This window comes from Priestia sp. FSL P4-0332, assembly GCF_038005845.1.
Lineage (GTDB): Bacteria > Bacillota > Bacilli > Bacillales > Bacillaceae_H > Priestia.
Window position 1 is genome coordinate 151,517 of the sequence record NZ_JBBOUA010000001.1, and the last position, 57,671, is coordinate 209,187.

Annotated in this window: 53 protein-coding genes, 9 tRNA genes and 3 rRNA genes (2 of these 65 running past the window's edge); 56 read left to right on the plus strand and 9 right to left on the minus strand. The window is 39.1% G+C overall.

Features of this window, described 5'->3' with window-relative positions; genetic code table 11:
* Positions 1-304: the 5' end (the start) of a spore germination lipoprotein GerD gene (gene gerD, locus MKY06_RS00870; protein ID WP_013054964.1), read on the minus strand. The gene continues 326 nt to the left of window position 1, outside the view; only the first 304 of its 630 coding nucleotides appear in the window; its start codon is at positions 302-304; the stop codon falls past the left edge of the window.
* A 145-nt stretch (positions 305-449) separates the two neighbouring features.
* Between gerD and MKY06_RS00875 the strand changes: the two genes are divergently transcribed.
* Positions 450-1,070: a KinB-signaling pathway activation protein gene (locus tag MKY06_RS00875; protein ID WP_013054965.1), complete on the plus strand. Its 621-nt coding sequence runs from the start codon at positions 450-452 to the stop codon at positions 1,068-1,070.
* Between the two features lie 44 nt (positions 1,071-1,114).
* Here MKY06_RS00875 and pdaB read toward each other — a convergent pair whose 3' ends face one another.
* Positions 1,115-1,879 (minus strand): polysaccharide deacetylase family sporulation protein PdaB, encoded by a 765-nt coding sequence (gene pdaB, locus MKY06_RS00880; RefSeq protein ID WP_013054966.1) that lies wholly within the window; start codon positions 1,877-1,879, stop codon positions 1,115-1,117.
* A gap of 135 nt (positions 1,880-2,014) precedes the next feature.
* On the opposite strand from pdaB, the gene MKY06_RS00885 reads away from it, so the two are divergent.
* The 14 genes from MKY06_RS00885 (at position 2,015) to rocF (ending at position 9,244) form a co-directional block, all read left to right on the plus strand.
* Positions 2,015-2,215 (plus strand): hypothetical protein, encoded by a 201-nt coding sequence (locus MKY06_RS00885; protein ID WP_014462000.1) that lies wholly within the window; start codon positions 2,015-2,017, stop codon positions 2,213-2,215.
* 255 nt (positions 2,216-2,470) lie between these two features.
* Positions 2,471-4,022 (plus strand): 16S ribosomal RNA (locus tag MKY06_RS00890).
* A gap of 225 nt (positions 4,023-4,247) precedes the next feature.
* Positions 4,248-7,183 (plus strand): 23S ribosomal RNA (locus MKY06_RS00895).
* A 109-nt stretch (positions 7,184-7,292) separates the two neighbouring features.
* A 5S ribosomal RNA gene (rrf, locus tag MKY06_RS00900) occupies positions 7,293-7,408 on the plus strand.
* Together the 16S, 23S and 5S rRNA genes with 9 tRNA genes alongside form the textbook arrangement of a ribosomal RNA operon.
* Before the next feature lie 9 nt (positions 7,409-7,417).
* Positions 7,418-7,492: transfer RNA gene (locus MKY06_RS00905), tRNA-Asn, on the plus strand.
* 3 nt (positions 7,493-7,495) lie between these two features.
* Positions 7,496-7,570: transfer RNA gene (locus MKY06_RS00910), tRNA-Glu, on the plus strand.
* A 23-nt stretch (positions 7,571-7,593) separates the two neighbouring features.
* Positions 7,594-7,669 (plus strand) — tRNA-Val (locus MKY06_RS00915).
* Positions 7,670-7,673: 4 nt separating this feature from the next.
* Positions 7,674-7,749, plus strand: a tRNA-Thr gene (locus MKY06_RS00920).
* Positions 7,750-7,757: 8 nt separating this feature from the next.
* A tRNA-Tyr gene (locus MKY06_RS00925) sits at positions 7,758-7,841 on the plus strand.
* A gap of 7 nt (positions 7,842-7,848) precedes the next feature.
* A tRNA-Gln gene (locus MKY06_RS00930) sits at positions 7,849-7,923 on the plus strand.
* Positions 7,924-7,927: 4 nt separating this feature from the next.
* Positions 7,928-8,000 (plus strand) — tRNA-Lys (locus MKY06_RS00935).
* A 9-nt stretch (positions 8,001-8,009) separates the two neighbouring features.
* Positions 8,010-8,084: transfer RNA gene (locus tag MKY06_RS00940), tRNA-Gly, on the plus strand.
* Between the two features lie 21 nt (positions 8,085-8,105).
* A tRNA-Ala gene (locus MKY06_RS00945) sits at positions 8,106-8,181 on the plus strand.
* Between the two features lie 163 nt (positions 8,182-8,344).
* Positions 8,345-9,244 carry an arginase gene (rocF, locus tag MKY06_RS00950; RefSeq protein WP_013054967.1) on the plus strand — a complete coding sequence of 300 codons (900 nt, stop codon included), beginning with the start codon at positions 8,345-8,347 and terminating at the stop codon, positions 9,242-9,244.
* An 82-nt stretch (positions 9,245-9,326) separates the two neighbouring features.
* Here the strand turns inward: rocF and MKY06_RS00955 are convergent, their stop codons facing one another.
* On the minus strand, positions 9,327-9,488 hold the full coding sequence (locus MKY06_RS00955) for an aspartyl-phosphate phosphatase Spo0E family protein (RefSeq protein WP_013054968.1): 162 nt from the start codon (positions 9,486-9,488) through the stop codon (positions 9,327-9,329).
* 164 nt (positions 9,489-9,652) lie between these two features.
* Here MKY06_RS00955 and sigW point away from each other — a divergent pair, with 164 nt between their 5' ends.
* The 12 genes from sigW (at position 9,653) to MKY06_RS01015 (ending at position 26,029) form a co-directional block, all read left to right on the plus strand.
* Entirely contained in the window at positions 9,653-10,216 is a 564-nt protein-coding gene (gene sigW / locus MKY06_RS00960) for an RNA polymerase sigma factor SigW (protein ID WP_013054969.1), read from the plus strand.
* Between the two features lie 14 nt (positions 10,217-10,230).
* Positions 10,231-10,836, plus strand: coding sequence for an anti-sigma factor family protein (locus tag MKY06_RS00965; protein ID WP_013054970.1), 606 nt, complete (start codon positions 10,231-10,233; stop codon positions 10,834-10,836).
* Between the two features lie 192 nt (positions 10,837-11,028).
* Positions 11,029-11,850 (plus strand): diadenylate cyclase CdaA, encoded by an 822-nt coding sequence (gene cdaA / locus MKY06_RS00970; RefSeq protein ID WP_013054971.1) that lies wholly within the window; start codon positions 11,029-11,031, stop codon positions 11,848-11,850.
* Positions 11,843-13,405 (plus strand): CdaR family protein, encoded by a 1,563-nt coding sequence (locus MKY06_RS00975; RefSeq protein ID WP_097826844.1) that lies wholly within the window; start codon positions 11,843-11,845, stop codon positions 13,403-13,405. Before cdaA ends, MKY06_RS00975 begins: the two co-directional genes overlap by 8 nt.
* Positions 13,406-13,433: 28 nt before the next feature.
* Positions 13,434-14,780 carry a phosphoglucosamine mutase gene (gene glmM, locus MKY06_RS00980; RefSeq protein ID WP_013054973.1) on the plus strand — a complete coding sequence of 449 codons (1,347 nt, stop codon included), beginning with the start codon at positions 13,434-13,436 and terminating at the stop codon, positions 14,778-14,780.
* 430 nt (positions 14,781-15,210) lie between these two features.
* A complete protein-coding gene (gene glmS / locus MKY06_RS00985; RefSeq protein ID WP_013054974.1) occupies positions 15,211-17,013 on the plus strand; it encodes a glutamine--fructose-6-phosphate transaminase (isomerizing) in 1,803 nt (600 codons plus the stop codon).
* 893 nt (positions 17,014-17,906) lie between these two features.
* Positions 17,907-18,623 carry a YebC/PmpR family DNA-binding transcriptional regulator gene (locus MKY06_RS00990; protein WP_013054976.1) on the plus strand — a complete coding sequence of 239 codons (717 nt, stop codon included), beginning with the start codon at positions 17,907-17,909 and terminating at the stop codon, positions 18,621-18,623.
* A 144-nt stretch (positions 18,624-18,767) separates the two neighbouring features.
* On the plus strand, positions 18,768-20,102 hold the full coding sequence (locus MKY06_RS00995; RefSeq protein ID WP_013054977.1) for an SH3 domain-containing protein: 1,335 nt from the start codon (positions 18,768-18,770) through the stop codon (positions 20,100-20,102).
* Positions 20,103-20,262: 160 nt separating this feature from the next.
* The gene (locus tag MKY06_RS01000) at positions 20,263-22,155 is read left to right on the plus strand and encodes a PTS mannitol transporter subunit IICBA (protein WP_098278143.1); all 1,893 of its coding nucleotides are present in this window, start codon (positions 20,263-20,265) and stop codon (positions 22,153-22,155) included.
* 60 nt (positions 22,156-22,215) lie between these two features.
* The gene (locus MKY06_RS01005) at positions 22,216-24,306 is read left to right on the plus strand and encodes a BglG family transcription antiterminator (protein ID WP_013054979.1); all 2,091 of its coding nucleotides are present in this window, start codon (positions 22,216-22,218) and stop codon (positions 24,304-24,306) included.
* 5 nt (positions 24,307-24,311) lie between these two features.
* On the plus strand, positions 24,312-25,454 hold the full coding sequence (locus MKY06_RS01010) for a mannitol-1-phosphate 5-dehydrogenase (protein ID WP_025601799.1): 1,143 nt from the start codon (positions 24,312-24,314) through the stop codon (positions 25,452-25,454).
* Positions 25,455-25,543: 89 nt separating this feature from the next.
* The gene (locus MKY06_RS01015; RefSeq protein ID WP_013054981.1) at positions 25,544-26,029 is read left to right on the plus strand and encodes a VOC family protein; all 486 of its coding nucleotides are present in this window, start codon (positions 25,544-25,546) and stop codon (positions 26,027-26,029) included.
* A gap of 37 nt (positions 26,030-26,066) precedes the next feature.
* Here MKY06_RS01015 and MKY06_RS01020 read toward each other — a convergent pair whose 3' ends face one another.
* Positions 26,067-26,603, minus strand: coding sequence for a L,D-transpeptidase (locus MKY06_RS01020; protein WP_029325467.1), 537 nt, complete (start codon positions 26,601-26,603; stop codon positions 26,067-26,069).
* A gap of 280 nt (positions 26,604-26,883) precedes the next feature.
* Here MKY06_RS01020 and mscL point away from each other — a divergent pair, with 280 nt between their 5' ends.
* From mscL to MKY06_RS01070, 10 genes are all read left to right on the plus strand, one after another.
* Entirely contained in the window at positions 26,884-27,279 is a 396-nt protein-coding gene (gene mscL / locus MKY06_RS01025) for a large conductance mechanosensitive channel protein MscL (RefSeq protein ID WP_013054983.1), read from the plus strand.
* Positions 27,280-27,474: 195 nt separating this feature from the next.
* A complete protein-coding gene (locus MKY06_RS01030) occupies positions 27,475-29,544 on the plus strand; it encodes an LTA synthase family protein (RefSeq protein WP_057274108.1) in 2,070 nt (689 codons plus the stop codon).
* A gap of 195 nt (positions 29,545-29,739) precedes the next feature.
* On the plus strand, positions 29,740-30,282 hold the full coding sequence (locus MKY06_RS01035; protein WP_013054985.1) for a helix-turn-helix domain-containing protein: 543 nt from the start codon (positions 29,740-29,742) through the stop codon (positions 30,280-30,282).
* Positions 30,283-30,302: 20 nt separating this feature from the next.
* Positions 30,303-31,412, plus strand: a complete 1,110-nt coding sequence (locus MKY06_RS01040; protein ID WP_025601794.1) for an ABC transporter ATP-binding protein — start codon at positions 30,303-30,305, stop codon at positions 31,410-31,412.
* The gene (locus MKY06_RS01045) at positions 31,402-32,202 is read left to right on the plus strand and encodes an ABC transporter permease (protein WP_013054987.1); all 801 of its coding nucleotides are present in this window, start codon (positions 31,402-31,404) and stop codon (positions 32,200-32,202) included. Before MKY06_RS01040 ends, MKY06_RS01045 begins: the two co-directional genes overlap by 11 nt.
* A gap of 1 nt (position 32,203) precedes the next feature.
* The gene (locus tag MKY06_RS01050) at positions 32,204-33,010 is read left to right on the plus strand and encodes an ABC transporter permease (protein WP_013054988.1); all 807 of its coding nucleotides are present in this window, start codon (positions 32,204-32,206) and stop codon (positions 33,008-33,010) included.
* Positions 33,007-34,080 carry an ABC transporter substrate-binding protein gene (locus tag MKY06_RS01055; protein WP_029325470.1) on the plus strand — a complete coding sequence of 358 codons (1,074 nt, stop codon included), beginning with the start codon at positions 33,007-33,009 and terminating at the stop codon, positions 34,078-34,080. The genes MKY06_RS01050 and MKY06_RS01055 overlap by 4 nt, the downstream gene beginning before the upstream one ends.
* A gap of 218 nt (positions 34,081-34,298) precedes the next feature.
* On the plus strand, positions 34,299-35,411 hold the full coding sequence (locus MKY06_RS01060; protein WP_098287604.1) for an acyltransferase: 1,113 nt from the start codon (positions 34,299-34,301) through the stop codon (positions 35,409-35,411).
* A 145-nt stretch (positions 35,412-35,556) separates the two neighbouring features.
* Positions 35,557-36,234: a response regulator transcription factor gene (locus MKY06_RS01065; protein WP_289910414.1), complete on the plus strand. Its 678-nt coding sequence runs from the start codon at positions 35,557-35,559 to the stop codon at positions 36,232-36,234.
* On the plus strand, positions 36,227-37,462 hold the full coding sequence (locus tag MKY06_RS01070) for a sensor histidine kinase (protein WP_098278138.1): 1,236 nt from the start codon (positions 36,227-36,229) through the stop codon (positions 37,460-37,462). Before MKY06_RS01065 ends, MKY06_RS01070 begins: the two co-directional genes overlap by 8 nt.
* 16 nt (positions 37,463-37,478) lie before the next feature.
* On the opposite strand, the gene MKY06_RS01075 is transcribed toward MKY06_RS01070, so the two are convergent.
* The 3 genes from MKY06_RS01075 to MKY06_RS01085 are packed head-to-tail and all read right to left on the minus strand — an operon-like array spanning position 37,479 to position 39,806.
* Complete coding sequence (locus MKY06_RS01075; RefSeq protein WP_013054993.1) at positions 37,479-38,366, minus strand: RnfABCDGE type electron transport complex subunit D; 888 nt, start codon at positions 38,364-38,366, stop codon at positions 37,479-37,481.
* Positions 38,350-39,279, minus strand: a complete 930-nt coding sequence (locus MKY06_RS01080) for an FAD:protein FMN transferase (protein ID WP_240530862.1) — start codon at positions 39,277-39,279, stop codon at positions 38,350-38,352. The genes MKY06_RS01075 and MKY06_RS01080 overlap by 17 nt, the downstream gene beginning before the upstream one ends.
* Before the next feature lie 14 nt (positions 39,280-39,293).
* Complete coding sequence (locus MKY06_RS01085; RefSeq protein ID WP_098287606.1) at positions 39,294-39,806, minus strand: FMN-binding protein; 513 nt, start codon at positions 39,804-39,806, stop codon at positions 39,294-39,296.
* A 293-nt stretch (positions 39,807-40,099) separates the two neighbouring features.
* On the opposite strand from MKY06_RS01085, the gene MKY06_RS01090 reads away from it, so the two are divergent.
* The 4 genes from MKY06_RS01090 to uvsE all read left to right on the plus strand — a co-directional run bounded on the left by MKY06_RS01090 (position 40,100) and on the right by uvsE (position 45,417).
* Positions 40,100-41,182, plus strand: coding sequence for a D-alanine--D-alanine ligase (locus MKY06_RS01090; protein WP_013054995.1), 1,083 nt, complete (start codon positions 40,100-40,102; stop codon positions 41,180-41,182).
* A gap of 96 nt (positions 41,183-41,278) precedes the next feature.
* Positions 41,279-42,661, plus strand: a complete 1,383-nt coding sequence (locus MKY06_RS01095) for a UDP-N-acetylmuramoyl-tripeptide--D-alanyl-D-alanine ligase (protein ID WP_078081416.1) — start codon at positions 41,279-41,281, stop codon at positions 42,659-42,661.
* 253 nt (positions 42,662-42,914) lie between these two features.
* Positions 42,915-44,351 carry a DEAD/DEAH box helicase gene (locus MKY06_RS01100; protein ID WP_223269054.1) on the plus strand — a complete coding sequence of 479 codons (1,437 nt, stop codon included), beginning with the start codon at positions 42,915-42,917 and terminating at the stop codon, positions 44,349-44,351.
* 94 nt (positions 44,352-44,445) lie between these two features.
* The gene (uvsE, locus tag MKY06_RS01105) at positions 44,446-45,417 is read left to right on the plus strand and encodes a UV DNA damage repair endonuclease UvsE (RefSeq protein WP_289910427.1); all 972 of its coding nucleotides are present in this window, start codon (positions 44,446-44,448) and stop codon (positions 45,415-45,417) included.
* Positions 45,418-45,425: 8 nt separating this feature from the next.
* On the opposite strand, the gene MKY06_RS01110 is transcribed toward uvsE, so the two are convergent.
* Entirely contained in the window at positions 45,426-46,028 is a 603-nt protein-coding gene (locus tag MKY06_RS01110) for a rhomboid family intramembrane serine protease (RefSeq protein ID WP_098399758.1), read from the minus strand.
* 64 nt (positions 46,029-46,092) lie between these two features.
* On the opposite strand from MKY06_RS01110, the gene acpS reads away from it, so the two are divergent.
* The 14 genes from acpS (at position 46,093) to MKY06_RS01180 (ending at position 56,996) form a co-directional block, all read left to right on the plus strand.
* Positions 46,093-46,458 (plus strand): holo-ACP synthase, encoded by a 366-nt coding sequence (acpS, locus tag MKY06_RS01115; protein WP_029325479.1) that lies wholly within the window; start codon positions 46,093-46,095, stop codon positions 46,456-46,458.
* Positions 46,459-46,516: 58 nt separating this feature from the next.
* The gene (locus MKY06_RS01120) at positions 46,517-47,575 is read left to right on the plus strand and encodes a LolA family protein (RefSeq protein ID WP_013055001.1); all 1,059 of its coding nucleotides are present in this window, start codon (positions 46,517-46,519) and stop codon (positions 47,573-47,575) included.
* A 143-nt stretch (positions 47,576-47,718) separates the two neighbouring features.
* Positions 47,719-48,879, plus strand: coding sequence for an alanine racemase (gene alr, locus MKY06_RS01125; RefSeq protein WP_407728263.1), 1,161 nt, complete (start codon positions 47,719-47,721; stop codon positions 48,877-48,879).
* Positions 48,880-49,079: 200 nt separating this feature from the next.
* A complete protein-coding gene (locus MKY06_RS01130) occupies positions 49,080-49,361 on the plus strand; it encodes a CopG family ribbon-helix-helix protein (RefSeq protein WP_013055003.1) in 282 nt (93 codons plus the stop codon).
* 4 nt (positions 49,362-49,365) lie between these two features.
* Complete coding sequence (ndoA, locus tag MKY06_RS01135; protein WP_013055004.1) at positions 49,366-49,716, plus strand: type II toxin-antitoxin system endoribonuclease NdoA; 351 nt, start codon at positions 49,366-49,368, stop codon at positions 49,714-49,716.
* A 157-nt stretch (positions 49,717-49,873) separates the two neighbouring features.
* Entirely contained in the window at positions 49,874-50,710 is an 837-nt protein-coding gene (locus MKY06_RS01140) for an RsbT co-antagonist protein RsbRA (RefSeq protein WP_013055005.1), read from the plus strand.
* Between the two features lie 2 nt (positions 50,711-50,712).
* Positions 50,713-51,069: an STAS domain-containing protein gene (locus tag MKY06_RS01145; RefSeq protein ID WP_013055006.1), complete on the plus strand. Its 357-nt coding sequence runs from the start codon at positions 50,713-50,715 to the stop codon at positions 51,067-51,069.
* Between the two features lie 3 nt (positions 51,070-51,072).
* Positions 51,073-51,474, plus strand: coding sequence for an anti-sigma regulatory factor (locus MKY06_RS01150; RefSeq protein ID WP_013055007.1), 402 nt, complete (start codon positions 51,073-51,075; stop codon positions 51,472-51,474).
* 13 nt (positions 51,475-51,487) lie between these two features.
* Positions 51,488-52,498 (plus strand): PP2C family protein-serine/threonine phosphatase, encoded by a 1,011-nt coding sequence (locus MKY06_RS01155; RefSeq protein ID WP_013055008.1) that lies wholly within the window; start codon positions 51,488-51,490, stop codon positions 52,496-52,498.
* 59 nt (positions 52,499-52,557) lie between these two features.
* Positions 52,558-52,890: an anti-sigma factor antagonist gene (locus MKY06_RS01160; protein ID WP_013055009.1), complete on the plus strand. Its 333-nt coding sequence runs from the start codon at positions 52,558-52,560 to the stop codon at positions 52,888-52,890.
* Positions 52,887-53,372, plus strand: coding sequence for an anti-sigma B factor RsbW (rsbW, locus tag MKY06_RS01165; RefSeq protein WP_013055010.1), 486 nt, complete (start codon positions 52,887-52,889; stop codon positions 53,370-53,372). The genes MKY06_RS01160 and rsbW overlap by 4 nt, the downstream gene beginning before the upstream one ends.
* Positions 53,338-54,132: an RNA polymerase sigma factor SigB gene (sigB, locus tag MKY06_RS01170; protein WP_013055011.1), complete on the plus strand. Its 795-nt coding sequence runs from the start codon at positions 53,338-53,340 to the stop codon at positions 54,130-54,132. Before rsbW ends, sigB begins: the two co-directional genes overlap by 35 nt.
* A complete protein-coding gene (locus MKY06_RS01175) occupies positions 54,132-54,737 on the plus strand; it encodes a PP2C family serine/threonine-protein phosphatase (protein WP_013081423.1) in 606 nt (201 codons plus the stop codon). Before sigB ends, MKY06_RS01175 begins: the two co-directional genes overlap by 1 nt.
* An 84-nt stretch (positions 54,738-54,821) precedes the next feature.
* Positions 54,822-56,996, plus strand: coding sequence for a Tex family protein (locus MKY06_RS01180; RefSeq protein ID WP_098450028.1), 2,175 nt, complete (start codon positions 54,822-54,824; stop codon positions 56,994-56,996).
* A 57-nt stretch (positions 56,997-57,053) separates the two neighbouring features.
* On the opposite strand, the gene cmpA is transcribed toward MKY06_RS01180, so the two are convergent.
* Entirely contained in the window at positions 57,054-57,170 is a 117-nt protein-coding gene (cmpA, locus tag MKY06_RS01185) for a cortex morphogenetic protein CmpA (protein WP_013055014.1), read from the minus strand.
* A gap of 109 nt (positions 57,171-57,279) precedes the next feature.
* Between cmpA and MKY06_RS01190 the strand changes: the two genes are divergently transcribed.
* Positions 57,280-57,671: the 5' portion of a SprT family protein gene (locus MKY06_RS01190; RefSeq protein ID WP_013055015.1), read on the plus strand. Its footprint extends 58 nt past the window's final position; the window shows 392 of its 450 coding nt (coding positions 1-392); it begins with the start codon at positions 57,280-57,282; the stop codon falls past the right edge of the window.

Here is a 57,671-nt window from a genome sequence, read left to right on the forward strand (position 1 = left end):
TTTCAGCAAACTTCGGATCATCCATGGCTTTTTTCCAAAATTCCACGCCTTTATCTGATACTAGGGTTTGAGAAATTGTATCTTTTATCGCGTTTTGATCCATTAAAATATCTTGTCTAACAGAAGGGTCTTTCATAATTGCCTCGACTGCTTTTTTTCCTTCATCTGTTTTTAAAATATCAACAACCATTTTCTTTGTTTGATCATAATCCATACCATTGTTCTCTTCATCTTGCGGTGCACAGGCTGTAGCTAAAAGCATACACATTCCTATATAAATGAGGAGCATGAGTCGCTTTTTCATAGTAATGAGCTCCTTTCCTAATATGCTTACGCTTAATATGAGATAATCAAGGTTTTTTATTCATAAAAGAGCTCTAGATTTTTCAAAACGTGATTGGTACAATTTATGAAAAGGTACAATTTTGTAACTTATGGGGGAGATGGAAGTGAATAGTCGAAATTGGGTTCGTCTATTTCTAACCACGTTAGCTGTCGGGGGTATAAGTACAGCTGTTGTTGGGTTTGCGGTGCGCTGGGGGGAATACGGTCACTTATTTCAACAAGGAAAGATAGGAGAAATTGTTGCTGTTTTAACATGGCTCGTAGGCGTAGGGTTTATTTTTAGTTTAATTAGCCAAATGGGTTTTTTTGCATATTTAACTATTCACCGATTTGGGTTGGGAATTTTTAAATCTGCATCACTTTGGAAATCGGTTCAAATTGTATTTGTTTTATTTGTATTATTTGACGTTGCTTATTTTCGATATAAGTTCTTTCAACAACCGGGAGAAGGCATAGGCAAGTATATTTTGTTAAGCGTTTTCTTGTTAGCGGTGGGGTTATTAGTGGCGTATGCAAAGAAAAAGCAGACGAATAAAGAGGCTTTTGTACCAGCGCTGTTTTTTATGATTGTTGTAACGACAATTGAATGGTTCCCAGCGCTGCGAACGAACGAAGAAAGCTGGCTTTACCTTATGTTGTTTCCACTTCTAATTTGTAATATGTATCAACTTCTTATTTTGCCCAAACTTCTTACGCACGCAAGAATAGCAAAAGCAGACAAATAGCATATTTGTCTGCTTTTGCTTTCCATATGCAGTGGAAATAGATCTCAGCGTATATCTTTTACTTGGGTTTTTGAATTTGAAATTAATGTTGAAACACTTACGTTTGAGACTTTTTTATTTTGTAATGAATTCTTGATATATGGAATAGCCTTTGCTGTTTGTTGAGCGGAGTCAGACGCGTGCAGCAATATAATATCCCCCCCGTCTAAAGGCTTTGTAACATTCGAGACAATTTTTTCAACCCCTGGATTTGTCCAGTCTTTAGAATCAATGCTCCAGTGAACAGTAGTATATCCTATATCTGCCGTTAATTTTAAGATGTCTTTATTAAATTGCCCGTTAGGAGGACGAAGAAGGTGAACATCTTTAAGGCCTAGTGAATCAAAGACTTTCTTTGATTTTGCAAGATCCTGTCTAATCTCATTAGGTTCTAGGCTTGTGTAAGAAGTATAGTCATAGCCCATTGTGCCAATTTCGTGACCTTCTTTCTTAATGCGCTCTACAATATCTGGATGACGCTCAGCCCATGAAGCAGATAAAAAGAAAGTAGCATGTTCAATATGCTGTCTTTTTAGTTCATTCAGAATGGGAATAGCTCTTTCATCTCCCCAGCTGATGTTAAATGTAAGAGCAACTTCCTGATTTTTGTCATCCGCCTTATAAACAGCTCTTGGACCGTTATCTGTTGAAAACACGGGAAAGTGAAACGTCTGCTGAGCATAGAGAAAAAAGCTTGTAAAAAACGCAGCAACTACGATAAGCATTGTTTGTTTGATTCTTTTGGCTCGAATAGTATAAAACATATTCATTTTGTCACCTCATTTAATAAGTAGTACTTGTCTAATTTGTATGCGTTTTGTCTACAATTAATAACAGGTAAGGAAAAGAAGAAGTGATTTTATTTTGATGTTTGAGAATCAATGTCGCAAAAAGCAGGTGAATCAATGAAAATTTGTTTATTTAATCAGGTGGAGTGTTTAGAGTTAGAAGCACTACTTAGAGAAGAAATGAAGAGAACAAACGTTGCTTTTCAACAAAGTTTGAATCATGTAGTTCTTGAACGAAACATTCAAGAGAAGTATCAAATCCTTTCAAAGATCTTGCTAAGGTTCGGTGAAAGCAGGGAAGTAAATAAGGTTTTTTGATGAAATGAAAAAAACTTTTCAAAAAGTGTTGACTTTATATAGTATAGATGTTAAATTATTAAATGTCGCTGATGAGTGATTGGAAAACAATCGCAATTCATCAGAAATAAAATATTGAAAAAGTTGTTGACAAATGAAAGACAACTTGTTAATATAAAAAAGTCGCTCAAGAGCGGCGGTTGAACTTTGAAAACTGAACAAAGCGACAAACGTCAACGTTAATTTTTATTTTTTAAATTGAGCAAGTCAAACATTTCTTCGGAGAGTTTGATCCTGGCTCAGGATGAACGCTGGCGGCGTGCCTAATACATGCAAGTCGAGCGAACTGATTAGAAGCTTGCTTCTATGACGTTAGCGGCGGACGGGTGAGTAACACGTGGGCAACCTGCCTGTAAGACTGGGATAACTTCGGGAAACCGAAGCTAATACCGGATAGGATCTTCTCCTTCATGGGAGATGATTGAAAGATGGTTTCGGCTATCACTTACAGATGGGCCCGCGGTGCATTAGCTAGTTGGTGAGGTAACGGCTCACCAAGGCAACGATGCATAGCCGACCTGAGAGGGTGATCGGCCACACTGGGACTGAGACACGGCCCAGACTCCTACGGGAGGCAGCAGTAGGGAATCTTCCGCAATGGACGAAAGTCTGACGGAGCAACGCCGCGTGAGTGATGAAGGCTTTCGGGTCGTAAAACTCTGTTGTTAGGGAAGAACAAGTACGAGAGTAACTGCTCGTACCTTGACGGTACCTAACCAGAAAGCCACGGCTAACTACGTGCCAGCAGCCGCGGTAATACGTAGGTGGCAAGCGTTATCCGGAATTATTGGGCGTAAAGCGCGCGCAGGCGGTTTCTTAAGTCTGATGTGAAAGCCCACGGCTCAACCGTGGAGGGTCATTGGAAACTGGGGAACTTGAGTGCAGAAGAGAAAAGCGGAATTCCACGTGTAGCGGTGAAATGCGTAGAGATGTGGAGGAACACCAGTGGCGAAGGCGGCTTTTTGGTCTGTAACTGACGCTGAGGCGCGAAAGCGTGGGGAGCAAACAGGATTAGATACCCTGGTAGTCCACGCCGTAAACGATGAGTGCTAAGTGTTAGAGGGTTTCCGCCCTTTAGTGCTGCAGCTAACGCATTAAGCACTCCGCCTGGGGAGTACGGTCGCAAGACTGAAACTCAAAGGAATTGACGGGGGCCCGCACAAGCGGTGGAGCATGTGGTTTAATTCGAAGCAACGCGAAGAACCTTACCAGGTCTTGACATCCTCTGACAACTCTAGAGATAGAGCGTTCCCCTTCGGGGGACAGAGTGACAGGTGGTGCATGGTTGTCGTCAGCTCGTGTCGTGAGATGTTGGGTTAAGTCCCGCAACGAGCGCAACCCTTGATCTTAGTTGCCAGCATTCAGTTGGGCACTCTAAGGTGACTGCCGGTGACAAACCGGAGGAAGGTGGGGATGACGTCAAATCATCATGCCCCTTATGACCTGGGCTACACACGTGCTACAATGGATGGTACAAAGGGCTGCAAGACCGCGAGGTCAAGCCAATCCCATAAAACCATTCTCAGTTCGGATTGTAGGCTGCAACTCGCCTACATGAAGCTGGAATCGCTAGTAATCGCGGATCAGCATGCCGCGGTGAATACGTTCCCGGGCCTTGTACACACCGCCCGTCACACCACGAGAGTTTGTAACACCCGAAGTCGGTGGAGTAACCGTAAGGAGCTAGCCGCCTAAGGTGGGACAGATGATTGGGGTGAAGTCGTAACAAGGTAGCCGTATCGGAAGGTGCGGCTGGATCACCTCCTTTCTAAGGATTTTTACATGACGTACGTTTTGACACTTTGTTCAGTTTTGAGAGTTCAATCTCTCAATTATAGAAAGCACACTACTTTCTTCTTATCTAATAAGAAGAATTTTGGTTGCGATTGTTCTTTGAAAACTAGATAACAGTAATTGCTGAGGAAAAGTGAAACTTTTCTTTAATCAAACCAATAAATAACACAACATTATGTTGTACCATTTATTCGCTAATGGTTAAGTTAGAAAGGGCGCACGGTGAATGCCTTGGCACTAGGAGCCGATGAAGGACGGGACTAACACCGATATGCTTCGGGGAGCTGTAAGTGAGCTTTGATCCGGAGATTTCCGAATGGGGAAACCCACTGTTCGTAATGGAACAGTATCTTTATCTGAATACATAGGATATTGAAGGCAGACCCGGGGAACTGAAACATCTAAGTACCCGGAGGAAGAGAAAGCAAATGCGATTTCCTGAGTAGCGGCGAGCGAAACGGAATTAGCCCAAACCAAGAGGCTTGCCTCTTGGGGTTGTAGGACACTCTATACGGAGTTACAAAGGAACGAAGTAAATGAAGCGACCTGGAAAGGTCCGTCGAAGAAGGTAACAACCCTGTAGTTGAAACTTCGTTCCCTCTTGAGTGGATCCTGAGTACGGCGGAACACGTGAAATTCCGTCGGAAGCTGGGAGGACCATCTCCCAAGGCTAAATACTACCTAGTGACCGATAGTGAACCAGTACCGTGAGGGAAAGGTGAAAAGCACCCCGGAAGGGGAGTGAAAGAGATCCTGAAACCGTGTGCCTACAAGTAGTCAGAGCCCGTTAACGGGTGATGGCGTGCCTTTTGTAGAATGAACCGGCGAGTTACGATCCCATGCAAGGTTAAGCTGATAAGGCGGAGCCGTAGCGAAAGCGAGTCTGAATAGGGCGTTTAGTATGTGGTTGTAGACCCGAAACCAGGTGATCTACCCATGTCCAGGGTGAAGTTCAGGTAACACTGAATGGAGGCCCGAACCCACGCACGTTGAAAAGTGCGGGGATGAGGTGTGGGTAGCGGAGAAATTCCAATCGAACCTGGAGATAGCTGGTTCTCTCCGAAATAGCTTTAGGGCTAGCCTCATGTTGTAAGAGTCTTGGAGGTAGAGCACTGATTGGACTAGGGGCCCCCAACGGGTTACCGAATTCAGTCAAACTCCGAATGCCAAAGACTTATCCATGGGAGTCAGACTGCGAGTGATAAGATCCGTAGTCAAAAGGGAAACAGCCCAGACCACCAGCTAAGGTCCCCAAGTATACGTTAAGTGGAAAAGGATGTGGAGTTGCTTAGACAACCAGGATGTTGGCTTAGAAGCAGCCACCATTTAAAGAGTGCGTAATAGCTCACTGGTCGAGTGACTCTGCGCCGAAAATGTACCGGGGCTAAACGTATCACCGAAGCTGTGGATTGACATCTTAGATGTCAGTGGTAGGAGAGCGTTCTAAGTGCTGTGAAGTCAGACCGTAAGGACTGGTGGAGCGCTTAGAAGTGAGAATGCCGGTATGAGTAGCGAAAGACAAGTGAGAATCTTGTCCACCGAATGCCTAAGGTTTCCTGAGGAAGGCTCGTCCGCTCAGGGTTAGTCGGGACCTAAGCCGAGGCTGAAAAGCGTAGGCGATGGCCAACAGGTTGATATTCCTGTACCACCTCCCCGCCGTTTGAGTAATGGGGGGACGCAGTAGGATAGGGTAAGCGCGCTGCTGGATATGCGCGTTCAAGCAGTTAGGCTGATGAGTAGGCAAATCCGCTCATCATAAAGGCTGAGCTGTGATGACGAGGGAATTATAGTACCGAAGTTCCTGATTCCACACTGCCAAGAAAAGCCTCTAGCGAGGCGGGAGGTGCCCGTACCGCAAACCGACACAGGTAGGCGAGGAGAGAATCCTAAGGTGATCGAGAGAACTCTCGTTAAGGAACTCGGCAAAATGACCCCGTAACTTCGGGAGAAGGGGTGCTCTGGTAGGGTGTATAGCCCGAGAGAGCCGCAGTGAATAGGCCCAGGCGACTGTTTAGCAAAAACACAGGTCTCTGCGAAGCCGCAAGGCGAAGTATAGGGGCTGACGCCTGCCCGGTGCTGGAAGGTTAAGAGGAGGGGTTATCCTTTGGGAGAAGCTCTGAATCGAAGCCCCAGTAAACGGCGGCCGTAACTATAACGGTCCTAAGGTAGCGAAATTCCTTGTCGGGTAAGTTCCGACCCGCACGAAAGGCGTAACGATCTGGGCACTGTCTCAACGAGAGACTCGGTGAAATTATAGTACCTGTGAAGATGCAGGTTACCCGCGACAGGACGGAAAGACCCCGTGGAGCTTTACTGTAGCCTGATATTGAATTTTGGTACAGCTTGTACAGGATAGGTAGGAGCCTGAGAAGCCGGAGCGCTAGCTTCGGTGGAGGCGTCGGTGGGATACTACCCTGGCTGTATTGAAATTCTAACCCGCGGCCCTGATCGGGCCGGGAGACAGTGTCAGGTGGGCAGTTTGACTGGGGCGGTCGCCTCCTAAAATGTAACGGAGGCGCCCAAAGGTTCCCTCAGAATGGTTGGAAATCATTCGTAGAGTGTAAAGGCACAAGGGAGCTTGACTGCGAGACCTACAAGTCGAGCAGGGACGAAAGTCGGGCTTAGTGATCCGGTGGTTCCGCATGGAAGGGCCATCGCTCAACGGATAAAAGCTACCCCGGGGATAACAGGCTTATCTCCCCCAAGAGTCCACATCGACGGGGAGGTTTGGCACCTCGATGTCGGCTCATCGCATCCTGGGGCTGTAGTCGGTCCCAAGGGTTGGGCTGTTCGCCCATTAAAGCGGTACGCGAGCTGGGTTCAGAACGTCGTGAGACAGTTCGGTCCCTATCCGTCGTGGGCGTAGGAAATTTGAGAGGAGCTGTCCTTAGTACGAGAGGACCGGGATGGACACACCGCTGGTGTACCAGTTGTCTTGCCAAAGGCATCGCTGGGTAGCTATGTGTGGACGGGATAAGTGCTGAAAGCATCTAAGCATGAAGCCCCCCTCAAGATGAGATTTCCCATAGCGCAAGCTAGTAAGATCCCTGAAAGATGATCAGGTTGATAGGTCAGAGGTGGAAGCGTGGCGACATGTGTAGCTGACTGATACTAATCGATCGAGGACTTAACCAAAACTTTAAAAGCGTAAGCTTTACTCAGCAAACTGTTACCTAGTTTTGAGAGAACAAAACTTTTTAAAAAAGTCTTGCTTTCTTTTGGAAATCATGTATAATATAATATGTCTGGTGGCGATAGCGAAGAGGTCACACCCGTTCCCATACCGAACACGGAAGTTAAGCTCTTTAGCGCCAATGGTAGTTGGGACTTTGTCCCTGTGAGAGTAGGACGTTGCCAGGCTTTTATTATTCCACAGTAGCTCAGTGGTAGAGCTATCGGCTGTTAACCGATCGGTCGTAGGTTCGAGTCCTACCTGTGGAGCCAACTGGCCCGTTGGTCAAGCGGTTAAGACACCGCCCTTTCACGGCGGTAACACGGGTTCGAATCCCGTACGGGTCACCATTTATTTTTATCTACATAATAGTGGAGGATTAGCTCAGCTGGGAGAGCACCTGCCTTACAAGCAGGGGGTCGGCGGTTCGATCCCGTCATCCTCCACCACCGTGCCGGTGTAGCTCAACTGGTAGAGCAACTGACTTGTAATCAGTAGGTTGGGGGTTCAAGTCCTCTTGCCGGCACCATTTATATTGGAGGGGTAGCGAAGTGGCTAAACGCGGCGGACTGTAAATCCGCTCCTTCGGGTTCGGCAGTTCGAATCTGCCCCCCTCCACCATTTTTATTGGGCTATCGCCAAGCGGTAAGGCAACGGATTTTGATTCCGTCATGCGTTGGTTCGAATCCAGCTAGCCCAGCCATAGAGAGCCATTAGCTCAGTTGGTAGAGCATCTGACTTTTAATCAGAGGGTCGAAGGTTCGAGTCCTTCATGGCTCATTTTAATAAGCGGAAGTAGTTCAGTGGTAGAACACCACCTTGCCAAGGTGGGGGTCGCGAGTTCGAACCTCGTCTTCCGCTCCATTTCTATATAAAAAAGATATTGGGGCCTTAGCTCAGCTGGGAGAGCGCCTGCCTTGCACGCAGGAGGTCAGCGGTTCGATCCCGCTAGGCTCCACCATACATATAAACATACAACCTTTAAGCAAATTGCTTAAAGGTTTTTTTATGTAGTTTCTACAAATTAGAATTGTATATATATTCAAAAAAGTGTCGAGTTGAGCCATCGCTCATTTAGCCGTTACAATAGGAGAGTAGCAACATTTGTGATGGGGGGACATATTATGAATAAGCTTTCAATTATTGGAGTACCAATGGATTTAGGTCAAACTCGCCGAGGGGTCGATATGGGGCCAAGTGCGATACGATATGCAGGTGTTATTGAACGCATCGAGAATATTGGATATAGTGTAGAAGATAAAGGGAATATTGAAATTGCCTTAGCTGAACGAGTACATAGTGATGAAAATACAAACTTAAAGAATTTAAAAGCTGTAGCAGATGCTAGCGAGAGGCTTGCTCAGACCGTAAGTGATGTTATTACAAATAAAAGGTTTCCTTTAGTACTGGGGGGAGATCACAGCATCGCTATCGGAACACTAGCAGGAGTAAGTCGTCATTATAAAAACTTGGGCGTGATTTGGTATGATGCACACGGAGATTTGAATACAGCAGATACGTCTCCTTCAGGAAATATTCACGGTATGCCATTGGCGGCAAGTATAGGTATAGGAGACGACGCATTGACTCGAATTGGTGGTTATACACCTAAAGTCAAGCCGGAAAATATTGTGATTATCGGAGCACGTTCTTTAGATGAAGGAGAAAAAGAGTTAATAAAGGAAAAAGGGATTAAAGTGTATACGATGCATGAGATAGATCGAATGGGTATGACAAAAGTAATGGAAGAAACAATTTTATATTTGCGTGATAAAACAGATGGCGTTCATCTATCACTCGATTTAGATGGATTGGATCCACATGATGCACCTGGAGTAGGAACGCCAGTTATCGGTGGAATAAGCTACAGAGAAAGTCATTTAGCTATGGAGATGTTAGCAGAATCTCAGCTAATCACTTCTGCTGAGTTTGTGGAAGTAAATCCTATTTTAGATGAACGGAATAAAACAGCTACCGTAGCTGTTGCATTAATGGGCTCACTTTTAGGAGAGAAATTAGTATAAAACATTAGTACCTACCAAAAGGTACATGAAATATATATGAAGATAAAAAAAAGAAGCTCTTAGTTCGGATTCGAGAGCTTCTTTATATAGAGAAAAACTTTTCATATTCATTTAATAAACCATCTAGCTCTGAACTTACTCTCACTACTGTTAGTGATGATAAAGGGTTTTCTGCTGCAAGAGTGACCATGTTATTTCTACATTCTTCAATTTGATTCAAAAGGTTCTCTTTTGTATGAGTCAAGCTTTCCACTCCTCTTCTTTTCATCTATACTAATTACATAACCTACGTACGATCTTTTTAAACGTATTTGACAAATTTTTGTTAAAATAATTAAGCATAAGTGAAACTTTATGATAAAGTACACGTATATATACTATCCCGCAATGGGCGGAGGTAACCGTTACATGGATTTATTATTAAAAAGAAAAATAAAAAAAGTAAAAAAAGGTGACCAGGATGCGTTTGCTGACATAGTAGAATATCACAAGGATAAACTTTTTCATCTATGTTATCGAATGTTAGGAAACCGGGAAGAAGCGCAAGACGCTGCCCAAGAAGCGTTTATTCGAGCCTATGTAAATATTCATAGCTATGACACGAGTAAAAAGTTTTCCACCTGGTTATATCGAATTGCTACAAATCTTTGTATTGATCGAATTCGTAAAAAAAAGCCAGACTATTATTTAGATGCAGAAGTAGCCGGGACCGACGGGTTAAATATGTACTCTCAAATAGCTGCCGATCAGGCCTTACCAGAAGAAGAACTAGAGCAAGTAGAATTGCAAGAATTCATTCAGTCGGAAATATTAAAGCTACCTGAGAAATATCGAACTGTCATTGTCCTAAAATATATAGATGAGCTGTCGTTAAAAGAAATCAGCGATATTTTAGACCTGCCTCTTGGTACGGTAAAGACTAGAATTCATAGAGGACGTGAAGCTTTAAGAAATCGACTTCGCCACTTGTAAGGAGTGAACTAAGAATGAAATGTCCAAAAATGTATGTAAATCTCATTCATGAGCATTTAGATGGAGATATTACAAAAGAAAATGAACTGTTATTAAAAGAGCATTTGCATCAATGCAAAGATTGTCAGCAGCATATGCATCAGTTAAAAAGAACCATTGCATTTGTGCAAAGCACTTCTCATATAGAATTACCTATGAACTTTACAGCAGGTGTCATGGCTGGGTTACCACGTGAGAAGAATCGAATTCGAATGAATAGATGGTTTACAAACCACCCGATTCTTAGTGCAGCTGCTGTATTTGTGCTGTTAATGTCCGGCACCGTGTTTTCAGCTTGGGAAACGGATGAAGACTTTTCTGTTTCAAAGCAGTCGAACTTGGTCATTCACGATAAAACAGTCGTTGTACCAAAAGGTGAGACCGTCAAAGGTGATATTACTGTGAGAAATGGCGATATTAAAATTGAAGGAAAAGTAGATGGAAACGTTACTGTTATACATGGTGATAAGTATCTAGCTTCTGCAGGAGAAGTGACAGGCAATATTGAAGAGTTAGACAAGATTTTTGACTGGGTATGGTATAACGTCAAAACTCACGCCAAACAAGCTGTTGACTTTTAATAGTTGAAACATAAAATCGTCCGCTTATCTTGTTAGAGAGGAACAGTGGACGGTTTTATTTATATAAAAAGAAGGCTACATTATATAGGAACAAGGATTTAAAAATAAGATGTAATTTACAGTGTAATTTTGTTTTATGGTATAATAAAACGGTTATGTTATCTTTATTACATATATAGAGGAAGTGAGAAGATGCCTATTGGAGACCTGCCAATCCTCTCATATTTAGGAAAAATTGTTGATGTTCTCCTGGTATGGTTCGTCATATATAAATTAATTATGGTCATAAGAGGTACAAAAGCAGTACAGCTTTTAAAAGGAATCACGGTGATTTTAGTTGTTCGCTTTATAAGTAACTTCCTTGGACTAAATACGCTGCAATGGTTAATGGACCAAGCGTTAACGTATGGGTTTTTAGCTATCATTATTATCTTCCAGCCAGAGCTGCGCCGAGCGCTTGAACAGCTTGGGAGAGGACGTTTGTTTTCACGCAGTAATTTGCCTGAAGAAGATGAGCGTACCGTTACGATTGAGGCGATTATAAAAGCAACGCATTATATGGCTAAAAGACGCATAGGTGCATTGATCTCAATCGAAAGAGAGACGGGTATGGGTGATTATATTGAAACAGGTATACCGCTCAACTCGAATATTTCTTCTGAATTATTAATCAACCTATTTATACCAAATACACCACTTCATGATGGAGCGGTTATTTTACAGCGGGATCAAGTAGCCGCTGCAGCATGTTACTTACCTTTATCTGAAAGTCCTTTTATTTCAAAAGAATTAGGTACTCGCCATCGTGCTGCTGTAGGAATAAGTGAAGTAACAGATAGTGTGACTGTTATTGTATCTGAAGAAACTGGAGGCATTTCCGTTACCAAAAATGGTGAATTGTATCGTGAATTGACAATTGATACATTAAGAGAAATGCTAGAAAAAGAATTAGTCACAACTTCTAAAGCAACTTCTTCCACTCGTTGGCAATGGAGGTTGAAGAAGAATGGATAAATTGATGAATCGATCGTGGGTTATGAAAATTATCGCGTTGCTGTTAGCCTTCATGTTATATTTATCTGTTAATTTAGATGATGGTGCCAGTTCATCAAATAAGATTCTGAACCGAAGCAGTTCTGCCAACACTGGAGTAGAAACATTAACAGATGTTCCAGTTCAAGTATCCTATAATGAGAAGAACAGAATTGTAAGAGGTGTTCCGGATACGGTTATTATGACACTGGAAGGTCCTAAAAATATTTTGGCTCAAACAAAGTTACAAAAAGATTATCAAGCTTATATTGACCTTGATAATTTAAGCTTAGGGCAGCATAGAGTCAAGGTTCAGTATCGAAATATCTCTGATAATTTAAACGTAGTGGTTAAGCCTGATATTGTAAACGTAACAATTGAAGAACGCGATTCAAAACAGTTTTCAGTAGAGGCAAGCTATGATAAAAACAAGGTCAAGAATGGATATGAAGCAGGGGAAGCAACCGTTAGTCCAAGAGCCGTCACGGTAACGGGCGCATCAAGTCAATTAGATCAAGTTGCTTATGTGAAAGCTATTATTGATTTAGATAATGCTTCAAAAACAGTGACGAAACAAGCAACTGTTGTCGCACTAGACAAGAATTTAAATAAATTGAATGTAACAGTTCAACCAGAAACGGTCAATGTAACAATCCCAGTGAGAAATATTAGTAAAAAAGTGCCGATCGATGTGATTCAAGAAGGCACGCCAGGCGACGGTGTCAACATTACGAAGCTAGAGCCTAAAACAGATACAGTGAAAATTATCGGTCCATCTGATTCTTTAGAAAAAATCGATAAAATTGATAATATTCCAGTCGATGTTACCGGTATTACGAAATCTAAAGATATTAAGGTGAACGTCCCTGTTCCAGACGGAATAGATAGTGTAAGTCCTAAACAAATTACCGTTCATGTGGAAGTAGACAAACAAGGTGATGAGAAAGACGCAGAAGAAACGGACGCAAGTGCAGCTGAGACTAAGTCATTTAAGAATTTACCGGTTTCTTTAACTGGTCAATCCTCAAAGTACACGTATGAACTGCTTTCTCCTACTTCAGTAGATGCGGATGTAAAAGGACCAAAATCTGATTTAGATAAGTTGACGAAAAGCGGCATTAGCTTGTCAGCGAATGTAGGGAATTTATCTGCCGGGGAGCACACGGTTCCTATTATAATAAATAGTCCCGACTCCGTTACATCAACTCTATCGACTAAACAGGCAAAAGTTCGTGTAACAGCGAAAAAACAATCAGGGACAAATGATGAGCAAACAGATGATAAAGAAACAAGTGGAAGTACGAGCGATAAAGAAACAAAGCCAGACACGGGAACTGGATCAGGAACAAATCCTGGGACGGGAAATTCAGGTGATTCAGCTGATTCAGCTGATAAACCAAGCGAAGAGACTGATACACCTGAAGACAATACAGATACACCAACAGATAGTACAGAAACTGGTGACGACAGTAGTAATCAAAGTGATGAAAATTCTACACCCGTAGATGGACAGACAGATAATACATCAGGAAACTAAATGTTTTGACATGAAGGAGAGAAAATTAATGGGTAAGTATTTTGGAACAGACGGAGTACGAGGAGTTGCCAATAGTGAATTAACTCCTGAGCTTGCTTTTAAAATTGGACGCTTAGGTGGTTACGTTCTAACAAAAGATTCAGAGCGACCAAAAGTATTAATCGGACGCGATACACGCGTTTCTGGTCATATGTTAGAAGGAGCGCTTGTTGCAGGATTGCTTTCAATTGGAGCAGAAGTTATGCGACTAGGCGTTATTTCAACTCCAGGGGTAGCGTATTTAACAAAAGCACTTGGCGCACAAGCAGGAGTCATGATCTCTGCTTCGCATAACCCAGTTCAAGATAACGGAATTAAATTCTTTGGTCCAGATGGATTTAAACTTTCAGATGCCCAAGAGAATGAAATTGAAGCGTTAATGGATAGTGACACAGATCAATTACCAAGACCTGTTGGGGGAGACTTAGGTCAGGTAAATGACTACTTCGAAGGTGGACAAAAATATCTTCAATACTTAAAACAAACGGTTGATGAAGACTTCTCAGGTATTCATGTGGCATTAGACTGTGCGCACGGGGCAACGTCATCTTTAGCAGCACATTTATTTGCAGATCTAGATGCAGATATTTCTACAATGGGGGCATCTCCAAACGGATTAAACATCAATGACGGTGTAGGATCTACACATCCGGAAGCATTAAGTGCCTTCTTAAAAGAAAAAGGAGCAGATGTTGGGTTAGCATTTGATGGAGACGGAGATCGTTTAATCGCAATCGATGAAAAAGGCGAGATTGTAGACGGTGATCAAATCATGTTCATTTGTGCAAAATACTTGTATGAACAAGGACGTTTAAAGAAAAACACGCTTGTTTCTACCGTTATGAGTAACTTAGGCTTCTATAAAGCACTAGAAGCTAGCGGGATTGAAAGTGCACAAACTGGTGTGGGCGACCGTTATGTAGTGGAAGAAATGAAAGCTAATCAATATAACCTAGGTGGAGAACAGTCAGGTCATATTATTTTCTTAGATTACAACACAACAGGTGACGGTATGCTTTCAGCTATTCAGCTTGTAAACATTATGCAAGCAACGAAAAAGCCTTTATCAGAATTAGCAGCTGAAATGAAGAAATATCCTCAGCTTCTTGTAAATGTAAAAGTAACAGATAAGCATCATGTTACAGATAACGAGAAGGTAAAAGTGGTTATTGAAGAAGTGGAAAAAGAAATGAACGGTAATGGCCGAGTACTTGTACGCCCTTCAGGAACAGAGCCGTTAGTGCGTGTGATGGTTGAAGCACAAACACAAGAAGAATGTGAAACTTATGTAACGCGTATCGTAGAAGTAGTAAAAGAAGAAATGGGCTTAGAGTAATTCATTAATTATATGCATAAGCGGTGACGTTTCAAGCCGTTTATGCATATTTTTATATTGTTGAGAAAAATTCTTGGAAATTATCTGATGCCAAAGGCTGTTTTTGCAGATAATAAAGAAGATAATTGACGTTTTCTCACTTCTTATTGTAATATTAAATCTGTTCGTCTCTTAATTTATGTAAAGGAGTGAACAATCTATTTTAAAAGTGAATACAAAGCGCCTGAACTAAGTAAAGGGACGGAAACGACTTAGTTGACGAGGAGGAGGTTTATCGAAGTATCGGCGGATGCCTCCCGGTTGTTGATTATCACGGCCGAAAACTTGATGTGAAAAACAATGAGGTGACTTATTGGACAAAAGCATTGAGATGATAATCATTGATGATGAAAAGAGACTCTCTTTTCATACATGAAGGAGGATTTTATCTATGTGCGGAATTGTAGGATATATTGGAACAGAAGATTCGAAAGAAATTTTATTACGTGGTCTTGAAAAGTTAGAATATCGTGGCTATGACTCAGCGGGTATTGCAGTTGTTAACAATGAAGGCGTACACGTATTCAAAGAAAAAGGCCGTATTGCAGAATTGCGTCAGGCAGTAGATAACAGTGTTGTAGCACCAGCAGGTATCGGTCATACGCGTTGGGCAACTCATGGTGTACCAAGCCAAGAAAATGCTCACCCGCATCAAAGTACATCTGGACGCTTCACACTTGTGCATAACGGTGTAATTGAAAACTATGCTATTTTGAAACGTGAATATTTACAAGATGTAACGTTCAAAAGCGAAACGGATACAGAAGTAATCGTTCAGTTAATTGAAAAAATCGCAGCAGAAGGCTTAGATGTAGAAGAAGCGTTCCGTAAGACAGTGAGCTTGCTTCACGGTTCTTATGCACTAGCTCTTGTTGATAACAAAGATAAAAATACAATCTACGTAGCTAAAAACAAAAGCCCGCTTCTTGTAGGTGTTGGCGAAGGATTTAACGTTGTAGCGAGCGATGCTATGGCAATGCTTCAAGTAACAGATCAATACGTAGAATTAATGGATAAAGAAACAGTAATTGTTACAAAAGAAGGCGTAACAATTAAAACGCTTGATGGTGAAGTGGTAGAAAGAGCACCTTATACAGCAGAGCTTGATGCAAGTGATATTGAAAAAGGTACGTACCCTCACTATATGTTAAAAGAAATTGATGAGCAGCCTTTAGTTGTTCGTAAAATCATTCAAGAGTATCAAAATGAGAACAATGAACTGCACATTGATGCAGACATTTTAGGAGCAATGGATGAAGCAGACCGCATCTATATCGTAGCATGTGGAACAAGCTATCATGCAGGCCTAGTAGGTAAACAATTCATTGAAACGTGGGCGAAGGTTCCAGTAGAAGTGCACGTAGCAAGTGAATTCTCTTATAACATGCCGCTTTTATCTGAAAAGCCATTGTTTATCTTTATCTCTCAAAGTGGAGAAACAGCTGACAGCCGTGCAGTATTAGTTCAAATTAAAGAACTAGGTTACAAAGCGTTAACAATCACAAACGTTCCGGGATCAACATTATCTCGTGAATCTGATTATACGTTATTACTTCATGCAGGTCCGGAAATTGCTGTAGCATCAACAAAAGCTTACACAGCTCAATTAGCAGTGCTATCAATTCTAGCGGCTGTAACAGCAAAAACACGCGGCATTGAATTAGAATTTGATTTAGTTCAAGAGTTAGCAATCGTAGCAAACACAATGGAAGTACTTTGCGACGACAAAGAAGAAATGGAAAGCATTGCTCTTCAATTCTTAGCAACAACTCGCAACGCATTCTTTATTGGACGTTCTGTCGATTATTATGTAGGTTTAGAAGGTGCGTTAAAACTAAAAGAAATCTCTTACATCCAAGCAGAAGGATTTGCTGGAGGAGAGCTTAAGCACGGAACAATCGCTTTAATTGAAAACAATACGCCAATTATTGCATTAGCAACACAAGAGCATGTAAACTTAAGCATCCGTGGTAACGTAAAAGAAGTAGTAGCACGTGGAGCTAATCCTTGTATCATTTCAATGAAAGGATTAGAAACAGAAGAAGATCGCTACGTGATTCCGAAAGTTCATGAAACACTTTCACCATTAGCAGCGGTTATTCCTTTACAATTAATCTCTTACTACGCTGCACTGCACCGCGATTGTGATGTAGATAAACCACGTAACTTAGCAAAATCAGTTACTGTAGAATAATAAGGTTCTAGACACCCTTCTACTATAGAAGGGTGTTTTTGTATATCCGAGAAAGAGAACAAACACTTGTTTTATCATAAGTCTCATTGAGCTAAAAAATATATTTGCTTGCTCCATTTATTTTATATAATGAAATAGGTAAAGGAACGAACCTCAGCTATTAAAAAGGATGTGGAAAGCATTAGTGGATTGGCTCAAAGTATAAAGTACGTGTTGAGAGGCATCTTTTTTGTCTTGTATTTTCCCTTTTATTTTGTATTTCAAGTCTTTTGTAAAATATGGATATATTTCATCGCTCAGCCCCTCATGTGGATAGGAAAAAGAATCATTCAACCTATCTTTTATTTCATTTGGATATACATCATACGTTTTCTGTTCGTCTACCCTATTTCTTGGCTATGGAATGAGATAATATATCCTTGTATTCTCTTTGTTTGGAAACGATGTTTTTTGCCTATAACTAGATTTATATGGAGGTATGCCGTATATCCTATATTGTATTTAGTTTGTTACCCTTGTTATCTTTTTTGGAAATACCTTGTGCTGCCTTTTTACAATGAAATTGTTCTTCCTGTGCTTTCATTCTGTCAGCGTATCTTTTTCTGTTTCTGGAAGGGATTTAAGTGGATCGGAATTCATATAATCTATTACCCTTTACGCTGGTTTTGGATGACATGTATATATAACCCCCTTAAAAAAGTGTATATCAAAATCATTCAGCCTGTTCTCAAATGGTTTTCTCATTTATTTAGTTAACGAAATATACCAAAAGATTGCTTTTCTTTTTTAAGTATTAAACTCGAAAGATAAGAGGGAATTGATGTATAATAAAAACGGATATATCATTGCCTATTTATTTTATTAGATTCAATTTTGAAAGAGAGTGAAACAATATGGGCCGTAAGTGGAACAATATTAAAGAAAAGAAAGCGTCAAAAGATGCTAATACAAGTCGTATATATGCCAAGTTTGGCCGTGAAATTTATGTGGCTGCGAAACAAGGCGAGCCAGATCCAGAATCAAACCAAGCGTTAAAAGTTGTATTAGAACGCGCGAAAACATACAATGTGCCAAAAGCAATTATTGATCGTGCGATTGAAAAAGCAAAAGGCGGATCAGAAGAAAATTACGATAATCTTCGTTACGAAGGTTTTGGACCAAATGGCTCAATGGTTATCGTAGATGCTCTTACGAATAACGTAAACAGAACAGCTTCAGACGTGCGTGCTGCTTTTGGTAAAAACGGCGGTAATATGGGAGTAAGCGGATCAGTAGCGTACATGTTTGATCCAACAGCTGTTATTGGTGTAGAAGGTAAGGATGAAGAAGAGACGCTAGAACTGTTAATGGAAGCAGATGTAGACGTGCGTGACATTTTAGAAGAAGAAGATTCTGTAATTGTTTATGCTGATCCGGATCAATTCCATGCGGTACAAAAAGCGTTCAACGATGCTGGTATTACGGAATTTACAGTAGCTGAGCAAACGATGCTTGCTCAAAATGATGTCACTCTTCCTGAAGATGCACAAGCTCAGTTTGAAAAAATGATTGATGCATTAGAGGACTTAGAAGACGTGCAGCAAGTATATCACAACGTTGATTTAGGATAATAGTGAAAGAGGCAGACCTATCAAAGAGGTCTGTCTTTTTTTTATAGGCCGTGTGAAAAGCATCTATTGACCCTTTCTCTTCGTTTGGAATATGGTAAGATAATGAATTAAGAATAGAAAATAGTAGAATTTTATAAGAGATAAATGGAGGGAAAGCAGTTGAAAAAATTAATGGTGGGGATGGCGTTAACGGCTACACTTGCAACGGCTGTAACGCCTGGCTTTGGCTCAATTGGGGGAAATCAAGGAAAGGCATATGCAGCGACAGTTACATATAAAGTAACGGCAAGCAAGCTAAATGTGAGAAGCGGAGCGGGAACGAATTACGGGATTATCGGCAGCGTAGTGAAAGATCAAATGCTATCTGTGGTGAGTAAAAGCGGAAGCTGGTACAAAATTAACTATAACGGTCGCACGGGCTACGTAAGCAGTGATTATGTACAAGCATCAGGAACAACAACGCCGCCAGCAGAAAGCACAACGTACACAGTAACGGCAAGCACGCTGAATGTAAGAAGCGGAGCAGGCACTAGCTATGCGTCTATAGGAAGTGTGACAAAAGGCCAGAAGCTGTCTGTGGTGAGCAAAAGCGGAAGCTGGTACAAAATTAACTATAACGGTCGCACGGGCTACGTAAGCAGCGATTATGTACAAGCATCAGGAACAACAACGCCGCCAGCAGAAAGCACAACGTACACAGTAACGGCAAGCACGCTGAACGTAAGAAGCGGAGCGGGCACTAGCTATGCGTCTATAGGAAGTGTGACAAAAGGCCAGAAGCTGTCTGTAGTGAGCAAAAGCGGAAGCTGGTACAAAATTAATTACAACGGCCGCACAGGCTATGTAAGCAGTGACTATGTACAGGCTTCAGCTACAGCGTCTCCAAAGCTCGTAGTCGATTCTTTTAAAACGTTAGGTAACGCTCAGCAAGTCATCTTGGTTACAGCAGATAACTACGATACGAAGTCTGCTAAAATTCAAACGTTTGAAAAAGTTGATGGGAAATGGAAGCAAGTTTTAACTGCGAACGGTGTACTTGGGCAAAAAGGATTCGCTTTATCGAAAAAAGAAGGAGATATGGAATCTCCGACAGGGAAATATACAATTGGCACAGCATTCGGACGCTATGAAAATCCTGGAACTAAGCTTCCATATCGAAAGATTACAGCAAATGATGTGTGGGTAGACGATTCAAAAAGTTCTCTATATAATACGTGGCAGCAAAAGCCGGCTAATGGCCGCTGGACGAGCGCTGAGAACATGGACATCCCGGCTTACGATTATGGGTTTGTCATTAATTATAATGAATCTAGAACGCCAGGAAATGGAAGTGCAATCTTCTTCCATGTAGGAACAAATTATACCGCAGGATGTACGGCTACTTCTAAAGAACAAGTTGTCTCTATTTTAAAATGGTTAAATCCAGAGAAAAATCCGGTTATTATTCAATCTCCTGTAAGTGAATTAGATAAATATTAAGTTAGAAAGCAGCTTAACTTTTACAGTTCAGCTGCTTTTTTATGTAATTAAAAGCTTTGTCTGTCTGTGGTACGACAAAGTTAGTTTTCCTATTCATTGAATGAAAGCGTTTAATCTCTTACGATTAAAGTATCATCACGTAGAGAAAGGAAGAGAGCAAATGGCTCAATCTAATATAAAAGTAGCTGTACAAAAGTTTGGGAACTTTCTAAGTTCAATGGTTATGCCAAATATCGGAGCATTTATTGCATGGGGACTTATTACTGCTTTATTTATTCCAACAGGCTTTTTTCCAAATGAAAGCCTTGCCAAACTAGTGGATCCAATGGTCAAGTATTTGCTTCCGCTGCTAATTGGCTATACAGGAGGAAAGCTTGTACACGATCAGCGCGGAGGCGTTGTAGGTGCTATCGCGACCATGGGCGTCATCGTTGGATCTGATATTCCGATGTTTCTAGGCGCTATGATTATGGGACCGCTTGGCGGTTATATCATCAAGAAGTTTGATCAGTTTATTGAAGGTAAAGTCAAAACAGGATTCGAGATGTTAATTAATAATTTCTCAGCAGGTATTCTTGGAGGAATTCTAGCAATTCTAGCCTTTTTAGGAGTTAGTCCAGCAGTGGACGGATTTACAGGTGCGCTTGTAGTGGGTGTAGATTGGATGGTTGCACATGGCCTTCTTCCACTTACAAGTATTCTAATTGAACCAGCTAAAATTTTATTCTTAAACAATGCTATTAATCACGGTATCTTATCTCCGATCGGAGCAGAACAAATTCGAACAAATGGACAGTCCATTCTATTGTTATTAGAAACAAACCCTGGTCCGGGGTTAGGAATTCTGTTAGCGTATTGCTTCTTTGGAAAAGGAACAGCAAAACAGTCAGCGCCGGGAGCGGCCATCATTCATTTTATTGGCGGAATTCACGAAATTTACTTCCCTTACGTTTTAATGCGTCCGCTTCTAATCATTGCGGCTATTTTAGGAGGAATGAGCGGCGTATTTACATTTGTTCTTTTAGGCGGAGGCTTACAAGCGGTTGCTTCACCAGGAAGTATCTTAGCTATTTTGGCTGCTACACCAGGTAATGCAGGCAGCTATGTTGCAAATATCTCAGGTGTTCTCGTTGCAGCCGTCGTATCGTTTATTGTAGGATCACTCATTTTAAAAACAGGTAAGCAGTCCGAAGATTTAGATGAAGCAGCTCGCAAAATGCAAGAGATGAAGGGCAAGAAGAGTTCTGTAGCAGGAAGCTTTACAAAACAGCAAGGCGAAGTACCAGCAAGCGTTCAGAAAATTGTTTTTGCCTGTGACGCAGGTATGGGATCGAGTGCGATGGGCGCCTCTCTTCTTCGCAAGAAAGTTAAACAAGCAGATTTAAATATTTCGGTAACGAATACAGCGATCAGTAATATTCCAAGTGATGCTCAAATCGTTATTACACAGGAAGAGCTAACGCCAAGAGCTCAAAACAAAGTTCCAGATGCGTATCATATATCGGTTGATAATTTTCTATCTAGTCCGGAATATGACAAACTAATTGATCAACTAAAAAATGATCATACTACTTCTAAAGCGGAAGAAGAAAAGAGAGTATCTGCAGAAAATAATACAGATAGTAATGATGGTTTATTAAAAGAAGAAAACGTTTTCTTGAATCAGCACTTTTCTTCTAAGGAAGAAGCAATTCGATTTGCAGGAAGCGTGTTAGTAAAAGGCGGATATGTAGAAGAAAACTACGTTGAAGCGATGATTGATCGCGACAATATGACTTCTACTTATATGGGAAATGACGTAGCGATTCCGCACGGTACAGAAGAAGCGAAAAAGAACGTTTTAAGATCCGGTTTTACAGTGATTCAAGTGCCAGAAGGCGTTGATTTTGATGGTGAGAAAGTTCGTTTGATTTTTGGAATTGCCGGAAAAGACGGCACCCATTTAGAAATTTTATCTGGTATCGCGATTACATGTTCTGATATGGAAAATATTGAAAAGATGGTTCATGCCAAATCAGCTAAAGAATTAATGGCTATTATTCAAAGTAACTAACGGGATAGAAAGGCATGGAGATGCCTTTTTATCCTTTGTTTATAAATAAGAAAAGAGTTGATGTTCTTGTTTATTACTTCAAGAGAAAAATCAATCATTGAGTTAATTATTAAAACGGCAGGAAAGCATACAGCACTTACACTTGCTACTTTTTTGAATGTAAGTGTAAGAACCGTTCACCGAGATTTGAAGGCAATTGAATCAATACTTAAAAAATTTGATTTGGAGCTGATTCGTACACAAGATGAAGGCCTAATGATTGAAGGTAAAAATGAACAAATTTTTCGTCTTATCCAAGAGCTGATGAAGATTAAAACGACGGATCAGTCTCCACAGGAAAGAAAATTAATTCTTTTAATTCTTCTTCTAGAAGAAGGAGATTCATTTAAATTACAAACGCTGGCTAAAGACTTAGAAGTAAGTATCACTACACTAACTGCTTATTTAGATGAATTAACAGAGTGGTTAACCACATTTGACGTTCTCCTTCATCGAAAAAGAGGGGTGGGAGTAGAGGTTCAAGCTACTGAAGCCAATAAACGGAAAGCATTAGCTAATTATTTTCTTGTTCACTTTAATGAAGAGTTAATTGAGTGCTTGTTTTTAGCAGAAGATCAGCAGCATACGGATGAAACAATTTTGCATTATTTTTATCCGGATTATTTGGCAGAAGTAGACCGAATTGTACATCAAGCGATTAATCAGCATCATTCTAAGCTGGCTGACAGCGATTATATAGGGCTCATTGTTCATATTTGCATTATGATACAGCGAACGAAAAAGCAAATGTATCTAGAAGACGACGGCGGCCAAACGGAAGAGCTGGTAAGTGAAATGTTCTTAATGAAGGATATTTGCCGCGAAATTGAAAGGGTATTTTCTCTTTCTTTTACAGAAAAAGATATTCATTTCTTAGCAGTGCGGCTACGTGCAGCAAAATTCCAAACTACTAGAGACGTATATTACGACAGCGTAGTGGTTGGGCAGATTATTAAGAATATGATTGCTCATGTTTCTGTTCAGCTTAACACCGACTTAACCGGTGATTTTTCCCTTTATCAAGGGTTACTTGCTCATATGGAACCGGCAATTTTTCGCCTTAAGCAAAAAATGGAGCTTTTTAATCCATTAACAGAAGAGATTAAGAAAAAGTATCCTGTTTTATTTATGGCTGTGAGAAACAGTATCGATCAAGAGCTGCCGGATTTAGTTTTTCCAGATGATGAAGTGGCATATCTTGTTTTGCATTTTGGTTCAACGCTAGTGCTAAAAGAAGAAGTCATGGAAATTCAGGCACTGATTGTATGTCCAACTGGAATTGGCACCTCGAAAATGTTAGCTAGCCGTATTCGTAAAGAGATTCCGGAGATTAATTCAGTTGTCATTAAATCGGTAAAAGAAATCAAAGAAGCCGCGCTTGAAGGGTATGACGTAGTGATTTCAACAGTAAGACTGCCTTTTTTAAATGTCGATTACATTTTAGTCAATCCACTCTTAACCGAAGAGGATATTCAATCCGTCCAGAATTTTTTACAGAAAAACATTCAAAAGTTAACCAAGGATAAGGACTATCGTTCGTTCCAATATAAAAATAAGACCGTTTCTACAGAAAAGCCGTCTTTTGAGGAAACGATGAAACAAATTAAAGATGTGCATGGAAGTATCGAATCAATTCTTCAAAACCTTAGAATGTATCGATTTTCGGATGCAGTGAGTCACGATCAAGTGATTTCGCACGTAGTACGCGCCGCTGAAAAAGAACGTTTAATAACCAATGCCAGCTGCGTTATTCATCAGCTTAAGGAACGAGAAAACAAAGGCGGTTTAGGCATTCCGCAAACGAGTATGGCACTGTTCCATTGCCGTGAACATCACGTGAAAGAGCTGATTTTTCAAGTTTCACATTTAGAACAGCCTTGCACAGTTAAAGGTATGGACGGAACAAACATGCAGGCGCGTAACCTTCTATTAATGCTCGCACCTGAAGAGTTAAGTGAAGCACAGCAAGAAATCTTAAGTTTAATTAGTACCAGTTTAATTGAAGACCATGAAGCAATGATGATTTTTTCGTCTTCGAACGAAGAGATAATTCGCAAAAAGCTAGAGGATACGTTTCATGAGTACCTTCGAAATAATTTGATAAAGGAATGATTTTTGTGAAGCAAGCAGTTCATTTTGGAGCAGGCAATATTGGTCGAGGATTCATTGGGGCATTGTTTTCTCAAAGCAACTATCACGTCACATTCGTAGATATTGCTGAAAAGGTTATTAATCAGTTAAACGCAGATAAAGGGTATAACGTAGTGACAGCTGCAGAGCACGCGGAGACATTAGCTGTTCAAAACGTATCTGGTTTAAATAATCTGACACAAGAACAAGCCGTCATTAAAGCGATTAAAGAAGCAACGTACATTACGACGGCCATCGGACCGAACGTTCTGCCGCGAATTGCTCCTTTAATTGCTAAAGGTTTGGCTGAACGTGTAAAAACAAGCGACGAAAATGTATATGTGATTGCATGTGAAAATCAAATCTCTGCGACAGATTTATTAAAAGGCTATATTTTTGACGCGCTGGATGAAGAGACAAAAGCTCATATGATAAATAAGGTCTTTTTCTTTAATTCAGCTGTAGATCGTATCGTGCCTATTCAGCATAACCAAGGTTCGCTTGATGTTTTAGTAGAATCCTATTATGAATGGGTAGTAGAGGCACCTGAAGATATTCCTTTTGTAGAAGGAATGACGATTGTGCCTGACCTTGCTCCTTTTATTGAAAGAAAGTTATTTACAGTGAATACGGGACACGCGGTAATTGCATATTTTGGTTATTTAAAAGGAAAAGAAACGATTGATCAAACGTTAAGAGATTCAGATATTTACGAACAAGTACAGCAAACGCTACAAGAAACAGGAAACTATCTAATTAAAAGATATGACTTAGATAGAGAGGAACACGAAGCCTATATTACTAAAATCATTGAACGCTTTAAAAATCCTCATTTAAATGATTCAGTTAAAAGGGTAGGAAGAGCGCCAATTCGCAAGCTTGGACCTCAGGATCGCTTGATTCGTCCAGCGCTAGAAGCAAAAAAAGCGGGCCTTTCTTACACCTACTTGGCAAAGGCTATCGCCGCTGCGCTTTTATTTGACCCGCAAGAAGATAAAGAGGCTATGAAGCTTCAAGCGAATATTCATGAGTATGGTATTGAGTACGTGTTAAAAGAGGTTAGTGGGTTAGAGGCAAGTGATGATTTAACAAAAGAAATCATTGCTCAATATAATGCTTTAAAGTCGTGAATGAATTTAGTGCGTGTAAACAGTCCATTTTAAATGGGCTGTTTTTCTTTTAGCAGAAAGGGAATGTTTGTGTATAGGAGGATGATAAAATGGTAGCTATTACACACGTTGGGTTAGCTGTGCCTGATGTAGAAGAAGCCGTGCAGTGGTATGAAAAAGTTTTAGGTTTTAAGCTGATTGCTGGTCCCTATACGTTTAATGCGGAGGAAGAACAAGCTGAAAATATGACTCAAGATTTACTGGGGTCTCATATCAAAAAAATGAAAAATGCTCACATGACAGCTGACAACCAGGTAGGCATTGAACTGTTTGAATTTAATAAGCCGCAAATGCCGCTTGTATTAAAAGACAGCGATGAGCAGTATCAAAGTTATTTTCACATGTGTTTAATAGCCGATGACGTGGAAAAATTAGCGGATAAAATTGAACAATCAGGCGGTAAAAAGCGCAGCCAAGTATGGAATACAAGACCTGAAAAACCTTATTACTTAATTTATTGCGAAGATCCGTTTGGGAATATTATTGAGCTATATTCACACAGTACGGAGCTCATGTATGGGAATAGAGAAGAATAAAAGCTTATCCAGATTTCTTGGATAAGCTTTTATTCTTTCATGGCTGCCCGTAGCCGTATACCTTTGCCAGCTCTTCGAAGGTTTTTGATGAATAGGTAATAGTTACAGATGTTCCTACTGCCACTTTATCAAATAATTCTTCGATATCCGCATTATGCATTCGTACGCAGCCGTGGCTTACATATTTGCCGATGCTATCTTCTGAGTTATTGCCGTGAATAGCGTATGTGTCGCCGGTTGTGCCGTTTGCATTAAGCCCTAGCCAGCGAGAGCCAAGAGGATTATTAGGAGCGCCTCCTGCAATATGCCCTGTATAGTAAGGGCGATTTTTAATTTTGTTAACAATCTTGAAAAAGCCTACCGGCGTATCGCTCCATGTTTTTCCCGTAGCTACTGAATACGTCTTTTCTAACTTTCCATTATGAAAATAAGCAAGCTGATTTGTTTTTTTATTAATAATAATTAAATCTCCACTTGTTGCGTTTTCACTTGCATTCGCCGCACTTGCTGTATAAGAAATGCTGATAATAGCTGCGAGGCATAAAGCAGCTGCTCGCAGTATAATTTTTCTCACGTTCTAGCCATCTCCTCTATTGTTCGTTTACATATTTGATGAATTACATGCTATTAGTGTATAAAAGGAAAATGGACTGAATATGAACCTTTCCTGAATGAAAACTGAAAGTGCATTTTATTTATAAGCGAATATAAAGTGAAAATCTGGGCAGAAATACAACTAAAGGTCTGGTATATATCTCATAAAAAAGAGAAAAGTGAAAATGCACCTTGTATGTTTAATTTAGGATGTATTATCATGAAAGTTTGAAATGAAGGGCAGGAGGTGGAAGAAACAGATGCTTAAAGAATTTAAAGAGTTTGCTTTGCGTGGAAATGTATTGGATTTAGCTGTCGGTGTTATTATTGGAGCGGCATTTGGAAAAATTGTAACGTCTCTTGTAAATGATATTATTATGCCGCTGATTGGTTTGTTGTTAGCAGGGATAGACTTTAAAGATTTATCCTTCACGGTTGGAAAAGCTACGGTATTATATGGATCTTTTATTCAAACAATTGTTGATTTCTTAATTGTCGCATTCTCGATTTTCTTATTTGTTCGTTTCTTTAATCGTTTTAAGAGAAAAGAAGAAGAGAAAGTAGAGGAGGAAATGGCTGTTCTGTCAAAAGAAGAAGAGATTTTAACAGAAATTCGTGATCTGCTAAAAGCAGAAGCAGTGAAAGAGCGTTCATAACAACAATTTTTACATATGTATAAAACGGCTAAGAGGCCCGTCTTTTCATAAGAAAAGCGGGCTTTTTTCGTGTGAAATTTCTCGGGAAATGTTAGTGGTATAATCATGGGAAAATTAGGCGTGAAAGTGAGAGAGATAGGAATGTTAAAATCATATTAAAAGTGTTAAGATATTGTAAATAGGAGGCTTAAGGTTATGTTTAAACATTTGTATCGTTCTTTGCCAATGCTGGCAGCGTACGGCCTGCTTAGCGTTTTTTTATACAGTGTTGTTATGTTTAATGTATCAAATGACACAAAAATGTTGTTTGACTGGGCCCAAATCCATACAGCTGGGTTCGTAGTATTAATAGGGGGATGCTCACTTGTCTTATGGGCGCTCACTTTCTATTTGCTACTTCGATTTAATCAGATAGAGAGAATACAAGGTTCGCAGTGGTATGCCATTTTTACGGCAATTGTGTTTTCAATTGCGGTAGCAGCGGTTTCTGCTATGGTTTTTGTTATATATCATATTGATATACATAATCCAGGCAAAACAATAGAGTGGATGCAAGCATATCCCGAACGCTATCTTTTTACGGTATTTTTACTTTCGCTGTTAACACTAGCGATCATTATGCTAGTAGGAGAAGCTTATTTAGGGGCTGGGATTACCTTTGTTCTGTATTTTATTTTAGCTCTTGTAAACTATTATAAAAAAATCTTTCGAAATGAACCATTGTTCCCGAACGATTTTATTCAGGCGAGTCAGTTAAAAGAAGTTATTCCGATGATTAAAGATTCGATTTCAATTCCTATTGTAATAGGAGTTATTGGATCCATTGTCGTACTGATCGCTCTTTGGTTTTTCTTGCCGAAAATTAAAATTCGATGGTTTCTTCGAATTATTATGATTCTGCCGCTCATCTTTTTAATGAAATCATTTTTATTCTTTGAACACTCGTTTGCTCAAAAATATTATGATCAATATGCTGCGCTGATGCCTTGGAATCAGCAAAATAATTATTACTATAATGGACCTGTTATTGGCATGATTTCAAATGTTAAAACAGATGTGCTGCAAGAGCCGGATGACTACTCACAAGAAGTAATGGCCAAAGTGGCAAAGCGGATTCAGTCAAAGGAAGAGAAAACACAAGAAAGCAATGCTGAAGTCAAACCAAACGTCGTGTTTGTGATGAACGAAACGTTTTGGGACCCAACAAAGCTTAGCGTGACGTTCTCTGAAGATCCAATGAAAAATACAAGAGAACTTCAAAAGAAATATCCTTCTGGGTGGTCTTTAAGTCCTTCATTTGGCGGGGAGACAGCTAATGTGGAATTTGAAGCGCTGACGAGCTACTCTTTGTCTTTCTTTAACCCTGGAGGCCTTCCTTATCAGCATGTATTGAGTAAAAAAGAATATCCGTCTTTTGTTTCTTATTTAGAAAAACAAGGCTATGCTACAACAGCTATGCATCCAAACAGCGGTATGCTTTATATGAGGCAAAATGTGTATCCAAATTTGGGATTTGATCAAGTGAAGTTTATTGATCAAATGAAGCATACGCAAAAAGATAACAAAGAATTTGTTTCCGATGAAGCGGTAGTTGATGAAGTACTCGATACGCTTCGTCAGTCGAAAAAGCCTGCATTTGTGCATGCTGTAACGATTGCAAATCATCTTCCTTATTCAGCGGATAAGTATAACGGTCAGGAAACCATTAAAGTAACCGGTAAAGGGTTATCACCGGAAATGCAAAAGGAAATTGAAATTTATGCTGAAGGAATTAAACGTTCAGATGCTGCTTTAAAACGATTGAACGATGAAATTCAAAAGCTGGACGAGCCAACCATTGTAGTATTTTGGGGAGATCATTTGCCAGCACTTGGACAAAACCTTCAAGCTTACAAAGAAACGGGTTTTGGAAACGAGAAAACGCAGCAAACATCTCAAAAATTTTATGAGACGCCGCTCTTATTTTTATCTAATTACGATACGAAAATAGATAAAAATCTCGGTACGATGAGTCCTATTTATATTGCTCCGACGCTTGCTCAATCTCTTGGTTACAAAAGTAATCTGTTCTACGATCAGTTGAATCAAATGAAAACAGAAGTGCCGGCTTTTCGTTCAAATATGTATATAGATTCAAAAGGAAAGCTAGTGGATGATCCGGCAGCGCTATCTAAAAAAGCTGCAAAAGACCTTCAAGATTACCATGAAGTTGAGTTTGATACATTATCCGGGAAACAGTACGAAACGCATAAGTTGTATAAATAAAAATAAAAACTCCTTTTAAATAAAAGGAGTTTTTATTTTTTAAGTGTTTAAGGTTGTACTAAAAAATAATTCATGTATAATATTTTAAGGTTAAAAGTAAACTTTAAGTTAAGTAAAACAAAACTTGAGTTTGGAACAGCATGAACAATCATTCATGCTGTTTGCTAATTTTAAATACAGTTGAGGATCGAGAGTATGGAAATAGGAAAGAAAATTAAAAATTTACGATTAAAAAAAGGTTTAACACAAGAAGAGCTAGGAGAACGTACTGATTTAAGCAAAGGCTATATTTCGCAGCTAGAGCGCGATTTAAGTTCGCCGTCTTTAGAAACATTTTTTAGTATTTTGGAAGTGCTAGGATGCGAACCGAAAGAATTCTTCGAAATTGATACGCATGTTCAAAAGGTTGTATACAGAGAGGAAGACTACACGAGTTATTGCGAAGATGAAAAAGGTTACCATATTCAGTGGCTTGTGCATGAATCAAATGAAAAAGAAATGGAGCCAATTCGTCTTATTCTTCATGAAAAAGGTGCATTTAAGAGATTTGAGCCTTCCCTTTCAGAAACGTTTGGCTACATTTTGCGCGGGTGTGTGAAGGTGAAGCTTGGAGGCAGAATATATGAAGCCAAACAAGGAGAAACCATCTATTTTCAAGCTTCTGAAGAACATCAGATTTTAAATGCTCATGACGGAATAACAGAGTTAATTATCGTGGCGACAGAGTCTTATTTATAGAACAAAAGAGGTGAAGTGAAATGACATCTACGAATACAATTATTCAATTTGAAAATGTGACCAAGCAATATGATAATGATTCAGTTGTATTGGATCATGTAAGCTTTGAAATTGAAAAAGGGAAATTTTATACCCTCTTAGGTCCATCGGGATGTGGAAAGACAACGATTTTACGATTAATTGCAGGCTTTACGGAAGCCTCAAGCGGAACGATTTATTTTAATGGGAAAAGAATTAATGATGTTCCGGCTAACAAACGTCAGGTTAATACGGTTTTTCAAGACTACGCGCTTTTCCCCCATTTGAATGTATTTGAAAATGTAGCATTTGGTCTTCGAATCAAGAAGATGAAAAATGCTGATATTACAATAAAAGTTAAAGAAGCCCTTCGTTTTGTTAACTTAGAAGGATATGAAAACAGAGAAATAAAGGAAATGTCGGGCGGCCAAAGACAGCGCGTAGCAATTGCACGAGCAATTGTAAATCAGCCCGAAGTCATTTTGCTGGACGAGCCGCTTTCAGCTCTTGATCTAAAATTGCGTACGGAAATGCAATACGAGTTAAGAGAATTACAGCGTCGTCTAGGTATTACGTTCATTTTTGTTACGCACGATCAAGAAGAAGCGCTTGCGATGTCCGATGAAATCTTTGTTTTGAATAAAGGAAGAATTCAGCAGAGCGGGGAACCTACAGATATTTATGATGAGCCAATTAATCGTTTTGTTGCCGATTTTATTGGTGAATCAAATATTGTACCAGGTAAAATGATTGCTGACTTTTTAGTGGAGTTTGGCGGCCAGCAATTTGAATGTGTTGATCAAGGATTAAACCAAAATGAGCAGGTTGAAATTGTGATTCGTCCTGAAGATTTAGCCATTACAAGCTCCGATCAAGGAAAGCTGCAGGTTCGTGTAGATTCACAGCTGTTCAGAGGAGTCCATTATGAAATTTTAGGCTATGACCATGCAGGGAATGAGTGGCTCGTTCACTCTACGAAAAAGGCAACGGTTGGCGAAGAAATTGGTTTATATTTTGAACCTGAAGCTATTCATGTTATGCGATTTAATGAAACGGAAGAAGAATTCGATAAGCGACTCGAAGGTTATGAAGAGGATTACGATGCAAACTAAATCAAGAAATATTTACTTAGTCCCTTACGTGTTATGGATTTTGCTTTTTGTAGTTGCTCCCATTGTATTAGTTGTCTATTATTCTTTTTTCAGCATCGATAATGAGCTGACGCTTGAAAACTATAAGAAATTTTTTACCCCAGTTTATTTACAGATGACACTGAGTTCATTTTGGTATGCTTTTTTAATTACGTTATTTTCATTGGTTTTTTCTTATCCTACAGCTTATTTACTAACGAAGCTTAAGCACAAGCAGCTTTGGCTTCTACTGATTATTTTACCGACGTGGATTAACCTATTATTAAAAGCTTATGCTTTTTTAGGTATATTTGGCACGTATGGTACGGTTAATAAGTTTACTGAATTTCTGGGACTTGGTACTCATCAAATTTTATTTACTGACTTTAGTTTTGTATTTGTATCGGTGTATATTTTTATCCCCTTTATGATTTTGCCGATCTTTAACTCTTTAGAAGAACTTAATCCCTCGCTTATCTACGCTTCGCGAGACTTGGGGGCATCTTCATGGGTGACATTTAAGCGCGTGGTATTTCCGCTAACGCTAGAAGGGGTTAAATCAGGTTGTCAGGCTGTTTTTATTCCAGCACTATCACTCTTTATGATTACGCGTTTAATTGCTGGAAACCGCGTCATTACACTGGGAACAGCGATTGAACAACATTTTTTAGTGACGCAGGATTGGGGCATGGGCGCCACAATAGCCGTCTTTTTAATTATTGCGATGGCCGTTATGATGCTCATAACAGGCACTGGAAAGAGAGGTGTGTAAAATGAAGAGAAAGTGGAAGTTCAGCCACCTTTATTTATTTTTTGTGTTTTTCATTTTATACGCGCCCATTTTTTATTTAATGTATTACTCTTTTAACAGCGGAGGGAACATGCGTGAATTTGAAGGGTTTACGTTAGATTGGTACAAAGAAGTGTTTCAAGACACACGTTTGCTTATTATTGTCTTGAATACCCTTATTATTGCTCTATTGTCTTCGGTTATTTCAACTATTATTGGCGTGATAGGGGCACTTGCTATCGTATACGTGAAGCGCAGACGTGTTCAAAATACGCTGTTAACATTTAATAATGTGTTAATTGTGAGTCCAGATGTTATTATTGGAGCATCTTTTTTAATTCTATTTACCATTATCGGTGTAAAGCTCGGATTTATATCGGTATTATTAGCGCATATTGCATTCAGTGTACCGATTGTGGTCATCATGGTTCTGCCTAAGCTGCAGGAAATGAGTCCGACACTGCTCGATGCAGCCCGTGATTTGGGAGCAAGCCGCTTTGAAGTACTTTCGAAAGTGGTATTGCCATTTATTCGTCCTGGTATCTTTGCAGGCTTTTTTATGGCTTTAACTTACTCTTTGGATGACTTTGCGGTTACGTTCTTTGTGACCGGGAACGGTTTTTCCACGCTTTCAGTAGAAATTTACTCGTTAGCAAGAAGAGGGGTCTCGCTGAAAATCAATGCTCTTTCTACTCTTATTTTCATGTTTACCGTGCTGATTGTAATTGGTTATTACTTTATCAGTCAGCGATATAGCAATAAAGTGAAAGGGGTGGCGACTGGAAAATGAAGCAATTAGCAAAGCCGTTTATCTTCATCGTCATCCTTTCTTTCGTTCTTATGTATGTGGTTCATCATTTGAACAATGCCGAAGGATACTCTGGAGGAGATACGCTGACTGTCTATAATTGGGGAGATTATATTGATCCTGATTTAGTGAATCAGTTTGAAAAAGAAACCGGAATTAAAGTCATTTATCAGACTTTTGATTCGAATGAAGCAATGATGACCAAAATTGAACAAGGCGGTACGACATTTGATATTGCTGTGCCTTCTGAGTACGCGATTAGCAAGATGCGTGAAGAAAATTTACTATTGCCAATTGATCATTCGAAGCTGCCTAATCTAAAATACATTAATCCGCGTTTTTTAGACTTATCCTTTGATCCTGGCAATAAGTACTCTATTCCTTATTTTTGGGGAACTGTGGGTATTGTGTATAACTCTGATATGATTCATGGTAAGAAGATAAAAAGTTGGGATGATTTATGGGATCCTAAGCTGAAAAATCAAATTTTACTTGCAGATGGCGCTAGAGAAGTGATGGGAATGGGGCTAAACAGCTTAAATTATTCATTAAATGATACGAATAAAGCCCATCTTCAAGAAGCAAAAAGAAAGCTTGATACATTAACACCAAATGTTAAAGCCATTGTAGGAGACGAGATTAAGATGCTCCTAGCAAATGAAGAAGCGGCAATTGGCGTTGTTTGGTCAGGCGATGCTTCTGAAATTATGAGTGAAAACGATAAGCTGAATTACGTTGTTCCAGAAGAAGGTTCAAATTTATGGTTTGATAACATGGTTATTCCCAAAACGGCTAAAAACGTAGAAGGCGCACATAAATTCATGAATTTTATGTTAGATCCTAAACACGCTGCTCAAAACGCGGAATATGTAGGGTATTCTACGCCTAATAAACAAGCGTTAGATTATTTGCCGAAAGAAGTAGCGGAAGATGAACGTTTTTATCCAGAGGAAGAACTAACAAAAAAGCTTGAAGTATATAATAACTTAGGCAAACGAATGCTTGCTTATTACAATGAATTATTTTTAGAATTTAAAATGCACCGTAAATAAAAGGAACTTAATTAGGTCTTTCTACTTAAGTTCTTTATTGTTTTTGTAAATTCAGTTGCGTGATAGAAAGAGGAAAGATAAAATACAAACGAGTAAAGCTAATAACATTTATTTTATGTTATTAGCTTTTTTATTTGTAAAACGGGAAAGATAAGAAAAAATTGAATGTTCTATTATTCATCTAGAATTTATATTTCACATTATATAGGAGAGAAAAAGTGAAGCAAAAACAAAAGCAGCATATTCAATCCATTTATTTTTTACGATTATTCGCTATGATGATGGTTGTGCTCGTACATGTAACAGCAGCATATGCAACGGTACTGCCATTTGCAAGCGAAGCTTATCAGAAATATCATTTTCTTAACCGAATTGTTCGAATTGAAGCAGGGATCTTTATTGTGATCACAGGTTTGGTTTTCTTTTATAGTTATATTAACAAGCCTTTAACAAAGACTTTATGGAAAACGTATTATGCTCGAAGAGTGACATATATTTTGGTTCCCTATATTATTTGGGCACTTATTTATGAATTTTATTCGTACTATGTAGGAGCAACAGAATTAAATGCAGCTGATATTGTGAAACGTATTTTACGCGGAGAGTCCTACTATCAGCTTCATTTTATCTTTTTAATTGTACAAGTTTATCTCGTGCTGCCGGTTTTTGTATGGCTAGCACAAAAAGTAACCATTTTTAAAAAATACATGTGGCTGTTTGGCATTATCATTCAGCTTGGTTATTTAATGCTTAACAATACGTATCATATCACTTCATTTAATTTATTTTTAAATACAATGGCTACGTTTTTACTCGGCGGTTGGATTGGCATTTATTATCGTGAGCAAGTGGATAAAAAGTACAGTCGTTCGAATATTGTATTATTTCTAGTGACGCTCGGATCGGGAATAGCTATTTCACTGTTAAATTATCACTTGTACACAATGAAGACAATCCAAATTTCAGGCTTTACGTATGAGGCTGTTAATACGCTTTATTTGGTCGCTGGAAGTTATTTCTTCTTCCGAATTGCAGAGATATTAGCTGAAAAGCTTTCTGTGAAGTCTGTGACGATTGTTAAAAATATTGCCATGTACTCGTTTGGATTTTACTTGATTCACCCAATGGTTTTAAACTTTGTGGCAAAAGCATTACCAATACAAGGCAACTACATGTTTCACTTTGAAACCTTGGCACGCTATATTCTAACATTAGCGGGCTGTTACCTCATCATTTGGGGATGTCATCGTCTTTTACCGTTTGCTAGCTTTTTGTTTGGTAAACTGCCAAAAGAAGCGGTGTTCATTTACCGACGTCCGGATCATAAATAGCGTTTAGTTAAAAGTTATGTCTGCTTGCAGGCATAACTTTTTTTATAAAGTATAAGAGATGATAACACGCTAGTTTTAAAATTTTTTTAAAAGTGACATGCTAAGATAATGCTTACTTAGGTACTCACAAAAGGGGGAGTTTGATATGCGTGTACTTGTGGTAGAAGATGATGCTTCATTATTACACGGTATCGTAGAAGGCTTAAAAGAAGAAGGATATAAAGTTGATTGTGCGTCTGAAGGAGATGAAGGTTTGTTTTTAGCAGAGCAGAATATTTATGATGCCTTGATTTTAGATATTATGCTGCCGGGTATGACAGGGCTTGACATACTAAAAAAGCTAAGAAAACAAAAGGTGCTGACGAAAGTTATTTTTCTCACTGCAAAAGATAGTGTAGAAGATCGAGTGAAAGGGCTCGATTATGGAGCTGATGATTATTTGGTTAAGCCTTTTGCTATGGCTGAACTTTTTGCAAGGTTAAGGGTGATGCTCAGAGACTTGCAGGCAGAAGAAGGCATGATTTCATATGGTCCCATTTCTATACGAGAAGCCAATCATGAAGTTATGATAAATGGGAGTGCCCTAACGTTAACGATTAAAGAATTTCAGCTTTTGGAATACTTTATTCGAAATAAAGAACAAATCCTTATTCGAGATCAAATTTTTAATCGGGTATGGGGATTTACATCTGACGTAGGAGTGGGTGTAGTAGATGTCTATGTTCACCATTTAAGAAAGAAGCTTCAGCCTTTTAATTGTGACGGTTATGTACGTACAGTGAGAGGCGTAGGCTTTATGTTAAAAGGGGAAGAGCATGTTTAAAAAGACGAGAATCAGGCTTGTGTTATTTAACACAATCGTGCTGATGGTTATTTTGAGCATTTTTAGTTTAGTTTTATATGTTTATATGCAGCATGTTATTTTTTTAAATCCAGACAATCGGTTAAGTGAGATGAGCGAGCAAGTTAAAAAAAGAAACTTACATGAAATTCAGGAAAACAATGAGAGAGAAACAGAAAGACGCGTTGCGTTTTTACTTTGGAGCAGTGATAAAAAACTAATCAAAATCACACCTAAAAAAGGTTTATATACAAACGATATTGACGACTTTAAGCCTGCGCTCTCAGAAGGAAAAACCCAAACGTCGCAAGAGGTAAACGGTCATGCTTATCGAGTGATGAATGTGAAAAACGAAGGATATATAAAAGACCAAGACGTTTCAACGATTCAACTTGTCTTAAACGTAGATCCAGAAACTCAAACCTTAGAGCACCTTGCTTTTCTTCTTATCATTTCAGCGTTTATTGGACTGCTTCTTTCGCTTATAGCGGGCTTGTTTTTAGCTAATCGAGCGCTTGTACCTATACAAAAGTCGTGGAACAAACAGGTCGAATTTATTGCAGATGCTTCCCATGAGTTAAGAACGCCTCTTTCCGTGATGCAAACGCATCTCGAGCTATTGTTTAGACGACCAAATCATACGATCGAGCAAGAAAGCGAAAATATTTATCAAAGCTTAAACGAAGTGAAGCGGATGACGAAGCTGGTGGGTAACTTACTAACACTGGCTAGATCTGATTCAAGTGCGCAGCTGCTAAACAAAACGGTCTTTAATATGGGCGAGCTGGTTGATAAAGTAGCTAATCAATTTGAGCCCATATTTGAACTAAAGGAGCTACACTTCACAAGGGAAATTGAATCGTTAATGTGCGGAGGAGATCAAGAACGACTTCATCAGCTATGTATGATTTTATTAGATAACGCTTTTAAACACACCCCATCTGGAGAAAGCATTCACATCTGTCTAAAGAAACACCATCACTCTATGACGTTAATCGTTAGGGACACAGGCGTTGGAATTGAAGCGAAAGACCTTCCATATGTGTTTGATCGCTTTTATCGAAGTGATAAGAGCCGAGCACGTGCCGAAGGAGGGTCAGGTTTAGGTCTCGCGATTGCCAAATGGATTGTACAAGCTCATGACGGAGAAATTAAGGTTTTTAGCCAAAAAAACGTGGGTACGGAATTTCATGTGAAAATTCCGCTATGAAAAAAGCTGCCTATTATCAGGCAGCTTTTTTCATCACTTTTTTGTTGGCAGTCTTCCACGCTTTCCATGCATTAGCAAGTAACAGGCCAATTAATAAATAGGCAAGGCCGCCAAAAACTAAGTAATCTACAGCGCTAATCGCCCCCGCAAGCAGTCCAAATTTTATTTGGTCTTTATACTTGGCAGGAGAAGTTGGCGGATCAGTCACCATGAAGAAGGCTAAAAATAAAGCGGAATTGACAAAAGGAGCTCGTAAAGCATCCGCTACATCGCCTACTCCTATTAATGACATAATCGTAAAAATAGCAAAATACACGCCCAAAAAAGCAAATACTTGAGGGAATTTATTTACCTTGCTGGTCACAAGGTACCCCGTCACAAACACGAATACAATGAGCCATACGGGTAGTAAAGATAAGCTTCCCCACCAGCTTTGGCCGTTTGAAAAGACAATAAGTGAAAAGAGAAGACCAAAAGCGGCAGGGTTAAAAATAGGCTTCTTTTTTACTTTTACTAAGTGCTTCGATAAAATCGCAACAGCTACAGTGCAAAATGTGACCCAAGCAGGTGTGGAGGTGCTGAGCACTAAGGCAATAATTAATCCAGTAATAATTCCGCCGTCAGGAAGCTGAATTTTCTTTTTATAGGCAAAAGAAAATCCTAAATCTAAGGCGGCTGCCGAGCATACGGCAAGCAGTAGGTGTCCTAATCCTTGAAAGGCAGAAGAGTTGAATTCACCTAATAAGGTTAAAAGCAGCAGCATAGCCATCACGTATCTTTTTGGTGTTTTAACTAGCTGCGCCCAAGGACTTATTTCTTTTGGTTTGTTTTCATCTACAATAATATAACCTTTTGGTGTACTAATATATTTAACACCGCTTCTTCGTTCAGAACGTGTGGTCATAATTCATTAATTCCTCCATATCTGATGTAAAAAAAGGAGTGAAACTAGAATCGAAGAGTACGCCGCCTATGTCGGCATCATTCAATAAATTTATTCCTTTTTCCGCTCCTAAAATAAAAGCTGACGTAGATAATGCATCGGCCAGCATGGCAGAAGGAGAAATAGCTGTACAACTCAGTAGACTGCTTCCAGTGGATGGAGATAAGGGATTAACCAAATGATGCATGAATGGTTGCGTCTTATTTTTTCTAGCATAATTTCCTGATGTGCAGACAGCCGTATCTGTTACACGTAAAGTCAGTAATGACTGCGTTTGAATTCCAGGGTGCTGAATCCCGACTTTCCATAACTCTCCGTGTTGATTGCGTCCTTTAACTAGGATGTCTCCTCCTGCATTAATCATAAAATGCTGATAAGGAAGGGAGCGGGCAGCCAAATCAATCGCCAACCCTTTGGCGACCGCTCCAAGATCTATAATCATCGGTTTTTGTAAACAAACCGTTTTTTTATGTGTATCCAATACGATATCTTTATAACTTCCAGAATCGACTGCTTCGTCCACTTGTACGGGCTTTCCATATAAGTAGTGTTCGTTAAAACCGCGGTTTTCTAATTGTTTTCCTACCGTTGGGTCAAAGATTCCATTTGTTTCATTTGCTACTAAGACAGCGAAATGAAGGGCTTCAAATAATAGAGGACTAACAGAAACGGGTTCTTTGACATGTCTAATTAGTTTCATAACTTCGCTTTTGGCATCAAATCGACTGCACGTCGTTTCAACGGTTTTAAAAATAGTAAATGCCTTTGAGATGTGGTGAAGGACATTTGCCTCATCTGATTGCGGAGCAATTACTTGAATGGACACGGTTGTTCCCATACATAAGACAGAGCGGCTATACGTTTTTATGGACATCATTCGTTTCTCCTTTATGCATTCATTGCTTGCTGAAGTGCGTCGTCCACGGCATTTTGAAAATCTTCTGTACTAAGCGTTGCTCCGCTCACGACGTCGACATCTGAGCTTTGTCTTTGTGCGACTTGAGACGGAAGGCCCTCAATGTAACTTTCCGAATAGTGAGTATCCGCTTCTGTAATTTCAACGGTATCAATTCGGTCGTTTTTAATGGTCACGGATACGTAGACAGTTCCGATACGGTTGCTTCCTTGGCCAGAATACGTTCCATCTTTGTATTTTGTTTTAGGAGCAGAACTTTCGGCACTCGCTGATGACTGTTTCTTATGAGAGGAAGCAATATCTTCTCCCCAGCTGTCATTGACAATCGTTTGATTGTCTGTCTGATCTGTCGTTTTCTTCTGATGATGAGCAGGTGTGACTTGAACAGCTTGTGCATCAGATAGAGTGTTTATATAACCAGTTGCATAAATACTTCCAATGGCTACGCTGCATGCAGCAATCATCTTCTTTCCCATTTTACTCATGTTTGTTGAACCTCCTGATTTGTACCAGAACTATAGTTTCGATTATTGATGGTTGTCTTTAGCATAAATAAACTTTACAAATAAACTTTTAAAAAAGATTTAAAATCAAGAAAGTTTTTTCAAAAATAAATGGGCCAAAGGAAAAGATGATTCTAAATAATAAAGGTAGGCGATGGAATTTCTTTCACAAGCCTAGCTATTTTGACATACGTAATAATAGTTAATATTTCTGTTTACTATCTAAACGTGCATGATAAAATAGAAAAGATGAATATGTGTTAGGAGGAACATCAGTGAAAATTAAGCTTGGCCTTTTATACGGAGGAAAATCCGCTGAACATAAAGTATCTTTACAAACAGCTCTAGCAGTTTCAAAAGCAATTAACCACGATAAATATGAAGTGCATCCAATTTACATTACAGAAACAGGAAAGTGGATTCGCGGCACACAGCTGACTGGTCCGCTTGAAACAGTTGCTCAATTAGAAATTCAAGATAACGGAACTGCTATTTCACCAGTTTCATTGAATACGGAAATGTTTGCATTAACAGATTCAAAAACAGATGATCAGCTAGATGTTATTTTCCCACTTCTTCATGGTCCAAATGGAGAAGATGGTACGGTACAAGGATTATTAGAATTATTGAATATTCCTTATGTTGGAAACGGTGTATTAGCTTCAGCAGCTGGTATGGATAAAGTTGTAATGAAGCAGCTGTTTGCACAGGCAGGTCTGCCTCAAGTAGAGTACGTATCATTTATCCGCCGCGAGTGGGAAGCAGATCGAACGGCTGCTTATGAAAAAGTAGAAACACTTGGATACCCTTGCTTTGTTAAACCAGCAAACTTAGGTTCAAGCGTTGGGATTAGCAAATGTGATAACCGCGAAGAGTTAGAAGCGGCATTTGTTGAAGCTTTCTTATTCGATCGGAAAATCATTGTAGAAGCAGCAGCAGTTGGTCGTGAAGTTGAAATTGGTGTGTTAGGGAATGATGAAGCAGCTTGTTCAGTAGTTGGAGAAATCTTACCTAAAAAAGCGTTTTACGATTACAAAGCCAAATATGAAGACGGCGATACAGGTCTTATTATTCCAGCTGAAATTACAGAAGAACAGCATCAAGAAATGTCAGCACTAGCAATCAAAGCATTTAAAGCAATTGATGGATCTGGCCTTGTACGTGCAGATTTCTTCTTAACATCAGAAGGTAAATTCATTATTAATGAAGTGAATACGATGCCTGGTTTTACACCTTTCAGTATGTTCCCGTTATTGTGGAAACACGCAGGTGTTGAATATCCAGATTTAATTGAAAAACTTGTATCACTAGCAATTGAACGTCATACCGAAAAGCAGCAAATTAAACACACAATGTAACTCACACAACACTATTCATCATGAATAGTGTTTCTGTGTTTAGTTTCAATTAATGTTATCCATAGTTTACTTTATATCGAGAGGAGCAAACCAACAATGATTAAACGTACGCTTAAACAGCTAGCTACAATGATTCCAGGAAGTGTATTTCATAGCGGGAACGAAGCAGCTGTAATTGAGGGAGTCTCAATTGATACGAGAACCATTCAGCAAGGTAATTTATATATCCCAATCAAAGGGGAACGTTTTAACGGGCATACATTTGTTCATAAAGCAATTGAAAACGGAGCGGTCGCTACACTGTGGAACAAAGATGAAGAAAATCCACCGACAGACATTAGTGTTATTTTAGTCGATGATACGCTAGTAGCTCTTCAGCAATTAGCGAAATCTTATCGTCACGAGTTAGATATTAAAGTAGTGGGCATTACAGGAAGTAACGGAAAAACAACGGCAAAAGACATGGTGAAAGCTGTGCTCGATACAACTTACCGTGTGCTGAAAACAGATGGAAACTTTAATAATCACATTGGCATGCCGCTTACTATTTTGCGTTTAGATGAAACTCATGATATTGCAGTTTTAGAAATGGGCATGAGCAGCCGAGGGGAAATTGAGTTTCTTTCTAATTTAGCGGAGCCTGATGTGGCCATTATTACAAATATCGGAGAATCGCACCTTCAAGACTTAGGAAGCCGTGATGGAATTGCGGAGGCAAAATTAGAAATTACAAGCGGCTTAGCGCCAACAGGTCAGCTTGTCTATAATGGTGATGAGCCACTTTTAACGTCGCGCGTTGTTAATCCAGTATTTGAAACGGTGACATTTGGCAGCTCAGAACAAAACGATTTGTATCCAAGTGCTATTTCAGCTGAAGAGTTAGGCACAACATTCACTGTTTCACGTGAAACAACATGTTCATTCTTTATCCCGGTATTAGGTAAACATAATGTTCACAATGCGCTTTCTGCTATTGCGGTAGGTCATTATTTTGGACTAGACAATGAAACAATCGCTAAGGGATTAAAAGAATTAAAGCTAACCAATATGCGTATGGAGCTCGTGAAAAGAACAGATGGCCTGACCTTCATTAATGACGCATATAATGCAAGCCCAACGTCCGTTAAAGCTGCTATCACGTTGATGCATGATTTAGAAGGCTATAAGCAAAAAATTCTTGTTCTCGGCGATATGCTTGAATTAGGTGATCAGGAAAAAGAGTTCCACAAAGAAGTGGGAGAGTTTATTCAAGCAGAAAAAATTGATTATGTTCTAACATACGGCCCCTTATCTGTTGAAATTGAGCAAGGAGCAAAAAATAATTTTGCAGAAGATAAGGTAATGCACTTTGAGGAGAAAGATGAGCTTGTTAAAAAATTAACAGCGATTACAACAAGAGAAGATGTGGTTTTAGTGAAAGCATCTCGAGGGATGAAGCTTGAGGAAGTTATCTCAAAAATGATGCATAAATTACCGTGATATTAAAAAGAGTATAAGTAAGCTCTATTGCAAACGGAAAGCCATAGTGTTATGATGTAGTCTGAGTGTCTTGAGGCGCTTATACTCTAAACGTTGAATTTATTGAAGTAGTCGTTTAGAGCATTTTCCGTTTCCTCGGAGAATGCTTTTTTTTGTAAAATATAGATAGTCTAAATATAAAAGGAGTTTGAAAAACTTGGCATTATTTCAAGATTTAGGATTAAGTCAACAGCTTAATAAAGCTGTGAGTAAAATGGGTTTTGAAGAAGCAACACCAATTCAATCAGAAACTATCCCATTAGCACTAGAAGGTCACGATTTGATCGGACAAGCACAAACAGGAACAGGGAAAACAGCGGCATTTGGTATTCCTCTTATTGAAAAAGTTGATGTAAACGTAGATGCAATTCAAGGGTTAATTATTGCTCCTACTCGTGAACTTGCTGTACAGGTATCTGAAGAACTTTACAAAATTGGTCAAACAAAGCGCGTACGCGTGCTATCAATTTACGGTGGTCAAGATATCAGTCGTCAAATTCGTGCATTGAAAAAGTACCCTCATATCATCGTAGGGACACCAGGGCGTATGCTAGATCATATTAATCGTCGTACACTTCGTCTACAAGATGTTCATACAGTTATTTTAGATGAAGCAGATGAAATGTTAAACATGGGATTCATCGAAGACATTGAAAAAATCTTATCAAACGTACCTGAGAACCACCAAACACTTTTATTCTCAGCAACAATGCCTACTCCAATCCGTCGCATTGCTGAAAAATTCATGAACGAACCAAAAGTGGTAAAAGTAAAAGCAAAAGAAGTAACGATGCCAAACATTACGCAGTATTATTTAGAAGTACAAGAAAAGCGTAAATTTGATATCCTTACTCGTCTTTTAGATATGCAATCACCTGAATTAGCTATCATCTTTGGTCGTACAAAGCGCCGTGTTGATGAGCTATCAGAAGCATTAAATATGCGTGGTTATTCTGCACAAGGTATCCACGGTGACTTGACGCAATCGAAACGTCTATCTGTACTACGTCAATTTAAAGAAGGTTCTATTGATGTATTAGTTGCGACGGACGTAGCTGCACGCGGACTTGATATTTCTGGTGTTACTCATGTATACAACTTTGATATCCCTCAAGATCCAGAGAGCTATGTACACCGTATCGGACGTACAGGACGTGCTGGTAAAATGGGTGCTGCTATGACATTTGTAACGCCAAGAGAAACTGGACAGTTACACAATATTGAGCGTACAACAAAACGTAAAATGGAGCGTCTTACTCCTCCAACGCTTGATGAAGCAATGGAAGGTCAACAGCGTATTGCAGCTGACAAATTAACAGAATCTGTGACACAAGGCAACTTATCTTACTACAAACAGTTGGCAGAAGAGTTACTTGAAGAGCACGATTCAGTTTCATTAGTGGCAGCAGCAATCAAATTATTTACAAAAGAACCAAATGAATCACCAATTCAATTAACTGCTGAACCACCGGTAATTGCAAAAGGTGATAAAAACAAACGTGGAAATGGCGGAGGTCGTTCACGTTCTAACTCTAAAAACTACTCACAGCAAAATCGTCGTGGAAACTCAAAGCGTTTTGGTGACAAGCGTCGCGGTGGAAGCAACGGCAGTGATAATAGAAATCGTAAAGATTCTCGCAGCAAAGCGTAAAATAAAAACGAGCCTTAACAGGCTCGTTTTTTTATGTGTTAATTGCTATTTTATTGGTGCACACTATGAGTAAAATAAAATGGGGTGTTCACTGATGTCGACCATTGTTCGGTTAGGTTATGTGGCGATGAGCGTTCATTTGGAAAATAGTTCTCCTTCTCAAACAATGACTTTTGCACAATTTCAGCGTGTGAAAGACCATGAAGCGGCCATTCGCAAGCTCGAACGTATTGCAATATCCAACTTAGAAAACTGCTTACGGTTATTAAAACATAATGCGTGGAGTGAAATTGAGTTTTTTCGATTCAGTTCTAAGTTAATTCCATTAGCTAACCATGAGGCGCTAAAAGATTGGAACTACATAGCTCCTTTAAAGGATGCTCTTCAGCGTATTTCTGTATTTTTGAAGGAACATCCAATGCGAGTAGATTTTCACCCGGATCATTTTGTTGTTTTAAACTCAACGGATAAAGAGGTTTTTAAGCATTCTATCCAAACTCTTCGCATGCATCAAAAGTTGCTAAAAGGAATGGACATTCCGCTTAAAAATCGCTGTGTTTTACATGTTGGAGGGGCTTATAATGATAAAGAAAAAGCACTGGAGCAGTTTATTCATAATTGGGGGCTTGTACCTCAATCCCTTCAGCAAATGATTATGTTAGAAAACGACGATACAACCTTTCATATAAAGGACGTCTTGTATTTATGTGAAAAACTAAATGTCCCAATCATTTTTGATCTTCATCATCATCAGGCAAACAATGATGAAACTTCATGGCAAGAGCATTGGGACCGTATCATTAGAACGTGGGAACAGGAAACGCTTCCTCTAAAAATGCATATATCTAGTCCTAAAAGTGATAAAGAATTTAGAGCCCATGCAGATTATATCGATGTCAATGGGTTTTACAGCTTTTTAAAAGAAGTAAATGGAACGATACCGCAAATTGATTGCATGATTGAAGCTAAGAAAAAAGATGAAGCGCTCTTTCAGTTAGTAAGAGACTTGAAGTCTTATAAAGATGTGGAATTTATTAACTCATCCACTTTTTATATTAAATCTTAAAGCAGGCCTCATATCTGTGGCTTGTTTTTCTGTTTGAACGCGAGAAAAGCGAGAAGAAATCCAGCAATACCTCCAATGAAATGAGCTGTGTTGTTGGTTCCTGGCGTTAGCAGACCTGAAAGTAATCCAATAATTAAAAAGACGACAATGATTTGCTGGTTACTTTGAGAAAGCATATGCTTTTGTTTTATTACAAGGTAGAGGTAAAACCCAAGCAGCCCGAAAATGGCACCGGATGCACCCACATGGCTGTAAAAAGAAGATTGGATTAAAAATGTAACGATATTTCCAAGCAATCCACACGTAAGGTAGAATAGAAGAAACTTATAAGAAGAAAGAATACGCTCAGCACCTGGCCCTAACAAGAACAATGAAAATGAGTTAAAAAGAAGGTGTGAAAAGCTTAGATGCAAAAAGATAGGTGTGAAAAGTCGCCAGTAGTCTCCTTGAGAAATTAAGCTATTCACACCAATAAGCTGATGTATAAAAGATTCTGCAAGGTGTGAGGGAAGAGCGGCAAGTAACCATAGCGCAATGTGGATGCAGATAAGCGTGAAGGTAACAGGGTAAAAACGTTTAAATTCAGCTGCATTTTCTGTGCGTACGAACATATTTGTCACTCCTTTTTATAAAGGCATTTTTATATACTATTCTGTAAGAGAGGATTAAATGAAAATGATTATAGGAACTGGAATTGATATTACAGAGTTAGAGCGGATTGAAAAAATGGTGCAGCGTCAAAGTGCTTTTGTTACTCGGATTTTAACAAAAAATGAAAGAGAACGCTATGAAAAGCTATCAAGCCGACGTAAGGTCGAATTTTTAGCAGGAAGATTTGCTGTGAAGGAAGCATATTCGAAAGCTCTTGGAACAGGAATAGGAAAAGATTTCAGCTTCCAAGATATCGAAATTATGAATGATGAAAGAGGAAAACCCCACATTGTTACAAAACAACCACTGGACGCGTCCGTACACGTATCTATTTCCCACAGTGCGCACTATGCGATTGCTCAAGTAATTATTGAACGCTTGTCAAGCTAGTCTGCATATTCACTATTTCTTGTTCATATATTCATAGTGTGGATAGGGGAGACAAGATATGTTCTTGCTTCTCCGTTTAGCTGTGAATATACGAAATAAAGGAGTTGGGGAAATGCATAAAAAATGGATTGGCTTATTTGTTTGCGCCTTTTTTCTCTTAGCCTTATCAGCATGCGGTGAAAAAAGTCAGCAGGATGTAACAGATGCATTGGATGCCAAGGTACAAGAAATGGCGGGGTATAAATCAGATGCTAAGATGACATTGAATACAGGGAAAGATGCTCAAGTATACGATGTAGAGATTTGGCATAGTAAGCCTATGTATTATCGAGTGAATTTGAAAAATACAAAGAAAGATCAAAGCCAAATGATTTTGCGTAATGATGAAGGGGTTTTTGTTTTAACGCCTGCCTTAAATAAAAGCTTTCGTTTTCAAAGTGACTGGCCGCAAAATAGCAGCCAAGCTTATTTGTATGAATCCCTTGTCCAAGATATTGTGAAGGATGAAAAGGCAAGTTTTAAATCAACGGATAAGCATTATATTTTTGAAACAAAAACCAACTATCAAAATAGCACGATGCTTCCTAAACAAGAAATTACGCTGAACAAAAGTGATTTAGCGCCTGTTTCTGTTAAAATTATGGATACGGATAATAAAGTGTTAATAAAAGTTGATTTCTCTAAGGTGAAATTCGATTCTAAGTTTGATAAAGGGGCTTTTGATACAAAAAGAAACATGACAAGTGCAAAGATTGACGTTCCGACATTAGCTCAGCAGAAATCATTTAGCGTCCTTTATCCTAAGGATGTTCCAAAAGGTACAAAGCTGTCCAAGGAAAAGAAAATTGAGACGGAAAATGGCGAGAGAGTCGTTTTAATGTACAAAGGAGAAAAGCCGTTTACGCTTGTACAAGAAAAAGCGCAAGTAGCTAAAACAGCAACATCTACAGTTACTGCCGGAGAGCCATTTGATTTAGGTTTTACTGTGGGAGCTTTAACGGATAAAAGTCTATCTTGGACATATAATGGAGTAGACTTTATGCTGGCTTCTGATCAGCTAACACCAGATGAATTGAGTACAGTTGCTAGATCTGTGCAAAGTCAGATGGGAAAATAAGAGAAGCTTACAAGCCTGCATATATGTAGGCTTGTTCTTGCTTAATTTGAATAAAGATCGAGATGAAGTTTGGCTATAGATGTATTATACTAACAGAGGAAAGTACGTTTAGAATGGTTCTGAAAAAAGGAAGTGTCGTAGTAATGGATGCATTTTATAGAGAAACATGGGCAGAAATTGATGTAGAAGCCATTTTTCAAAATGTGAATCATGTAAGAGAACTGATACCGGGGCATAAAACGTTAATGGCCGTAGTGAAGGCGAATGCGTACGGGCATGGAGATAAAGAAGTAGCAGAGATTGCGCTTCAAGCTGGTGCTGATATGCTAGCTGTAGCTTTTTTGGATGAAGCTATTGCTCTTCGGAAAAAAGGGATAAAGGAATCCATTTTAGTATTAGGCGCCGTGCCTACCCTACACATTCAAACTGCATTGGAGTGGGATGTAACGGTCACTGCTTATAGCAAAGCTTGGATTGAAGAAGCGGCGTCCATTCTAGATGAAAACAGTCAGCTGCATATGCATTTAAAAATAGATACAGGCATGGGTCGCTTGGGAGTTAGAACAAAAGAAGAATTACACGAAACGATGAAGATCATCGCTTCTCATTCGGGATTCGTGCTGGATGGAGTGTTTACACACTTTGCAACAGCAGACGAGCTAAACTCGTCTTATTTTGAAGAACAATACACATTCTTTGAAGAAATGGTTCGAATTGTGAAAGAGTATAATTTTACACCTCCGATGATTCACTGTGCAAATAGCGCAGCCTTGCTTCGTCGTCCGAAAGATATCTTTAATGGCGTACGCTTAGGTATCTCTATGTATGGTTTGAGTCCTTCTGAGGAATTAAAAGAAGTCTTGCCAATTCCGTTAAAACAAGCTTTTTCGCTGCACAGCCGTATTGTGCATGTTAAAAAAGTCAAAAAAGGGAGTCATATCAGTTACGGAGCTACTTATGAAGCTAAAGAAGATGAATGGATTGCTACTATTCCAGTAGGATACGCAGACGGCTGGATTCGTAAATTAAGCAATTTTGAAGTATTAGTAGATGGAGTTAAAGTGCCAATTGTTGGTAGAATCTGCATGGATCAATTGATGATTAAATTACCTAAAATGTATAAAATGGGTACAAAAGTAACATTTATTGGAAAACAAAAAGGTGCTGAAATTACAATTGATGAAGTAGCGAAGCATCTTGAAACAATTAATTATGAAATCCCTTGCATGGTTGCAGCAAGGGTTCCGAGGGTTTATACAAGAGATTCGCAGCATATTGATGTTAATAATTATATCTTGCGCTGAATATACATCTTCCTGAGTCAACATAAAAAGTCTGCGAACAAAAGACAATAAAATAATAACTTCCATGCATAAAAGAGGGTATCAATTGACGATAATAGTGTAGAAATTGACAGAATTAACTTTCCATTAAAGCTAATCAATGTTATGATAAGGAAAGATGAGACTATTGGTGTGTGTATTGATGTTGGAGGTGTATGTTTGTGTCTGAAGCGAGCGCAACTACAGAAATCCTAGTAAGATTACCGAAAAATTTAGTATCGGAGCTCGATCTTATGGTTAAACAAGAAAATGGCAACCGAAGTGATTTTATTCACCAAGCAACAAAATTGTACCTTCGTGAGCGAAAAAAACGCCATATTCGCGAATCAATGAGACGTGGATATATGGAGATGGCAAAGATAAACTTAAATATTGCTTCCGAGGCTTTTCTAGCAGAGTATGAAGCTGATCATACTGTGGATCGTTTAGTAAGCGGGGGGTAATGACTTGGTAGTCAAACGTGGCGACGTTTATTTTGCTGACCTATCTCCTGTTGTTGGCTCAGAACAAGGAGGCGTTCGCCCTGTACTTGTCATTCAAAATGATATAGGCAATCGTTTTAGCCCAACTGTTATTGTAGCTGCGATCACTGCTCAAATTCAAAAGGCAAAGTTACCTACGCATGTTGAAATTGATGCAAAGCGCTATGGATTTGAGCGAGATTCAGTTATTTTACTAGAACAAATTCGTACTATTGATAAACAGAGGCTAACAGACAAGATTACCCATTTAGATGATGAAATGATGGACAGAGTGGATGAAGCCTTGCAAATCAGTGTAGGACTTATCGACTTTTAGAATTATACTTCCATTTATACTAAGTTGCTCCTTTATGAGCAACTTTTTTAATTTGACTAGGAATAATCAGTAAACGTATATTGTAATAAGAAACGTTTTAAAAATGATAATATATATATAGATATAAATGAGTGTATTGACTCACAAGGAGGACCTCATGAATCAAGATTTATTCAATTATATACAAAATCATAAATCAGAAATTTTTGATCGATGGCTAGTGTTAATGAATGATGTGGAAACAGAGCGGATTAAAAATATTGTATCCGAGCAAGTGTACGTAAATGTAAGCTCTGATTTTGTAAATTTACTTTTGGCAAAAGCATTCCGTGATCAGGAAAATTTTGCAGAGGAACTAGAGGAAGTAGTAGGACGAGTCGTGAGTTTAGGATGGCCTCTTGCTTATTTGACACAGGGTGTACGTAACTTGGGTCACGTAGTGGTTGAAGGGTATGTAAACAGTGAACATGTGAAGGCTGACCAAACTCATTCTGAATTATTCTATCGGTTTGATAAGTGGTTAAGCCCTATTTATAACAAAATAGTAGAACAATACTCCAACTCGTGGGAAAATACAGTTATGTTGCAAAAAGTTGCACTTCAAGAATTGTCTGCTCCATTAATACCGGTATTTGATAAAATTACAGTAATGCCGCTTGTGGGAACAATTGACACTGATCGTGCGAAGAAAATTATGGAAAATTTATTGCAAGGTGTCGTAAAGCACCGATCAGAGGTCGTATTAATAGATATTACCGGAGTACCAGTAGTGGATACGATGGTTGCCCATCATATCATTCAAGCTGCTGAAGCCGTACGTTTGGTTGGAGCCAAGTGTTTGTTAGTAGGAATTCGTCCGGAAATTGCTCAGACTATTGTGAACTTAGGTATTAACTTAAACGAAATTATTACGAAAAACTCATTAAAAAAAGGCGTAGAGTTTGCGTTAGAAATGACTGAGCGGAAAATAGTTGATATAGAATCGGAGGAATAAACGTGAGAATACCCATTTTGAAATTGTACGACTATTTATTGGTATCCATTCAATGGGAGCTGGATGATCAAACGGCTATTCAATTCCAAGAAGATTTGCTAAGTAAAATTCATCAAACTGGAGCAAAAGGAGTGGTAATCGATTTAACTTCAATTGATATGATCGATTCATTCATCGCAAAAGTGTTAGGTGACGTGGTTAGCATGTCTAATTTGATGGGGGCTAGAGTAGTATTAACAGGTATCCAGCCTGCAGTAGCTATTACACTTGTTGAGTTAGGGATTGGCCTAAATGATGTTCTTACTGCACTCGATTTAGAAAAAGGTCTTGAGAAACTCCAATCGGAATTGGGGGATTAGTATATGGAATTCCAATCCAGCGTAAAAATCGTAACAGAATGGGACATCGTAGCGGCACGCCAATTAGGTAGAAATGTGTCGAAAGAGCTAGGGTTTGGAACAGTTGACCAAGCTCGTATTACAACCGCCATTTCTGAATTAGCTCGTAATATTTACCTATATGCGGGTAAGGGTCAAATCTATATTGAGAAATTAAATCGTGGAGGAAAAAACGGTCTTCTTGTCGTAGCAACAGATGAAGGGCCAGGTATCCCCGACGTTCGCAAAGTAATGGAGGATGGATACTCAACATCGGGTGGACTAGGAGCTGGGCTTCCTGGGGTAAAACGATTGATGGATGAGTTTGACATCGAAACAAATGTCGGAGAAGGTACTGAGATTAAAGCAGTTAAGTGGCTCCGGTAGGAGGAAATAGATAATGTCTTTTGATAAAGAGATGAGAGATTTATACAAAGATATTTTGGGGAACTATATCCAAACACAAAATGAACAAATTTTGTATCAAGGACAAAAACTAAGTAGAAAATCTTTAGAGAATGAAATATCGCCAGAAGATATTGTGAGCATTCATAAAGAAGTGATTGAAGAAATTTATTCTGATATTCCAGAAAAAGTGCTGCATTCTCTGGACTTTTTACTTGAGGTAATGATTAGCTACGGTCTTGCTCTTCGTGAGCATCAAACATTAAAAAATAAGCAGCGGGAACTTCGTTCTGAGATTGAAGTTGCTGCTAACGTCCAGCAGACGCTGTTGGGGACAAAGGTTCCGGCTAGTTCAACTTTAGAAATTGGTGCGATTAGCGTACCGGCTAAACAGATGAACGGAGATTATTTTCACTTTGTAGAAGAAGAGCACGGTGGGTTAAGTATTGCCATTGCCGATGTGATCGGAAAAGGAATTCCAGCTGCAATGTGTATGTCTATGATCAAATATGCAATGGACAGCTTACCGGACTCAAGAAAAAATCCAAGTTATGTATTAGAGAACTTGAATAATATTGTAGAGCGAAACGTAGATCCAAGTATGTTTATTACGATGTTCTACGGAAGCTATAATCCCGAGACAAACTTATTTGATTATGCTTCTGCAGGGCATGAGCCAGGTTTTTATTATGATGCAAAAGCTGATTCATTTGAAGATTTGGAGGCAAAAGGACTCGTGCTAGGAGTCGATCGCCATGTGAAATATCTTCAGTACGAGCAGCAGCTTTCAAAAGGCGATATGATTGTTCTGTTAACAGATGGCGTAACAGAATGCAGAACTGAAGAAGGATTTATTGAAAGATTGGACATCATAAAATTAATTCGAAAATACATGCATTTGTCTCCTCAAGAAATTGTAGAATCTGTATATAAAGAGCTGGAAAAATTACAGCATTTTCAATTGAGGGATGACTTTACATTGATTATTTTGAAGAGTTTAGTTTAAGTATTCTAAAAAAGGGTACAGAAAAGATAGCACAAAATTAGAGGGGGTCTACTAATACGATGAATTTAAAAATAGATATACAAAAGGACGGTCAAGCATATCGTATTAAGCTGGCTGGAGAGATTGACGCATATACAGCACCTAAGCTAAAAGAAAAATTCATGGAAATTACTGAACATACTGAACCGGAAATTATAGTCGATTTAACCGATGTATCATACATGGATAGTACAGGACTAGGTGTATTTATTGCATTGTTAAAAGCCAATAAGAAAAATAACGGCTCTTTGAAATTTGTTGGTGTATCAGAGCGCATCAAGCGCTTATTTGATATTACGGGCCTCACAGACATTTTAAACGTGAATTCACAAGTAGAAGGTGGCGTAAAATGAAACAGCCTTATGACTTTGTTGAGATGAAGATTCCTGCTAAGCCAGACTACGTAGCGATTATTCGACTGACGCTGTCTGGTGTAGCGAACCGGATGGGTTTTTCTTATGATGAAATTGAAGATATGAAAATTGCTGTGAGTGAGGCATGTACGAATGCCGTGCAGCATGCTTACAAGAATGAAGAAAATGGTGAAGTGAGAGTAGGTTTTGGTTTATTTGATGACCGTTTAGAAATCATGGTGGTCGATAAAGGTGAAAGTTTTAATTTTGAAGAGCTTAAGGAACATATAGGACCTTATGAAACATCAAAAGAAGTTGAATTTCTTCCTGAAGGTGGACTAGGTTTATATTTAATTGAAACACTAATGGACGAAGTGAAAATGGTCAATTCAAAAGGTGTAACGCTAATGATGACTAAGTATGTGCAAAGAGAGCAGGTGGAGAGTGATGAAAACACAGTCTCAACCTATGAAATTAACTAAAGAACAGGTTCAGGAACGAATTGAGCGCTTTCAAAAAACGCAGGATGAAGAAGCACAAAGTGATCTAGTAGTACATTACAAGAACCTTGTTGAATCTATTGCACGTCGTTATTCAAAAGGCAGAAGCTTACATGAAGATATTGTGCAGGTAGGGATGCTAGGACTGTTAGGAGCTATTAGAAGGTATGATGCTTCATTTGGAAGAAGCTTTGAATCGTTTGCTGTTCCTACAATCATTGGAGAGATTAAGCGATTTTTACGCGATAAAACGTGGAGTGTTCACGTACCGCGCCGCATCAAAGAATTAGGTCCTAAAATTAAAGCAGCTGTCGAAGAGCTAACAACCCGTTTACAGCGATCTCCTCAAGTGAAAGAAATTGCTGATCATATCGGAGTGACAGAGGAAGAAATTTTAGAAACGATGGAGATGGGGCAAAGTTATCAAGCGTTGTCTGTTGATCATTCCATTGAAGCAGACTCTGATGGAAGTACTGTTACAATCCTTGATTTAGTAGGTGAACAAGAGTCGGGTTATGAGAAAACTGATCAGCGCTTAGTGTTAGAAAAGATTCTTCATGTATTAAGCGATAGAGAAAAAGAAGTGATTCGCTATACATTTATTGAAAATCTGAGTCAAAAAGATGCCGGTGAGAAGTTAGGGATTTCTCAAATGCATGTATCTCGACTGCAAAGAAGAGCTCTTGATAAGCTAAGGACTGCAGCTCGCTCAGATTCTAACGATTCGGAGTATATGTCGTGATGACAGTAGACCCTAATACAAAGTTGATTCAAACTCATATATACCAAGAGCCAAAGCAAGGGAACGTATGTTGTGGAGATAGTTACTATGTCAAAGAAACGGATGACTATTTTCTATGTGCAGTGGCAGATGGATTAGGAAGCGGTGAACAAGCTAGAGCCGCTTCTGTAGCTGTTACGGATGTAGCGAAAGCTCATCATCATCTAGATGTGGATGAAATCATTTCTAAGTGCAACAAAGCTACTCGACATACAAGAGGCGCGGCAGTAGCTATTTTGAAAATTGATAAAAAACATAACGAATTTCATTATACAAATGTAGGCAATATCCGCTTTTATCTGTATTCTCCGGAGGGGAAATTAACGTACCCTCTGCCAATTCAAGGTTTTTTATCAGGGAAAATTCAAAAGTTCCGCACACAAACCTTCCCATATGACTCCGGTTCTAAATTTTTGATTCATACAGATGGCTTAGAATTAAAAGAGATTAAATCTGTTTTTGCTAACTCGATGAATGTAGATCAATTGTCGACACGGCTACAGGCAGCAATTCGATCTCATAATGACGATATTACGTATATCGCTGGTCATCTTCCAACTGCATAGCCTTTCTTTTTAGCTCACATGTGTTATTGCATGTGAGTTTTGTTACAATAGAGACAAAGTTTCATTTAGGTAGGAGGATAAGCTGTGTCTGTTGCAACGAAATTAGATAATCAAATTGTTCAACGTGTAAGTAAAGAGGTGGAGATTTCACAAAAGCAAGTACAAAACGTAATTGCTTTAGTAGAAGACGGTAATACAGTTCCCTTTATTGCTCGATATAGAAAAGAACAAACTGGTGCTTTGGATGAAGTCCAAATCCGGAATATTTTAGATTCCTGGAACTACTTAATGAATTTAGAGGAGCGTAAAGAGGAAGTTCTTCGATTAATTGAAGAGCAAGGGAAATTAACTGAGGAACTGGCTGCTCAAATTCATCAAGCGAAGAAATTGCAGCAAGTAGAAGATTTATACCGCCCTTTTAAGCAAAAACGACGTACAAAAGCAACTGTAGCAAAAGAAAAAGGTCTTGAACCATTAGCAGATTGGCTACTAAGTTTTCCACGTTCTGACGTAAAGAATGAAGCGCAAACATACATAAATGAAGAAGCGGGAGTTCAATCTTCTGACGAAGCTATTCAGGGAGCCCTAGACATTGTAGCGGAACAAATTTCTGACGAAGCATCTTACCGTCAATGGATTCGTACGACCACTGTAAAAGATGGCATAATTGTTACTTCAGTCAAAGATCCGGAAAAAGATGAAAAAAATATCTATGAAATGTACTACGAATATACAGAAGCGGTAAAGCGAATCGTTCCTCATCGTATCTTAGCTATGAATAGAGGAGAAAAAGACGGTATTTTAAAAGTGAGTATTGATGCGCCTACAGATCGTATTCTTTCATATTTACATAAACAAGTAATCAAAAAAAGGGATTCTTCAGCTGAAAGTTATATCATCTCAGCTATAGAAGATGCTTATAAACGCTTAATAGAACCATCTATTGAACGCGAAATCCGTAAAGAGCTATCAGAAAAAGCGGAAGAAAGAGCCATTCACATCTTTTCTGAAAACTTACGAAAACTTCTTCTCCAGCCTCCATTGAAAGGGAAAGTGGTATTAGGAGTAGATCCAGCTTTTCGAACAGGCTGCAAATTAGCTGTAGTAGATGAAACAGGCAAGGTATTAAAAATTGATGTTATTTATCCACATCCTCCTGTGAGAAAAGCAGCTGAAGCGCAAAATAAATTAAAGAAAATGTTCGCTGAATACCCTATTGAAGTAGTAGCCATTGGAAACGGAACGGCATCTCGCGAAACGGAGCAATTTGTAGCGGATGTTCTTAAAGAAATTGAAAACCCAGTTTATTATTTGATTGTGAATGAAGCGGGAGCAAGCGTATATTCGGCTTCTGATGTTGCTAGAGAGGAATTTCCTGATTTTCAAGTAGAAGAGCGAAGCGCTGTATCGATTGCCAGAAGGCTGCAAGATCCGCTGGCTGAACTTGTGAAAATCGATCCTAAGTCGGTAGGAGTAGGGCAGTATCAGCATGATGTGTCTCAAAAGCAATTAAATGATTCACTGACTTTTATTGTAGAGACAGTAGTAAATCAGGTAGGAGTAAATGCAAACACGGCTTCTGCTTCGCTTCTACAATACGTTGCTGGTCTAAATAAGACAGTTGCTCAAAACATTGTAAAATATCGGGATGAAAACGGAAAATTCTCTAACCGAAAACAGTTGAAGAAAATTCCGCGTCTAGGCGCTAAAACGTATGAGCAGTGTATTGGGTTTTTACGTATTATAGAAGGTGAAGAACCTTTAGACAGAACGGGTATCCATCCTGAAACGTATGGAGACGTTAAAAAGCTTTTAAAGAAGGCGGAAGTGAAAGAGACTGAGCTTGGAACGGAGAAAGTAAAAGAAGCATTAAAACATATTTCTTTACCTGAAATATCAGAAGAACTAAGTATAGGGGAGCTTACTTTAAAAGACATTATAGAAGCGCTCGTAAGACCGGAAAGAGATCCTCGTGATGAACTGCCAAAACCTTTGCTCCGTCAGGATATTTTGAAGTTAGAGGATCTTGCCAAAGGTATTCAGCTTGAAGGTACGGTGCGAAACGTCGTAGACTTCGGAGCGTTCATCGATATAGGAGTTAAGCAAGATGGTCTAGTCCATATTTCTAAATTAACGAATCGGTACGTTAAGCACCCCCTCGATGTCGTTTCAGTAGGAGATTTGGTGAATGTGTGGGTAGAAGACGTAGATATGAAAAAAGGAAGAGTCGCACTGACGATGATTCCGCCTCATCAATAATAAAATTGCCTTTTCAGAAAATCTGAAAAGGCAATTTTATTTGTAAAAAGAAGTGATTTAAGAAGCGGAATTATTTTTTTGATAAAAAAACCAACATTGATTGAGCAATTTTATTTGTGCACGGTCTTTTTCAGAATAAGCGCGCCTCATTTGTTTTTGTAGCCACATTGGCATAAGGACAATCACTCCTTTTCATTTATGATAAGGTGAATAGTGAGTATGTAATGAAGTGTATGCCCAAAGAGCTAGTCAGGTGATTTCATACAGTAGAGGAGTATATAAGATGAATGATAAGGATTTACAAATACTTGTAGAAGAAATTTCATTGAAGCTGTTTCACAAACCATTTCGTCATGAAGCCACTTTTAATTCTCGTTTACGTACGACAGGTGGAAGGTATTTATTACGTACATCTAATATAGAAGTAAACTACAAATACTTTGAACAATATGGCAGACAAGAAATAGTAGAAATTATTAAACATGAGCTCTGTCACTATCATTTGCATATTGAGGGGAAAGGGTATAAGCATGGAGATCAAGACTTTAAAAGGCTAATGAAAGAAGTAGGCGCCCCCCGCTTTTGTCAGGCATTGAAAAAAGAAAGTGATGGAAAGAAAAAAGAGCACATATATGTATGTATGCAGTGTGATCAAAAATATGTTCGAAAAAGAAA

Coding starts and splice junctions, on each gene's coding strand:
- pdaB (WP_013054966.1), bottom strand. CDS start 1,879: ATGAATATGTTTTATACTATTCGAGCCAAAAGAATCAAACAAACAATG.
- MKY06_RS00885 (WP_014462000.1), top strand. CDS start 2,015: ATGAAAATTTGTTTATTTAATCAGGTGGAGTGTTTAGAGTTAGAAGCA.
- rocF (WP_013054967.1), top strand. CDS start 8,345: ATGAATAAGCTTTCAATTATTGGAGTACCAATGGATTTAGGTCAAACT.
- sigW (WP_013054969.1), top strand. CDS start 9,653: ATGGATTTATTATTAAAAAGAAAAATAAAAAAAGTAAAAAAAGGTGAC.
- MKY06_RS00965 (WP_013054970.1), top strand. CDS start 10,231: ATGAAATGTCCAAAAATGTATGTAAATCTCATTCATGAGCATTTAGAT.
- cdaA (WP_013054971.1), top strand. CDS start 11,029: ATGCCTATTGGAGACCTGCCAATCCTCTCATATTTAGGAAAAATTGTT.
- MKY06_RS00975 (WP_097826844.1), top strand. CDS start 11,843: ATGGATAAATTGATGAATCGATCGTGGGTTATGAAAATTATCGCGTTG.
- glmM (WP_013054973.1), top strand. CDS start 13,434: ATGGGTAAGTATTTTGGAACAGACGGAGTACGAGGAGTTGCCAATAGT.
- glmS (WP_013054974.1), top strand. CDS start 15,211: ATGTGCGGAATTGTAGGATATATTGGAACAGAAGATTCGAAAGAAATT.
- MKY06_RS00990 (WP_013054976.1), top strand. CDS start 17,907: ATGGGCCGTAAGTGGAACAATATTAAAGAAAAGAAAGCGTCAAAAGAT.
- MKY06_RS00995 (WP_013054977.1), top strand. CDS start 18,768: ATGGAGGGAAAGCAGTTGAAAAAATTAATGGTGGGGATGGCGTTAACG.
- MKY06_RS01000 (WP_098278143.1), top strand. CDS start 20,263: ATGGCTCAATCTAATATAAAAGTAGCTGTACAAAAGTTTGGGAACTTT.
- MKY06_RS01005 (WP_013054979.1), top strand. CDS start 22,216: ATGTTCTTGTTTATTACTTCAAGAGAAAAATCAATCATTGAGTTAATT.
- MKY06_RS01015 (WP_013054981.1), top strand. CDS start 25,544: ATGGTAGCTATTACACACGTTGGGTTAGCTGTGCCTGATGTAGAAGAA.
- mscL (WP_013054983.1), top strand. CDS start 26,884: ATGCTTAAAGAATTTAAAGAGTTTGCTTTGCGTGGAAATGTATTGGAT.
- MKY06_RS01030 (WP_057274108.1), top strand. CDS start 27,475: ATGTTTAAACATTTGTATCGTTCTTTGCCAATGCTGGCAGCGTACGGC.
- MKY06_RS01035 (WP_013054985.1), top strand. CDS start 29,740: ATGGAAATAGGAAAGAAAATTAAAAATTTACGATTAAAAAAAGGTTTA.
- MKY06_RS01040 (WP_025601794.1), top strand. CDS start 30,303: ATGACATCTACGAATACAATTATTCAATTTGAAAATGTGACCAAGCAA.
- MKY06_RS01045 (WP_013054987.1), top strand. CDS start 31,402: ATGCAAACTAAATCAAGAAATATTTACTTAGTCCCTTACGTGTTATGG.
- MKY06_RS01050 (WP_013054988.1), top strand. CDS start 32,204: ATGAAGAGAAAGTGGAAGTTCAGCCACCTTTATTTATTTTTTGTGTTT.
- MKY06_RS01055 (WP_029325470.1), top strand. CDS start 33,007: ATGAAGCAATTAGCAAAGCCGTTTATCTTCATCGTCATCCTTTCTTTC.
- MKY06_RS01065 (WP_289910414.1), top strand. CDS start 35,557: ATGCGTGTACTTGTGGTAGAAGATGATGCTTCATTATTACACGGTATC.
- MKY06_RS01070 (WP_098278138.1), top strand. CDS start 36,227: ATGTTTAAAAAGACGAGAATCAGGCTTGTGTTATTTAACACAATCGTG.
- MKY06_RS01075 (WP_013054993.1), bottom strand. CDS start 38,366: ATGACCACACGTTCTGAACGAAGAAGCGGTGTTAAATATATTAGTACA.
- MKY06_RS01080 (WP_240530862.1), bottom strand. CDS start 39,279: ATGTCCATAAAAACGTATAGCCGCTCTGTCTTATGTATGGGAACAACC.
- MKY06_RS01085 (WP_098287606.1), bottom strand. CDS start 39,806: ATGAGTAAAATGGGAAAGAAGATGATTGCTGCATGCAGCGTAGCCATT.
- MKY06_RS01095 (WP_078081416.1), top strand. CDS start 41,279: ATGATTAAACGTACGCTTAAACAGCTAGCTACAATGATTCCAGGAAGT.
- MKY06_RS01100 (WP_223269054.1), top strand. CDS start 42,915: ATGGGTTTTGAAGAAGCAACACCAATTCAATCAGAAACTATCCCATTA.
- uvsE (WP_289910427.1), top strand. CDS start 44,446: ATGTCGACCATTGTTCGGTTAGGTTATGTGGCGATGAGCGTTCATTTG.
- MKY06_RS01110 (WP_098399758.1), bottom strand. CDS start 46,028: ATGTTCGTACGCACAGAAAATGCAGCTGAATTTAAACGTTTTTACCCT.
- acpS (WP_029325479.1), top strand. CDS start 46,093: ATGATTATAGGAACTGGAATTGATATTACAGAGTTAGAGCGGATTGAA.
- MKY06_RS01120 (WP_013055001.1), top strand. CDS start 46,517: ATGTTCTTGCTTCTCCGTTTAGCTGTGAATATACGAAATAAAGGAGTT.
- alr (WP_407728263.1), top strand. CDS start 47,719: ATGGATGCATTTTATAGAGAAACATGGGCAGAAATTGATGTAGAAGCC.
- MKY06_RS01140 (WP_013055005.1), top strand. CDS start 49,874: ATGAATCAAGATTTATTCAATTATATACAAAATCATAAATCAGAAATT.
- MKY06_RS01150 (WP_013055007.1), top strand. CDS start 51,073: ATGGAATTCCAATCCAGCGTAAAAATCGTAACAGAATGGGACATCGTA.
- MKY06_RS01155 (WP_013055008.1), top strand. CDS start 51,488: ATGTCTTTTGATAAAGAGATGAGAGATTTATACAAAGATATTTTGGGG.
- MKY06_RS01160 (WP_013055009.1), top strand. CDS start 52,558: ATGAATTTAAAAATAGATATACAAAAGGACGGTCAAGCATATCGTATT.
- rsbW (WP_013055010.1), top strand. CDS start 52,887: ATGAAACAGCCTTATGACTTTGTTGAGATGAAGATTCCTGCTAAGCCA.
- sigB (WP_013055011.1), top strand. CDS start 53,338: ATGAAAACACAGTCTCAACCTATGAAATTAACTAAAGAACAGGTTCAG.
- MKY06_RS01175 (WP_013081423.1), top strand. CDS start 54,132: ATGACAGTAGACCCTAATACAAAGTTGATTCAAACTCATATATACCAA.
- cmpA (WP_013055014.1), bottom strand. CDS start 57,170: ATGCCAATGTGGCTACAAAAACAAATGAGGCGCGCTTATTCTGAAAAA.